Raw genomic sequence first — 41,867 nt, 5'->3', positions numbered from 1 at the left:
TTTAGGGGTAGCCAGTGAAAATATGCGGTTGGCAAACCGTTCGACGTGCGAGTAGCACAGCCGGTGACAGAGCCTTATAGGCGTAGAGCAAACCACCCGTTTGACGGGTGGTCCTGATTATTTTGACTGATTTAATAATAGTTTTTGTTTTAAAGACCATAGCTTAGTTGAAAGATCTACATAATATGTATGAGGATTTTCAAATCTTAATATTTCAGGCCATAATTTATTAGTTTCTACTTTCGCAAATTCCTTTATTTCTAGAACAGAAGGAGAAGTATATACTAGTGTACCTTTATCAAAGATTTTAACTAATAAATCTTTAACATAGAAATTAGTAACTTTTTTTCTTTTCCAAGTATGGATAGGATCAAAGATTTCATACTCTTTACTGTCATCTATAACTTCATCACTTAATGCTAATACGTCAGCTATAGCTATATTAGTATCCCTATCAAATAATCTGTAAATCTTTTTAAAACCTGGATTTGTTATTTTTTCATTGTTTTCTGAAATTTTAATTTTAGGAATTATAACATCTTCTTTTTCAACAGCAACTAATTTATAAACACCACCAAAAACAGGCTCAGATTTTGCTGTTATAAGTCTTTCACCAACACCAAAAGAATCTATACAAGCGCCTTGATTTATAACATCTCTGATAATATGTTCATCAAGGGAGTTAGAAATAATTATTTTACAGTCAGAATATCCAGCCTCATCAAGAATTTTTCTACACTTTTTAGTTAAGTAAGTAATATCACCTGAATCTATTCTTATTCCCGTTGGTCTCTTACCAAGTGGTTTTAATACTTCATCAAATACTTTTATTGCATTTGGTAAACCAGATTTTAATACATTATAAGTATCGATAAGAAGAGAGCAATTATCTGGATAAGTTTCAGCCCAAGCTTTAAATGCTTCAAATTCTGTATCAAAAAGTTGTACCCAACTATGTGCCATAGTACCAACTGCAGGAACATTGAAGTATTTATCTGCAATTGTACAAGCAGTTGAATCACATCCACCTATTATTGAAGCTCTAGCACCATAGATAGCACCATCATAACCTTGAGCTCTTCTTGAACCAAACTCCATAACAGTTTTACCTTCAGCTGCTCTACATATTCTATTAGCTTTTGTAGCAATTAAAGTTTGGTGATTTATTGTTAAGAGAATCATTGTTTCCACAAATTGCGCTTGAACCACAGGACCTCTTACTATTACTAGAGGTTCATTTGGGAATACTGGATTACCTTCAGGAATTGCCCATACATCACAGCAGAACTTGAAATCCTCTAAATACTCTAAAAATTCTTCTGAAAAAATATTTTTACTTCTTAAATAATCTATATCAGATGATGTGAATTTTAGATTGCTTAAGTATTGAATTAATTGTTCAACACCAGCCATTATGCAGTATCCACCACCATCAGGAACTCTTCTAAAATACATATCGAAGTAGGCTATTCTGTTTTCAACACCTTTATTAAAGTAGCCATTTGCCATTGTTAGTTCATAGAAGTCAACTAGCATTGTTAGATTTCTTTCGTTCTGAACATCAAATTTAATTAAAGTTTCCATAATTAGTCTCCTTTTTGAATTCTTAAAAATATTGTACATCTATATAGAAATTATTACAATATAGTAGTTAATAGAAAAAAGATTAAAGGTAATACTTTAGATAAATATAATGTTAAGAAGGAGAATATATTTTGAAAATAACCTTAGATAAATATCAGCAAGAAGCTGTTTATACAAAATATAGAAATGCTTTAATAGTTGCGGCTCCAGGATCAGGAAAAACTACTGTAATTATAAATAGGGTAAATCATCTTATAGAAGTTAGAAAAGTTAAGGTTGGAAATATTATAGTTATAACTTTTACCAGAGCTGCAGCTGAAAATATGAAAAATAGATACAAAAATACGTTTAATAAAGATATTGCACCATTCTTTGGAACATTTCATGGATTGTTTTATAAGATACTTTTAAGAGAAGGCTATGAGATAAATATAATTAATGATAATAAATGTAGCAATATAGTTAAAGGTGTATTAGGAAAATATTTTGATGATGTAAATGAAGATAAGGTTAAAGAAGTAGTTAATAATATATCAGGATTTAAAACTTCAGGAAAAAACATAGAAGAATTTAAGTGTAGTATTTCTAAAGATATATTTATGGAATGCTTTAATGCCTATGAAAATTATAAAAAAAGAGAAAATTTGTGGGATTTTGATGACTTATCTATTAATGCTCTTCAACTTTTAAAAGGTAATAAAGAAATATTGATGAAATATAAAAATATTTTTAAATATGTACTAGTAGACGAGTTCCAAGATTGTGATGAATTACAAATAGAGTTTTTAAGGTTAGTAAACGGGGAAAATGAATTATTTGCTGTTGGTGATGAGGACCAATGTATTTATTCTTTTAGAGGATCTAAGCCACAGTATATGGTTGATTTCTGTAATACTTTTATAGATGGAAAAAAACTTTATTTATCTATAAATTATAGAAGTAGTAAAAATATAGTTAATATTTCTAAAAAAATAATATTAAATAATGAGAGTAGAAATATTAAAAAGATTGAAGAATTTCATAACAAAGATGGGATAGTAAGATATTTAACTCCATATAACGAATTTATTCAAGGCGAGGAAATTGCTAATATAATAAGCGGTTTTAAAGAAGGTCAATATATGGATAATGCAGTTTTATATAGAACTAATATGGAAGCTAGAAGCTTAATAGATACTTTTACGCGAAGAAAAATACCTTTTGTGCTCTTAGATAAAGGATATAACTTTTTCAATCATTTCATATCAAAAGATATAATAAATTATCTTAAGCTATCTATAGATATAAAAAATAAAGAGTTGTTTTTAAGTATTATAAATAAACCGTTTAGATATATAAGTAAAGCTAATGTAAGTTATATAAATAATTTTAAAGAACATATGGATCCATTTGAGATACTTATAAACAAAGAGGATACTCCACCTTTTCAGTGTAAAAAGTTAGATGAGTTAAGAAGAGAAATTTTATATTTAAATAAGATATCTTTAGGTAGTGCAATTCAATATGTAATTTCAAGCTTAGGATATATAGATTATTTAAGGGAGTATGCAAATAAATATGGGCAGAATTTTGAAGAACTTGAGGATATGTTAGAAGAGTTTAAAGGAGCAGCTGAAGGGTTTAAAACTATAACAGAGTTTTTAGTTCATGTAAAAAATGTTGAAGAAGAGATAGAAAAATCAAAGGGAGATAAAAATGGGGTAATTCTTAGTACCATTCATGGTGTAAAAGGTATGGAATTTAAAAATGTATTTATTATAAATTGTGATGAAGAAACTATACCACATAAATCATCAATTGATGAAAACCTTGAAGAGGAGCGTAGATTGTTCTACGTGGCGGTTACAAGAGCTATACATAATCTTTATATATTTTCTCCTAAAACTATTAGAGGGAAGTTTTACGAGGCTTCTAGGTTTATTGCAGAAGGAGGATTTACTGAAGAAAGTCTTAAAGTAGAATATGGAGTAAAAAAAGGAGATTCTATATACCATAGAGCTTACGGAGAGGGTATAGTTAAAAGTTTAAAAGATGATAAGATAAGTATAAAGTTTAAAGATGGAGAAGAGAGAGCATTTTCTATTAGAGTATTAATGGAAAATAATTTGATAATAATTATGAAATAGAAGACGTAAAAATTATTTAATCAAAAATATAATTATTTTATCAAAATTTAGACATACTAATAATAGTTACAGTATGTGTGGAGGTATACAATGATAAAAGGTATTATATTTTTAATAATGTTATTAAATTTTTGTAATGTTCCATATACTTCAGAATATGAGGAGAAAGTCGAAAGTAGTTTTAATATGAATGAATATTATTCTCCAAAAGAAGTAATAAAGATTGATGAGATATTAGAAGATAAATCTGGTTCGTTGTCTGAGCAAGAAAAAGAAGCCTTAATAGAGTTAAAGGATAAACTTAATAGTTATCAAGCCTTAAGTCAAGAGGATATAGATTTTATAAGAGATTGTGATTTGAAAATTATAAGAAGTAAGCTAGGGGATGCAAAATTTGAAGAATATTTTAAGCTTATAAGTAAGAGAGCTACAAAAGAAGAATTTAGTCAGGATGAAAGATTAAGACTATTTCAATTAGAAAAAGAAATAAAAGGAATAAATTAATGCTGAATATTATTATAGTATAGTAGGGCTTTTTGACCTGCTATACTATTTTTATTTGGAGGAAGTTATGGATTTTAAAAATGATATAATAGACATTAAAGACGAGATTGTAAGGTTGAGGAGAATGTTTCATATGAAGCCAGAGTTAGGATTTGAAGAATATGAAACATCAAAAGAAATTAAAAAGTATCTCAATCAAGAAGGAATAGCTTATGAGAGTTATGCGAAAACTGGAGTCTGTGGAATTATTAGAGGGAATTTAGAAATTAATAAAGAAAGAGTTATAGGATTAAGAAGTGATATAGACGCATTACCAATAGATGAAAATAATAAATGTAGCTATAAATCTACTGTAAAAGGGAAAATGCATGCATGTGGCCATGATGGACATATGGCAATACTTTTAGGTGTTGCAAAAATTTTAAATAAAAATAGAGATTTATTTGGAGGAACAGTAAAATTAATATTTGAACCAGCAGAAGAAACAAAAGGTGGCTCTAGATTTATGATAAAAGAAGGAGTTTTAAAAAATCCAGATGTAGATATTATGTGCGGCTTACATGTAGATGAAAATATAAATTCTGGCCAAATAGAAATAAAGCATGGAGCTGTAAATGCTGCATCGAATCCGTTTAAAATAGAGGTAATAGGCATAGGAGGGCATGGTGCTTATCCAGCTGCTTCTATAGACCCAATAGTAATTGCAAGTAATATAGTAACTGCGTTACAAAGTATAGTAAGTAGAGAAGTAAATCCGTTAAATCCAGCTGTAATTACAGTAGGTAGTATAAATGGTGGGACAGCTGCTAATATTATTCCAGAGAAGGTTACCTTAACAGGTATAATTAGGACTTTAAATAAGAATGATAGACAATTAGTTACAAGAAGAGTAAAAGAAATAGCAGAAGGTATAGGTTTAACATTAAGAGGAAAGGTAAATATAGAAATAGAAGAATCTTACCCTATGTTAATAAATGATAAAAATGCTGTAAGTAAGTTGAAGAATGCTGCCATAAAGATAATTGGAGAAGAAAATGTTTTAGAACAAGAATATCCTCATATGGGTGTTGAAAGTTTTGCTTACTTTGCAAATGAAGTGCCATCAGTATTTTATTTTTTAGGATGTAGAAATGAAAAAAAAGGAATAATACACCTTGCGCATAGTAGTCTCTTTGATATAGACGAAGATGCCTTAGTGATAGGGGTAGCTATTCAGTGTCAAATAGTATTAGATTATTTGACAAGTTGACGAAATAATATTAATCTAATAAGATGGGGAAATTAAATTAAACACAAAAGAAGGAGTTGTTTTTTTGAAGATAGAAATAGGTGCTAATGAAGCAGGGCAAAGATTAGATAAATTTTTAAGAAAGTATTTAAAAGATGTGCCACTAAGTGCAATATTTAAAGCTATGAGAAAAGGTGATATAAGAGTTAATGGATCAAAGAAAAAAGAAAATTATAAATTAGAGCTTGATGATGTTATCGAAATTAGATATATCCAAAGTAAAAAGGAAAAGAAAGATGATAGCTTCATAAAAGTTAATGCTGGATCATTAATGATTACTTATGAAGATGATAATATAGTTGTTGTTGAGAAGTGGCCAGGAGTATTGGTTCATCCAGATCAAAAGGGTGCAGAACCATCACTTACAGATTATGTACTTTCATACTTAAATGGAAAAGGAGACTATATTCCAGAAAAAGAAATTACATTTACACCAGCACCATGTAATAGATTAGATAGAAATACATCTGGTGTTGTAATATTTGGTAAGAACTTTGAAGCGCTAAGAGGCGTTAATGAGATGATAAGAGAAGGTAAAGTTAAAAAATATTACCAAGCTCTTGTAAAAGGCAGAATAAAAGATGGATTATATAAAGGTTATATTTCTAAGGATGAAAATGAAAATATATCTAAAGTATATGATAAACAAGTGCCTAATACTAAAGAAATATCTATGGAAGTTAAAACACTACAAAGTAATGGTGCATTCTCACTTTTAGAGATAGATTTAATTACTGGTAGAAGTCATCAGATAAGAGCTCATCTTTCACATTTAGGAAATCCTATTATAGGAGATTTTAAATATGGAGATAAGAAGATAAATTCATATTTTGATAATAAGTTCGGGTTAAATTATCAATTTTTATATGCATATAAACTTATATTTAGAGGCGGAGAAGGAAAACTTGAATATTTAAAGAATAAGACTATAGTTGAAGCACTTCCACCAATGTTTAAAAAGGTAAAGAACGAAGTATTTAAATTTACGATATAGTATAAAAGGGGAAAGTTATGGAAGAGAAGTCAGTGGGACGAAGTTTTTTAATCTTATCATTAGCAGGGGTGCTAGTGAAGGTATTATCAGCTGTATATATACCACTTTTAACTTTAATAATAGGTTCTGCAGGATATGGTATATATTCTAGTAGTTATAGTGCTTTTGTTTTCATATTAGCTGTAACTAGTATGGGAGCACAGCCAGCTATAACTAAGGTAGTTGCTGAATTAAAAGCTCTAGGATACCATAAGGATGCCTATAATGCTATGAAAATAGCTAGAAATTATCTAGCTATTTTTGGCTTTGCATTTATGGTTATTTTTATAGCCTTTGGAGATGGTATTGCTAATGGAATGAACTCACCTTCATCTGCACTATCACTAAAGTTTTTAGCACCGACTATATTATTATCTGCAATGCTTGCGGCATATCGTGGATATATGCAAGGTGTAGATTCAATGAAGGAAATAGCAATTTCTCAAGTTGTTGAACAGATTTTTAATGTAGTATTTAGTTTGATTTTTGCATTTTTATTAAAGAATATTAGTCTAGAATGGGGAAGTGCTGGAGGAACTGTTGGTACAACCATAGGGGCACTAATAGCAATAGTTTATATTATTTATATTTTTAATAAAAATAATTATTATGATGACGCGGTTAAAAACAGTGAAGAAAATAAGAGAATAAGCAGAAAGAGGATTATTAAAAAGTTAATTCAGTATGGATTACCAATAACTATGCTTGCAGCAGTACAAAACTCTGCAGGATTATTAGATGCAATAATAGTAAAAGGTAGACTTTTAGCAGCTGGATTTGAACAAATGAGAGTAGATGAGTTATTTGGTACTTTAAATTATTTTAATACATTGATTTATGTACCATTAACTATTGTTACTGCATTATGTACAGCTATCTTCCCAAGAATAATTGCATCGTATGTTCAGAAGAATAGAAAAGAACTTAAAAACCAAATAAGTTATTCTTATAGATTAACTTATTTGATTACTATTCCTGCAGCTGTAGGTCTTGCTGTATTAAGTAGAGAAATCTTTCTATTCTTACTAAATGATTCTTATGGATATCAAATGCTTACATACGGATCGATAGTACTTATATTTATGTCAATTACATCAATACAAAATACTATACTACAAGGTGTTAATAAATTATACTTAGTATTAACTACAGCAAGTATAGGTATTTTAATAAAATTTGTAGTTAATTTTATTTTAGTAGGAATAAAAGATATAAATATCTTTGGAGCAGTAATAGGAACAGTATTTGCATTTTTAATACCTGCTATAATAAATCATAAAAGAATTCAAACGTTATTTAAGATAAGAATTCCTATAATTAGACAAGGGATGATTCCACTAATATCATCAATAATTATGGGAGTAGCAGTAGTTTTATGCAAAGGGCCACTTTTAAGATTAGTAAATATATTTGAAGGTGGAAGAATTGCTATAGGTTTAGTAGTTATTGTTTCTGTAGCAATAGGTGGATTAGTATATTTAATATCAATGATTCTTCTTCAAGGATTAAAAAAAGAAGACTTAGATTTAATATCACCAAGATTATATGAACTTATGCCAAGAATTTTACGTAAAAAAATTAAATAATTTTTAAAAAGACAACTAAAACTAAAGAGGATAAGTTGTCTTTTTTTTATTTACTAATTTTAGAGATTGTGAATAGAAAAGATAAAAAATAAACACCCTATTGTTATGGGTAAACGTAAGATGAGGTGAAAAAAATGGGAATCAAATTAGATAAACTTGTAGTGAAATTTGGTGATTTTACTGCTATAAATAATGTTACTTTGGAAATTCCAAAAGGAAAATTGGTTTCGCTATTAGGACCATCAGGATCAGGTAAATCAACAACTTTATTTACTATATCTGGAATTCATAAAGTGCATTCAGGGAAAATATATTTTGGAGATAGAGATGTAACGGGATTAGAACCAGAAAAATTGGGAATAGGACTTGTGTTTCAAAATTATGCATTATATCCACATATGACAGTAAGAGAAAATATAATGTTTCCACTGAAAAATTTAAAATGGGATAAGAAGAAGGCTGAAGATAGAGTAATAGAAGTGGCTAAGATAGTAAAAATAGATGCCCTTTTAGATAGAAAGCCAGCTCAATTATCAGGAGGTCAACAACAAAGAGTAGCTATTGCAAGAGCAATTGCTAAAAAACCAGATATATTGCTTTTAGATGAACCTTTATCTAATTTAGATACAAAGTTAAGAGTTGAAACTAGGCAAGAGATTAGAAGAATACAAAAGGAAACAGGAGTTACTGCAATATTTGTAACTCATGATCAAGAAGAAGCGATGAGTATATCAGATGAAATAGTACTTATGAAAGATGGAGCAATTCAGCAAGTATCTACTCCAAGTGAGATATACTTAAATCCGGTAAATAAATTTGTAGCTTCTTTTATAGGAAGTCCAGAGATGAATTTTATAGATGTTGATGTTATAGATGGAGAAGCATTTTTAGACAATCATAAAATAAGTAATTTGCCAGAAAATAAGAAAAAAGTTACTTTAGGTTTTAGGGCAGAGGATCTTGAATTATGTGATGATGGACTTGAAGTTGAAGTGATTACTGTAGAAATATTAGGAAGAGAAAGATTATTAACTTTAAAACATAGAGAGAATACGTATAAAATGCTGGTTGAAAACACTTGTGATATTGCAGAAGGAGAAAAGATAAGAATACGTCCTAAAGAGGGAAAAGCTTATGTTTTTGATTTAGATAGTGAGGAGTTTTTAAAGAAATGTTAAAGAAAAATTATAAGGGATATTTATATCTATTACCAGCATTAATAATACTAGGAGTTTTTGTGTTTTATCCAATAATAAATACTATAATTTTTAGTTTTGATGAAACTAAGGCAAGCGGTTTTAAGTTTGGATTTGGATCTTATAAATATCTATTTACAGATAAGAGATTTTTAACATCTTTATTTAACACTGTTATTTATGCTGCTATAGTACCAATAATATCTGTAGTTATTTCACTACTATTAGCCAATACACTAGTAAATTTGAAAAGTGAAAAGATAAGAGGAATGTTTCAAAGCATATATTTTTTACCATACGTAACATCTCTAGTTGCAATAGGAATAGTATGGTCATGGTTATTTAATAGTGAATATGGAGTAATAAACTACTTGTTAAGTTTTATAGGTATAAATCCTATAAATTGGTTAGGCAATCCTAAATGGGCTATGACAGCGCTTATAATATTTGCAGTATGGAAGAGCTTAGCTTTTAATACTTTGATACTAACAACAGGAATAGCATCCATAAATCCACAGTATTATCAAGCAGCTAAATTAGATCAGGCATCTAAGGGAACCATATTTAGAGAGATAACAGTTAAACTAGTATCGCCTATAATAGCATACACTTATATGATAAGCTTGATAGCTGGATTTAAAGTTTATACTGAAGTATATGTTTTATTTGGAGGACGAACTTTAGATGGGGCTGTATCTACAGTTGTAAGATATATAATAGATAGATTCTATGGAGATCAAGACTTTCCATTAGCTTTTGCAGCAGCAGTCGTATTATTGATAGTAATATTGACTGTAACAATGGTTCAAAGAGTTGTTTCCAGAAATAAAATTCATTATTAGGAGGTGAAATAATGAATAAGAATAGTTTAGGTTCAGTATTAAAGTATTTAGTGTTAATATTATTTGCTATAGTAACTTTATTTCCTTTTTATTGGATGATAGCATCATCATTAAAATCATCCTTTGAGGTAATTCAAACACCTCCTACATTATTTCCAAGTAAAATAATGTGGCATAATTATAGTGTTGCTTTAAAAATGGCACCTTTTGCAAGATATTTCTTTAATACAATTATAGTTACTATTTTAAGTATTATTAGCACAGTAATAATAGCTATTTTAACTGCATTTGCATTCTCGCACTTAGAGTTTCCTGGAAGAGATATGATTTTTTCAATCTTTTTAGCATCTATGATGATTCCAGGAGAAGTTTTAATAGTTACAAACTTTAAAACTATTTCTGCTCTAGGATGGATTGATACGTACCAAGCACTCTTTGTGCCATATATGGCAAATGTACTGTATATTTACATGCTTAGAGAGTTTTTCTTTAAAATACCAAAGCAATTATATTATGCAGCCAAAGTTGATGGAGCAAGTGATTGGAAGTTTCTATGGAAAATTGTAGTTCCTATGGCAAAACCATCAATTATAACTATTTGTATTTTAGTAGGTATTAATTCTTGGAATGCTTTTTTATGGCCACTACTTGTAACAAATAGTGAAAAAATGAGATTACTAGCAAATGGACTAACTGCCTTCCAGTCTGATGCAGGAAATCAATATGAGTTATTAATGGCTGCATCAACAATAATTACTATGCCAATAGTTATAGTATATATTTTCCTACATAAAAAAATTATGAGTGGAGTTTCTATTGGAGGTATTAAAGGATAAACTTTAATAAAAACTAAAGATAAATAAATTTTAAGAGGTGAAAATATGAACAAAAGAATTTTAGCTACAATTTTAACAGCTACTTTAGGAGTAGGTATGTTTGTTGGATGTGGTAAAAAAAATAATGCTACAGCTGAAATAGTAAAAGAATTAAATAATCCTGTTTCTATAGAAATGTGGCACTATTTAAATGGAAAACAAGCAGAGGTACTAGACTCAATAATACAAGATTTTAATAGCAACAATAATATGGGAATTACTGTTACTGCAGTAAATCAAGGTAATATTGGAGATTTGAATAAAAAGGTAATTACAGCATCACAATCAAATTCTTTACCTGCAATAATAAATGTATATCCAGATATAGCGACCGGCTTAATAAATCAAAATAAAATAATAGATTTATCACCATATGTTAACGATTCAACTGTAGGAATGAAAAGTGATATAGAAAATGATTTCTATAAAACTTTTATAGACGAAGTATCTCAATGGGGTAAAGATGCTGTTTATGGTATTCCTATGACTAAGTCTACTGAAGTTTTATATGTTAATAAAACTATGCTAGAAAAGTTAGGATATACTATGGATGATTTGAAAGATTTAACAGTAGAAAAGTTAGCTGAGATATCTAAAAAGTGTAAGGATGAATTAGGGGTTGTTGGATTTGGATTTGACTCAAGTTCCAATGCATTTATTTCTTCTTTAAAGATGGATGGTAAGGATTTCGTAACTATTGATGGAAAAATAAATGTTGATAATGATTGGGTAAAAACATTTATGAACTATTATAAAGACGAAGTAGGTTCAGGTTATTTCCGTATTCCTGGTGAAGATACATATCTTTCAGGACCATTTTCAAATCAAAAGTTATTAATGTACCAAGGTTCATCAGCAGGTGCAGCACATATTAAAACAGATGGAGCATTTGAAGTTGGTGTAGTAGAAGTTCCTGTATTCCAAGGAAAAGATAAAGCTGTAATTCAACAAGGGGCATCATTATTTGTAACAAGTGATGTTTCTCCAGAGGCACAATTTGCAGCTTATGAATTTATAAAATATGCAACAAATACAGAAAATACAGCTAAGTTTGCAGTAGCAACAGGATATTTACCAGTACGTAAATCAGCAGCAGATACTCAAATAATGAAGGATGCATTGAATGATCCAGAAGCATTATTTACAAAGATTTATCCAGTAGCTCAAAATAGTTTAGAATATGCATACTATACTCCAGCAGTTAATAATGCACAATCAGCTAGAACAATAATACAAGAAAAGTATGATGCATATGTAAGTGGAAGTATAAAAGATATAGATACATTCATTAAAGATACAACTTCTCAAGTTGAAACTTCAATACAACGTCAATAAAATAATGTAAATATAATTTAATATAAGAAATCAGAATAAATATAATGGTTTATTCTGATTTTTTATTTATCCAAAATTAAATTAAATCAATTTTTTTAAGGAAATTTCCTATTATCTCATCGTATTTATCTGGATTTGATGTTAAAGCTTCTGCATGTTTAGCATTTTTAGCAATATATAGCTCCTTAAATCCAGTAGTTTTTGAATTGAATAAATCATATACCATATATGTAGGTACATAATCATCCATATCACCATGGATAAAGAGTATTGGAATATCAATGTTTTTTATATATGTTAATGGAGAAGCGGATTTAAAACTCCATTTATACCTAACTTTCATAATTATATCAGCTATAAACAATAGAGGTAAAAAGTTTATTTTATAATCTTCTTTAAGTCTATGTTTAAATAATTCAAAAACATCAGAGTATCCGCAATCTTCAATACAAAAAGAAACTCTATTATCTATAGCACAATATTGAAGTACAGTAGCAGCTCCCATTGACTCGCCTAATACTCCTAAATTAATATCAGGTCCTAATTTATTGAAAAGAAAATTAGCACAAGTTTTAAGGTCATACTTTTCAAAATATCCCATGGAAGTATAGGTTCCACCACTTAATCCATGATTTCTATGGTCATACATAAAAACTGAGAATCCACGATTATAAAAAGGTTTTATATATTTAACAGAATAGTTTGTATTTACGGTAATCCCATGGCAAAGTATAATACATTTCTTTGAATTAGAGTTTGGAATAAATATTCCTTTAATATCATAACCATAATCTGATTTTAGTGTTATGTGTTCCTTTTCTAAGTTATTATAAAAGTCTTCAAGGTTTAATTTTTTTATTTGATTTTCATATCCATCTTCATAACTTTTTTTCTTAGGATAAATTACTATTTTACATAATTTGTTTGCATAAATAATTAAAATAAATAATGCAACAATAATTAAAACTATAAATATATAACCAAGCATAAAATCTCCTTTAAAATATTATTAATTATATTGTATCATATGAAATTTATATACGCTAAAGCTAATTAAAATGTTGTTTGATTATTATTTAAAATAGAAAATCCAGCTAGTGCTGGATTTGTTCTTAAGCTATTAACTTTTAATTAATTTACTCTTCCTCTATTCCAAAGCCACTAAAGTATGCAAATAATCCGAATGTTAGTATAATAATTATAATATTTTTAACTATAAATAAATCACTTAATATTGTGTTAGTTAATAATCTTAAAAGAAGGTAAGTTAGTAGACCAATAAGTGAAAAAATTATAATATTTATAGATGATAATGATATATCTATATGTTTTTTTATTTCATGTAGATTTATTATTAAACTTATAATAGATGTAATAAATAGAGTTATAGCAGTTGAAAATACATTTATACTTTTTATCCCTGTAAGTATATATAAAGAAATAAGTTCTATTGAAGAAGTTATAAGAGAATTTCTTAATATTATGCTTTGCCTATTTAATCCATTTAGAATTCCAAACATAGTACTTGAAGTAAAAAATAATGGAGCAGATAAAGCACAAACTTTAATATACAAACCTAAGTCATCTCTACCGTAAAACATTTTTCCTAAAGAGTCAGGAATAAGTAGACAAATTATACAAGTAGCAATACCAAGTAAAAAAGCAATTTTCAAAACTTTACGTATTCTAACTGATGCACTATAATATTCACCTTTGCTTAAAGTTTCAGAAAGGTCAGGCATTAAAAGCGTACTAATAGAATTAACAACTATAAGTGGAAAAGTAACTATTGTTAACGCCATACCATTAAACTTACCTATCATAGCAATTGCAGTTGAATATTCAAGTCCAATTGATACAAGCCTTCGTGGAACTACTAAAGTAGACATAGCTGAAAATATATTTCCCATAAATCCATTTAAACATAATGGGAATGATACTGCTAAAACATTAAAAAGTAATTGAGCTTTGCGCTCAGGCTTTTCATAAGAAGGCGGAATCTTTTTTACTATGTGCTTATAATAAGCGTAAAGTAATAAAAGGCTTTGAAGTTCTCCAATAGCTAATGAAACATAAGCAAGGGTAACTAAAGATGATAGTGTATTAGCTTTAAATATAAATATAAGTAAGGCAATTGTTATTATTCTCATAGCTTTTTCTAATATATCTATAAATGCAGGAACTGTGATTTTTGATGTACCATAAAAAAAGCCTTTTAGTATATTAGATAAGGCTATAAATACCATTGCAGGACAAGTTACTCTTATAGCATTTAATGTTCTCATATCTTTAACACCGTATTCACTTATGTATGGAGCTAATATAAAAACTAAAACACCTATTGCTACCGACCAGATAATATTAAAAAAAGCTACAGTATTTATAGTTTTAAAAAGGTTATTATATTCTCTTTTAGAAGTATATATGGCAGCTCTTTGAGAAATAGCAGCTATAATTCCAGCTGTCATAAGGCTTATAAATAAATTGTATATAGGCATTACTAGCCCATATAGTCCTATACCTTCTGGACCTATCAACTTGGATAAATATATGGAGAATATAAATCCTAAGATACCAGTTGTGATATTTGCTGCTGTTAAGAAAAACGAATTTTTAAAGAAATTATCTTTTTCCAATTAATTCACCTCTTCGATTTACATTAAACGAAACTCAAAATCTAAGATTTGTTTAAAGTGAAATTATGTCTATAAACAAATATGAGTAGTGAGTTTCCTTAATACATATTCTGAAAAAATAATAATTATGTTATATATAGAGTTTCTTTAATAGAAAAAATAATAATATTATTCAAAATATTAAGAAAATTGTTACAATAACTGGAAAATATATACTGTATTGTGATAAAATTAACGTATATTAAATTTATAATAATGAAGGGAGGCAAAAAGTATGTGTATTTCTAATGTTAACAAAGAAAAATTTAATGAGTTAGGCGATTATATTGAAAAAAATGATTTAAAGGAGAATGACTTAATAGCAGTACTTCACAAAGCACAAGAATTGTTTGGATACTTAGGAGAAGAGGTACAGTTATTTGTATCAGAAAAGTTAGGGGTACCAGTATCAAAAGTTTATGGAGTAATTACGTTTTATTCATTTTTTACTACTGAACCAAAAGGTAAATATGTAATAAATGTATGTGCTGGAACAGCTTGCTTTGTTAGAGGCGCTGGAGAGATAATAGAGGAGTTTAAAAAGAACCTCAATATCGAAGTAGGTGAAACTACTGAAGATGGATTATTTACTCTAGATACATTAAGATGTGTAGGGGCTTGTGGACTTGCACCAGTAGTTATGGTAAATAATAGGGTTTATGGACATTTTACTAAGAAAAATGTTGAAGAAGTTATAAACGAACATAAACGTTTGGAGGTTTAATATGAGAAAAATTTCATCTTATGAGGAGTTATTAGATAAAGCTGAAAAATATAAAAAGTATATAAATTTAAGAGTAGATAAAAGTTGCGTAAATGATAACGGAGAAAAACATATACTTATTTGTGGAGGGACTGGATGTAAATCAGCTAATGCAGATAAAATTTTGAGTGAATTAAATAAGTTTATTGACAAATATAGTTTAAAAGATAAGGTAAAAGTTATTATGGCAGGATGCTTTGGATTTTGCGCTAAAGGCCCTATAGTCAAAATAGAACCAGATGATACTTTCTATGTTCAAGTAACTCCAGAAGATGCTGAAGATATAATTAAAAATCATATTATTGATGGAAATGTTGTAGAAAGATTATTATTTACTGATCCAAGTGAAAATATAAAAATAAAATCACAGCATAATATACCTTTTTATAAAAAGCAGATGAGAATAGCTTTAAGAAATTGTGGGGTTATAGATCCAGAAAATATAAAAGAGTATATTGCAGTAGAGGGATATAAGGCATTAGGAAATGTCCTTAAGAATTATGAACCTATTGAAGTTATTAATGAAATAACTAAATCAGGATTAAGAGGAAGAGGGGGCGGAGGATTCCCAACAGGAGTTAAGTGGAAGTTTGCACGTGAAAGTAAGAGCGATGTTAAGTATATAATTTGTAATGCAGATGAGGGAGATCCAGGTGCATTTATGGATAGATCTATATTAGAAGGAGATCCTCACTCAGTTTTAGAAGCTATGGCAATAGCAGGATATTCTATAGGAGCTTCTAATGGATATATTTATATTAGAGCAGAATATCCTTTGGCAGTAAGTAGATTATTAATTGCTATAAAGCAAGCAAAAGAAGTTGGTCTTTTAGGTGAAAATATTTTAAATTCAGGGTTTAATTTTGATATAGAAATAAAATATGGGGCAGGAGCATTTGTATGTGGAGAAGAAACAGCTCTTATAAAATCAATAGAAGGGTCAAGAGGAGAGCCAACTAATAAACCACCATTCCCAGCAGTATCTGGACTATGGAGTAAGCCAACATCAGTTAATAACGTAGAGACATTTGCAAATATTCCAGCAATAATTAATAGAGGGGCTGATTGGTATAGTTCTATAGGAACAGAAAAATCAAAAGGGACTAAGGTTTTTGCTTTAGCAGGAAAGATTAATAATGTTGGGCTTGTAGAAGTTCCTATGGGAATTACATTAAGAGAAATCATTTATGAAATAGGTGAAGGTGTAAAAGATGGTAAAAAGCTAAAAGCAGTTCAAACAGGTGGACCATCTGGAGGATGTATTCCAGCTGAATTATTAGATGTTCCAATAGATTACGATTCATTGCTAAATATTGGATCTATGATGGGATCAGGTGGAATGATAGTAATGGATGAAGATAACTGTATGGTAGATATAGCTAAGTTCTATATGGAGTTTATAGTAGATGAGAGCTGTGGAAAATGTACACCTTGTAGAGTAGGATGTAAGAGATTACTTGAAATGTTGCAAAAGATAACTGAAGGAAAAGCTACACTAGTAGATTTGAAAAAACTTCAAGTTTTATCTGAATCAATAAAAGATACTGCACTTTGTGGCCTTGGTCAAACTGCAGCAAATCCAATAATATCGACTATGAAATATTTTATGGATGAATATGAGGCACACGTTAAAGAGCATAAATGCTATTCAGGAATTTGTAAGAAATTATTAAAATATAGAATTACTGATAAGTGCTTTGGCTGTACTAAATGTGCAAAAGGATGTCCAGCTGGCTGTATAAAAGGAAAACCAAGAGAAAAGCATGTTATAGATCAAAATAAATGTATTAAATGTGGTGCTTGTGAGGCTATATGTCCATTTAAAGCAATAGTTAGAGAATAGGAGGTGTTAGTATGAATATGGTATCAGTAAATATAAATGGTAAGAATATTTTAGTTGAAGATGGTTCTATGATATTAAAAGTTGCGGAGCAGATGAATATAGAAATACCAACACTTTGTCATATGTATATGCAAGATGGTAAAAGTGAGAATTGTAAAGGTACTTGTAGGGTTTGCGTTGTAGAGGTTGAAGGAAGAAAAAATTTAGCACCAGCATGTTCGACTCCTGTATTTGATGGGATGGTAATAAAGACAAATACACCAAGAGCGATTCAAGCAAGAAGAAATATTGTAGGATTATTACTTTCAAATCATCCTATGGATTGTTTAAAATGTGAAAAAAATTTAAAATGTGAGCTTCAAAAGATGGCTGCAGATTTAGGTGTATATGAAATAAAATATGAAGGTGAAAGAAATACCTATGGTAGAGATTATTCTTCACCAGCGATAGTAAAAGATATGGAGAAGTGCATATTATGTAGAAGGTGTGTAACTGTATGTAACGATATCCAAAAAGTTCATGCTTTAACTCCTATAGATAGAGGATTTGATACTACTATATCTACATTTTTCTCAAAACCATTAAGTGAAACTGAATGTACTTATTGTGGGCAATGTGTTTCAGTATGTCCAACAGGAGCTTTAAGGGAAGTTTATGACTATGATAGAGTATGGGATGCATTAAGTGATGCTGATAAATATGTTATAGTAAGTACAGCACCGGCAGTAAGAGCTGCATTAGGTGAAGAATTTGGAATGAAACCAGGAACATCTGTAACAAAACTTATGGTAGGAGCTTTAAAAGCTTTAGGATTTAAAAAGGTTTTTGATACAAATTTTGCAGCAGACTTAACTATAATGGAAGAGGCTAAAGAGTTTATTGACAGAGTGACTAAAGGTGAAAACTTACCTATGATTACTAGTTGTTGTCCAGGATGGATAAATTTTATAGAAAAGAATTACCCTGATCATCTAAGTTTACCATCAACGTGTAAATCACCACAACAAATGTTTGGTGCTATAGCTAAGACATATTTAGCAGAAAAATTAGGGATTCCAGTAGAAAAGATAGTAGTAGTATCAGTAATGCCGTGTACTGCTAAAAAATATGAAGCATCAAGAGAAGAGATGGGAAGAGATGGTATACAAGATATTGATATAGTTATCACTACTAGAGAATTAGCAAAGATGATAAAAGAAGCTGGAATGGATCTTAGAAATATGAAGGAAGAGGAATTTGATAATCCTTTAGGAGAATCTACAGGTGCAGGAGTTATTTTCGGAACATCAGGAGGAGTAATGGAGGCAGCATTAAGAACTGCTTATGAATGGATAACTGGTGAAGAGTTATATAGAATAGATTTTGATAATATTAGAGGGTTAGATGGTATTAAAGAAGCTAAAATAAAAATTGGAGATAAAAATGTTAGTATAGCTGTAGTTAATTCATTAGGTAATGCTAAAAAGATAATGGATGATATTGAAGAAGGTAAGAACAAGTATGATTTTATAGAAATAATGGCATGTCCTGGTGGTTGTATAGATGGTGGTGGGCAACCATTTATTAGAGCAAACAGAGATATATTGAAGAAGAGAATGGAAGCTTTATATAAAGAAGATAAAGATAAGAAGCTTAGAAAATCTCATAAAAACCACGAAATATTAAGACTTTATGATGAGTATTTAGGTGAACCAAATAGTGAAAAAGCTCATAAACTTTTGCATACTCATTATAAAGATAAAAGTAAATAAAAAATGAAGAAAAAAGAAACTGTTTTTTAGTAGGCAGTTTCTTTTATTATTTTAGAAATTTAGGTGATGCTTAAGAATTTTTTATTAAGTAAAATTAATTTAAAGTGAAATTTAAGTAATAATTTATATAGGTAACTAAATATAAATTAATTAGAGAGGGAGTGAGATATTATGAAAAGATTTTTGAAGTTTTTAGTATTTTCAACACTTGTTGTATCCATATCTTTTGGAATTTACGAAATAAATAATAAATATACTATAGACATAATAAATAAAAATATTGGATGGAGTATAAATAATAAAGGAATAAAAGATGCAAAAAGTTTTGACTTTGATGAAAATGGCAATTTATACATAGCATTTAGTGATTCTTTGAAAATTATAAAAGAAGATAATAAAGAAGAAACTTTAATAAAGAAAAAAGATTTTAATATTTACGATATGGTTATTTACAAAAATGAAATAATACTTGCTACAGGAAGAGATATAGTTAAGTACAATTATGAAAATGATGAAATATTGGAACTTATAAAAGATCTGCCTAATTTAGGTGAAAATAAGTATACAAAATTATTAATAGAAGATGATATTCTTTATATAACTATAGGAACAAATACAAATTCAGGAATATTAGATAAAGATAGTACAGATTGTGATGTGCCATCTTTCGAATGGATTTTATCAGGTGAAAACTATGGAGATAACAACACTGGAGCTTTTGTAGAATATGGAATACAAAATAAGAGTGGAGAAAAGGTGAAGGAAGGAATAATAAGTAATGGAACTATTTTATCGTATGATTTTACATCAGGCAAGATAAGTACCTTTGCTACCGGAATTAGAAACATTGAAGGATTAGATTTTAATAATGAGGGGAAGATAATAGCTATAGTAGGTGGAATGGAAGATAAAGGAAGTAGGGCTGTTAAAGATGATAAAGATTATATTTATGAAATAAAAGAAAATGCATGGTACGGATGGCCTGATTATAGTGGAGGAGATTCAATTACATCACCGAAATTTTCAGATGGTACAAATAAATTAGAACCAGTTATTAGTAATCCACCAACAAAAACTCCTTATGGGCCAATATATCAGCATTATAATTTATCTTCTTTAAAAGGACTAGCAGTAGATAGGGAAGGTAATATATTAGGACAAGATGTAATTGTTTTTGCTGATAATAAGGAAAACTATTTATACTCTTTAGGAAAAAACAATGTAGCAAATAAAATTGTTGATTTAGGCGATAATAGTAAGGTTGAAGTGATAAGGTGTTATAAAGATGGTATATATGTTTTAGATAGTAAAGTAGGTGTTTTATATAAGTTAGAAAGTACAGGTAATAAAACTATATTTAAATTACCAATAATAATATGGGGATTTATTATTGTTTTCATTATAGCTTTAATAATAGCAGAAGTATTGAAATATAATAAGAAGTATAAAAAGAACTAGTAAATAAGGCTAGTTCTTTTCATTTAAAAAATATACAATAAACTAAATCCTAGATTTAGATTTTCACTTATAGTAAAATTGTTTTAAAGGGGATGAGAAATTATGGGTAAAACAATAATATTAAATTTATCTGATGTAATTCTTGAAGGAGATATTTTAGATGTTGGAGAAAGTTATGGAGTAATTTACAACCTATCTAAAGAGGTCTTTGATGAATTAGCAATAGATTATGTAGAAGATAATAATAAAGATATATTGTTATCAGAGGGATATGATACGTGTACAATATTCTTTTATCTAAGCGATATTTGGAGAGAAGGTGGTAGGGCTAAACTTATTGAGGATGTGACAAGGTTTGTTAAAAAGGGTGGTAATATTTATATATGGGATATTAATAAAGAGATAGGAAAAGTCTTTAATAATAAGATAAGAGCTGTATTACCATCAGAAAAGATTAAAGAATTTGAGTTTAAAAACTTAAATATAATGTCTAAGTCAAACTTAGAAGATACAAAAAAGCTATTAGAGCCCAACTATAAGATTACAGAAGAAAAAATATGGGAAGATATTTACTTTGTAAAAGGTAAAAAACTATAGCCCAAGAGAAAGGAAGAAGAAATATGAAGATTTTACTTACAGCTATAAACTCAAAGTTTATTCATAGCAATTTAGCTGTTAGATACTTAAAAGCATTTACGGAGGATTTATCTTATGAATGTTCTATAAGAGAATTCTCTATAAATGATAGAGATGAAAAGATACTAGAGGAGATAATTAAAGAAAAACCGAATGTTGTAGCATTTTCAACTTATATATGGAATATAGAGATGGTTACTAGACTATCTAACTTAATAAAATTAGTAGATAAGGATATAGAAATTCTATATGGAGGACCAGAAGTTTCTTATGATAGTCTAAATATTTTAAAGGAGTTAAATGGAGATTATATTATTCAAGGTGAAGGTGAAAAAACATTTAGAGAGTTTGTAGAGTATAAATTAGGTAATAAAGATTTAGAATCTATTAGAGGATTATACTTTAAAAAAGGTAATGAAGTTATATTTAATGGAAATAGACCTCTTATGAATATGGATGAAATAGTGTTTCCGTATAAAGAAGATGAAAATTTAGATAATAAAATAGTATATTATGAAGCATCTAGAGGTTGTCCGTTTAATTGCAAATATTGTTTATCATCTACAACTCATGGAGTTAGATTCTTAGATATAGAAAGAGTAAAGAGAGAATTACAATTTTTTATAGATAAAAAAGTTAGACTAGTAAAGTTTGTTGATAGAACTTTTAACTGCAATTTTAAATTTTCTACAGCTATTTGGGAGTTTTTAATAAATAGTGATACTAAAACTCAATTCCACTTTGAAATTTCAGCAGATATATTAAAACCACAAGAATTAGAGATTTTAAGAAAGGCACCTAAAGATAGATTCCAATTTGAAGTTGGAGTTCAAACTACTAATGATGATGTCTTGAGACAAATTAATAGATTTGTAAATTTTAGTGATATAAAAGAAAAAGTATTAGAACTTTTAGCAATAAAAAATATAAAGCAGCATTTAGATTTAATTGCAGGGCTTCCAGGAGAGGACTATACATCTTTTAAAAAATCTTTTAATGACGTATATAGTATAGGGCCTGAAGAAATACAACTAGGGTTTCTAAAATTGCTTAGAGGTTCTTCGATGAGAGAAGAAGCAGAGCTTTATGATATGAAATATTCACCATATCCACCTTATGAAATTCTTTCTACAAAAGATATTTCTTATGATGAATTATTAGTTCTTAAAAAAGTTGAGCATATGGTAGATAAATATTATAATTCACAAAAATTTAATAATATAATTAATTTCTTTGTAGATAAGTTTGAAACGCCTTTTGACTTCTTCTTAAGATTAGGAGAGTTTTTCGAAATGAAGGATTATTTTAATAGAAATATAGGAAATAGCGAATACTATAAAGTGTTCCTAGAATTTAATAACGAAGTATTAAAAGATGATAATACTATTTTAAGAGACATAATAAAATACGATTATCTTACTTTTAATAAAAGAAGAGGTATGCCAGAGTTTTTAGAAAATAGAATGACTAGGGAGGAAGAAAGAGAGATAAAAGATAAGCTAAGAGATGAGTATTCGTTCAAAGAAAACTATATTGAAAATTTCTGTATAGACATAAAAGAGTTTATAAAACATAAAAAAATAATTAATAAAAATACTTATTATATTTTTGGATATAATGGTGGAAATTTAGATATAACGGATAAAATATAGCGGTTTATAGATAAAAAAGAGAGTATTAATCGTTTACTTGTTATATAATTTAAATTATTAGAATAATTTCTTTGGTAAAAGTTAGTTGATTAATAAAGAAAACAGTGTATAATTATAGATAATAAAAAGTAATTAATACTATATAAAGTATTAATATTTATATCATTAGAAGTTAATAAAAGGTGGTGAGATTTTGGCGTTAGAAGCAATTAAGGAAATAAAGAATGCAGAACAAAAAGCTGATGAGATGATCAATGAAGCAAAGAAAAATGCAGCAGAGATGATTCAAAAAGCTAAAAGTGAAGCTGATTCTAAGTATAATGAAATTCTAAAAGAAGCTAGAGCAAAAGCAGATGAGATAATAAATCTTGCTATTGAAGAAGGAAATTTTGAAGCTAAGCCTATATTAGAAAAAGGTGAAAAGGAAGTTTATGCTATTAAAAATGTAGCTAATGATGTTAAAGAAAATGCTGTAAATATAGTTGTTGAGAGGATAGTGAAGAGTTATGGCAATAGTTAAGATGAATAAATTCACTTTGCTAACTTTTAAATCTCATAAAGAAGAACTTCTTCGTAAACTACAGGAATTTTCAAAAGTTGAATTCATAAATTTACAAGATGAAAATATCTTGGAGAAAAATGAGGAGTTACAAGATCTTGCGAAAGATGAGATTAGTCCAGAAAGTGCAGAGCTAGAGGAAAATTTATCAAAAGCTAAATTCGCTCTTGAATTTTTAAATAGCTATATGCCTAAAAAGTCAGGAATTAAGGCTCTTGAAGATGATAAAGAGTATGTAACTATCGATGAATTAGATAAAAAAGTAGAATCATCTAATTGGCTTGATATTTATACTAAGGTGAAGAAAGAGGAAGAGAAGCTAACATCATTAGAAAATAAAATAGTTAAGCTTCAAGGTGAAATAGACATATTAACTCCATGGCAACCACTTGATATTCCATTCAAAGCTTTAGAAGAGTTAAAAAAGACTTCTTACTTTTTAGGTAGTATTGCTAAACAATATGAAGAAAAATTACTTGAAGAGTTACAAGATTCATATGTTGAGATTATATCAAGGAATTCAAATGGTACGAACATACTAGTAATAGCAAACAAAGAAAAAGAAGATGAAGTATTAAGTACTATTAGAGGGTATGGATTTAGCCCGTTTAAAACAGAACATAAAGATAGTCCACAAAAATTAGTTATGGACTATACAGCAGAAATTGAAGAGATAAAATCAGAAATATTCTTCGTAAAAGAAGAGATATCTTCTTTAGAAGATGAAAATAAAACCTTAAAGTTAGTATATGATTATTATTCTAACAAGTTAGGAAGAAAAACTGTATCTACTAATTTCTTAAAGACAAATAACACTATAACAATTCAGGGGTGGTGTCCTGTTGAAGATAACGAAAAATTAAAAGAAATATGTAATGAACAATTAAAAGATGATTATTATATAACTTTTGAGGATGTAAAAGAAGAAGAAATAGATGATGTGCCTATAAAACTTAGTAATCATAAGTTAAGTAGAACATTTGAATCTGTTACAGAAATGTATAGTTATCCAAAATATAATGAGGTAGACCCAACACCATTGCTTGTACCTTTTTATCTAGTGTTTTTTGGGATGATGGTAGCAGATGCAGGATATGGAATTGTAATGCTTATTGTAGCATTTTGTGCAATGAAATTTATAAAACTTACAAAGAAAAATGAAGATTTTGCAAGATTCTTTTTCTATTTAAGTTTTCCAACTATCTTTTTTGGATTAATCTATGGTTCGTTCTTTGGAGATGCAGTAAAAATACCAGGGCTTATAGATCCTTCAAGAGATATTAATACAATATTAGGGATGTCAATAGTTTTAGGAGTAATTCAAATATTCTTTGGACTTGGTATAAAGGCATATGTTCTTATAAAAGATGGTAAGAAAAAAGATGCATTTTATGATGCAGGAGCATGGATTATAACGTTAGTATCAATAGGATTATTAGCAGGAAGTATCATGCTAAAATGGCCACCGATTATGAAATATATAAGTATAGGTGGATTAATAGTTGGTGCTGTAATTATAGTTTTAACTGGTGGTAGAACTGAGAAAACTAAGGGAGCACAAATTGGCCAAGGCCTATATGCATTATATGGAATTACTGGGTATGTATCAGATTTAGTTTCATATACAAGACTTATGGCTTTAGGTTTAGCTGGTGGAAGTATTGCAGGAGCATTAAATATGCTTATTGCACAATTACCACAAGGCATAGTAGCTATAATAATAGGTCCAATAATTTTTGTTTTAGCTCACATATTTAATTTATTATTGGGATTATTAGGAGCATATGTTCATACAGCAAGATTACAATATGTAGAATATTTTTCAAAATTCTACGAAGGTGGAGGAAAGCCATTTACTCCATTTAAATCATCAGAAAGATATATTAATTTAAAGAATAATTAGGAGGAATAAAAAATGAATAATATGACATGGATACAATTTTTAATGGAAAATAGTGGGGGAATAATCTTCGCGGCTTTAGGTATTGCTTTAGCAGTTGGATTATCAGGAATAGGATCAGCAAAAGGTGTTGGATTAGTAGGGGAAGCAGCTACAGGACTTGTAACAGAAGAACCAGAAAAGTTTGGTAAAGCATTAGTTCTAGAACTATTACCAGGTACTCAAGGTTTATACGGTTTCGTTGTTGGATTTCTAGCATTTACTAAATTATCAAGTGGTATGACACTTTCTCAAGGATTATATATTTTTGGAGCTTGTCTTCCAATTGCTTTAGCAGGATATTTCTCAGCTATAGCTCAAGGTAGAGTTGCAGCAGCTGGTATTCAAATATTAGCTAAGAGACCAGAACATAATACTAAAGGTATTATATTATCAGCTATGGTTGAAACATATGCATTATTAGGATTCGTTATTTCATTTATGTTAGTTATGAAAACATTCTAGGATTGGAGATATAAAACTATGTCAGATGTGAAGAATATTACTTCTAAGATCCTAAAGGATGCTGAAGTAGAAAGGGATAGTATTTTAGCTGCTTCAGAGGATGAGAAGAATAAAATAATTTCTAAGAGAGTTAATAGTGCAAAAGCTTTAGAAGATGAAATATTATCTAAGGCTGAGCAAGAAGGAAAATCTAAAAAAGATAGAATAATTTCTTCAGCAAAATTAAAAGTAAGAAATGATAAGTTAGCTCAAAAACAATCAGTAATAGATGATGTTTTTGATGAAGCTTTAAATAAATTATGTACGTTATCTGCAGACGAATTAAGTAACTTTATTAGAAGAAGTATTCTCTCTATGGATATAGAAGGTGATGAGAACTTAGTTTTAAACCATGAGGGATTAAAGGTGATTGGATTAGAATTTATGGATTCATTAAATGCTGAATTAAAAGATAAAGGACTTAAGGGTGAAATAAGACTTCTTAAGAAAGAAGGAAGTTTTAGAGGTGGATTTATATTAGAAAAGAATGGTATAGAAATTAATAACACATATGAAGCTTTAATAAGCTCATTAAGAGATGAATTAGAATTTGAAGTTGCAAAGGTGTTATTTAGTTAAGGAGGGTAACTATGGATGTAATGCAGTTTACTCAAGCTCTTTCAAGAATTTGGGTATTTGAAACAAGACTCCTTGATAGAACTAAAATTGAAAGAATGATCGAAGCACCTTCAGCAGAAGAAGCTTTAAAAATTCTTAATGAAACGGAATATTCTAATATATTAAGTAAAGCAAAAAGAGTTAATGATTATGAAAATATTTTATCTTATGAATTAAAGAGAGTTTACGAATTAATGTATGAACTTTGTCCAGTTAAAGACGTAGTAGATTTAATGAGCGTAAAATATAGATATCATAACTTAAAAGTATTACTAAAAGGAAAGTTTCTTTCAAAGGATTTATCTAATCTTTTAATAGATTTAGGGATAGAAGATTTAAAGGAATTAAAAAGTATAATTGATTTAGATAACTTTGATGATTTAAAAGGATATACTAAAAAAGCTGTTATTGAAGTTGTAAAAGATTTTGAAGAAAATAAAGATCCACAAAAAATCGATATTATTGTAGACAGATATATGTTTGATGAAATGCAAGATATAAAGAAAAAATTAGACTATAAATTTACTGATAAACTTGTTTTGGCAACAATCGATCTAACTAATATTAGAACTTTAATTAGACTTAAGAAGCAAGGGCAAGGAAGAGAATTTGCATCAAAAGTATTAATTTCTGGTGGAGCTATTGATAAAGATACTTTAATATCAATTATAAATGAAACTCCTGAAAATATAATAACTAAGTTAAGCACTACAATATACTCAGATATTATAAAAGAAGGAATAGAAAACTTTAAGGAATCTAACTCTGCAAGTCTTTTAGAAAAATTAAGTGATAATTATATTATGGATTTAATGAAGGGTGCTAGATTAGTTACTTTTGGACCAGATAGAATATTATCATATATCTATGCAAAAGAAACAGAGATTAAAATTATTAGAATTATTATGGTAGGTAAGCTTAATAATATTTCTCAGGAAGTAATAAGAGAAAGGCTGCGTGATAGTTATGTATAAGAAAATTGGAGTAGTTGGAGATAAGGACTCGGTTTTAGCTTTTAAAGCATTAGGAATAGATGTATTTCCAGTTGTTGATGCAGATGAAGCTAGAATAGCAGTAGATAAGATGGCTATGAATGATTACGCAGTTATATTTATAACAGAACAAGTTGCAGTTACAATAGAAGAAACAATAGAGCGTTATAATAAACAAGTACTTCCTGCTGTAATATTAATTCCAAGCAATCAAGGAACTTTAAATATAGGTTCAAAGAGAATAAGTGATTCAGTGGAGAAAGCTGTAGGAGTCAATATATTATAGGAAGGCAGGTTAGAGTGTTGAAGACTGGAAAGATAATTAAAGTTTCAGGTCCTTTAGTTGTAGCTGAAGGAATGGATGAAGCTAATATATATGATATGGTTAAAGTTGGAGAAAAAGGTCTTATCGGAGAAATTATCGAGATGAGAGGAGATAAGGCATCTATCCAAGTTTACGAAGAAACAACAGGTATAGGTACTGGTGACCCAGTTGTAACAACTGGAGAGCCTTTAAGCTTAGAGTTAGGACCAGGACTTATTGAATCAATGTTTGATGGAATTCAAAGACCATTAGATGCTTTTGAAAAAGCTGCGAATTCACCTTTCTTATCAAAGGGAATTTCAGTTAATTCATTAAACAGAGAAAGAGTATGGGACTTTAAACCTACTGTTCAAATTGGAGATGAAGTATCAGCAGGAGATATAATTGGTACAGTTCAAGAAACTACAGTTGTATTACATAAGATAATGGTTCCATATGGAGTAAGTGGTAAAGTTAAAGAAATAAAATCAGGTGAGTTTACAGTTGTTGATACAGTTTGTGTATTAGAAACTGAAAAAGGGGATAAAGAACTTACTATGATGCAAAAATGGCCTGCAAGAAAAGGTAGACCATATGAAACAAAATTAAAACCAACAGTTCCAATGACAACAGGACAAAGAGTTATAGATACATTCTTCCCTGTAGCAAAGGGTGGAGCAGCTGCAGTACCAGGGCCTTTCGGAGCAGGTAAGACAGTTACTCAACACCAAATTGCAAAATGGGGAGATGCTGAAATTGTTGTTTATGTTGGATGTGGAGAACGTGGAAATGAGATGACAGACGTTCTTAATGAATTCCCAGAACTTATTGACCCTAAAACTGGGGAAAGCTTAATGAAAAGAACAGTTCTTATAGCTAATACTTCAAATATGCCAGTTGCAGCTAGAGAAGCTTCAATATATACAGGTATAACTATAGCTGAATACTTTAGAGATATGGGATATTCAGTATCAATAATGGCTGATTCAACATCAAGATGGGCAGAAGCATTAAGAGAAATGTCTGGTAGACTTGAAGAAATGCCAGGAGATGAAGGATACCCTGCATACTTAGGATCAAGACTTGCTGAATACTATGAAAGAGCTGGTAAGGTTATTTGCTTAGGTAAAGATGGAAGAGAAGGATCAGTAACTGCAATAGGAGCAGTATCACCTCCAGGTGGAGACCTTTCAGAACCAGTTACACAATCAACTTTAAGAATAGTTAAGGTATTCTGGGGATTAGATGCTCAATTAGCATATAAGAGACACTTCCCAGCAATAAACTGGTTATCATCTTATTCTTTATATGCAGATACTATAGATGCTTACTTTAATAAAGAAGTTGCTGAAGACTGGTCAGAATTAAGAATGGAAGCTATGGCTTTATTACAAGAAGAAGCTAGCCTTGATGAAATAGTTAGATTAGTAGGTATAGATGCTTTATCTGAAAAAGATAGATTAAAGTTAGAAGTTGCTAAGTCAATAAGAGAAGACTATTTACAACAAAATAGTTTCCATGAAATTGATACGTATACTTCACTAGAAAAGCAATATAGAATGTTAAAATTAGTTTTATTATTTAAGAAAGAAGCGGAAAGAGCCCTTGAAGCTGGAGTATACTTAAATAAAATTTTAGAATTAGAAGTAAGAGATAAAATAGCAAGAGCTAAGTATATTCATGAAGATGATATAAATAGAACAGATGAAATTGCAGAAGAGCTTAAGATTGCTATTGATGATTTGATACGCGAAGGAGGGGTTCTAAATGCTTAGAGAATACAGAACTGTAACCGAAGTTGTAGGGCCTTTGATGGTTGTTGAAGGAGTTAGCGGTGTAAAGTTTGATGAGCTAGTAGAAGTTGAAATACAAACTGGCGAAAAAAGAAGAGGTAAAGTTCTTGAGGTAAATGGATCTAGAGCTATGGTTCAGTTATTTGAAGGTTCTTCAGGGATAAACCTAAAGGGTACAAAAGTAAAATTCTTAGGAAAGCCTCTTCAACTAGGGGTATCTGAAGATATGTTAGGAAGAGTATTCGATGGTATGGGTAACCCTATAGACAAAGGACCAAAGATTATTCCAGAAGCTTATAAAGATATAAATGGTGAAGCTATAAATCCAGTATCAAGAGATTTTCCAGCTGAATTTATTCAAACAGGAATATCTGCTATAGATGGATTAAATACTCTTGTTAGAGGACAAAAGTTACCAGTGTTCTCAGCAGCAGGTCTTCCACATGCGCAATTAGCTGCTCAAATAGCAAGACAAGCGAAGGTTTTAAATTCAGATTCTAACTTTGCTGTTGTATTTGCAGCTATAGGTATAACTTTCGAAGAATCTCAATTCTTCGTAGATGAATTTAAAAAGACTGGTGCAATAGATAATGCAGTTCTATTTATGAACTTAGCATCTGACCCAGCTATCGAGAGAATAGCTACTCCAAGAATGGCATTAACAGCTGCTGAATTCTTAGCATATGAAAAAGACATGCACGTTCTTGTAATTATGACTGATATAACAAACTATGCAGAAGCTTTAAGAGAAGTATCAGCTGCAAGAAAAGAAGTACCAGGAAGAAGAGGATATCCAGGATATCTATATACTGACCTTTCTACATTATATGAAAGAGCAGGAAGAATTAGAGGTAGAAAAGGATCTATAACTCAAATTCCAATACTTACAATGCCAGAAGAAGATAAGACGCATCCAATTCCAGACTTAACTGGGTATATTACAGAGGGGCAAATAATTCTTACAAAAGAGTTATACAAAAAAGGTGTAATGCCTCCAATAGATGTATTACCTTCACTATCAAGACTTAAAGATAAAGGTATAGGTAAAGGAAAAACAAGAGAAGACCATGCAGATACAATGAATCAATTATTCTCAGCTTATGCGCAAGGTAAGCAAGCAAAAGAATTATCTGCTATCTTAGGAGAATCAGCTTTATCAGATACAGATAAGAAATTTGCTAAATTTGCTGAAGCTTTTGAAGAAGAATATGTTTCTCAAGGATTTGAAACTAATAGAACAATAGAAGAAACATTAAACTTAGGATGGAAATTACTTAAGATTCTTCCAAAGACAGAGCTTAAGAGAATTAGAGATGAATATCTTGAAAAGTATATGCTAAGAGAGGAAGAGTAGAATATGGCAAGATTAAATGTCAATCCTACTAGAATGGAACTCACAAAGCTGAAGAAAAGACTAACTACAGCTACAAGAGGACACAAACTTCTTAAGGATAAGCAAGATGAGCTAATGAGACAATTTATTAATCTTGTTAAATATAATAATGAACTTAGAAAGTCAGTAGAAAAAGAACTTGAAGGTTCATTTAAAGATTTCGTTATGGCAAGTGCTGTAATGAGCTCTGAATTCTTAGAGGAAGCAGTAGCTTATCCTAAGGAAAGTATATCTGTTGAAGTAGGAACTAAGAATATAATGAGTGTTAATGTTCCAGAAATGACTTTCCGTAGACAACTTCAAGATGATGAAGGAAGTATATTCCCATATGGATTTGCAAATACTTCAAGTGAATTAGATGATGCCATAACAAAGTTATATACAATATTACCTAAATTACTTGAACTTGCAGAAGTTGAAAAATCTACTCAGCTTATGGCTGATGAAATTGAAAAGACAAGAAGAAGAGTTAATGCTCTTGAATATATGACTATACCTCAACTTCAAGAAACTATTAAATATATAAGAATGAAGTTAGATGAAAATGAAAGAGGAGCCTTAACTAGATTAATGAAGGTTAAGGATATGATTCAATCAAGAGGATAATAAAAAGCTGTGGAAACACAGCTTTTTCCATTGTAACACTTTTGTAATTGCTAAAGATAGAAAACAATAGTATAATTCTTATATACAATAGACGATTGACAAAAGTTATATACTAAATTAATTAAGGAGTACTATTGATGAAATATTTACTAGCGATGATTATTGCATTTTCTGTAGTGTATTTTATTACACCTATGCTAATGAAAATGTCATTTAAATATAATTTTACAGATAAGCCGACAAAGAGAAAAATACATAGGGGAGAAACTCCATTATGTGGAGGTATAGCTATGTATATAGGATTCTTTATTACTTACTTTATTTCTTTTTGGAATCATGCCTTTGATGAAAAATATGGAATATTTATTGGAGCAACTTTAATTGTTGGAATAGGGCTTGTTGATGATTATTATAAAAGTGTAGGAAAAGAATTTGCAATTATGCCAAGACTTATAGTACAGTTACTTGCAGCTACAATAGTATTCTTTTCAGGAGTATCCTTTAATGGATTTACAAATCCTTTTACAGATACATATATAGCATTACCTACAATTATACAATATGTACTAACTGTTACTTGGATATTTGGAGTGACAACTGTTATTAATTGGTCTGATGGTATGGACGGTTTAGCCGGAGGATTATCATTTATATCTGCAATGACATTTGCAGCTACTGCTATTGTTCTTGCACAACCTCCATCATTGATATTTTCACTTATAACTGGTGGATGTGTATTAGCATTTTTATTATACAATAAATATCCTGCTAAAATATTTATGGGAGATTCAGGGGCTAACTTTTTAGGATTTATTTTAAGTATTATTGCTTTAGATGGAGCATTTAAGCAAGCAACGATATTAAGTTTATTAATACCTATATTAGCTTTGGCCGTTCCTATTTTTGATAATATTTTTGTTATATTTAAGAGATTTTCAGAGGGTAAGCCTGTTTATCAAGCTGATAGAAGTCAAATACATTATAGATTGAAGGAAAAGGGATTAACTACAATTGAAGTAGTTACGTCAATAACACTAATAAGCTTAATATTTAGCATAATATCGATAATAATTTTGTTAGTTAAATTTTAAAATTATATTGCGGAATAAACTCATAGATATTTAAAGTATCTGTGAGTTTTTTTATGATTATTTATTTATATAAAGAATTATTAAATTTATAAATGGTAATATAAAAGTAATGAGATAGATTGGAGAGTAAAAATGAATTTTAAAGAGATTAAGAATAAAGGTATATTACTTTTTGATGGTGCAATGGGAACTATGATTAAAAGGTATGGATTAAATATAAATAATAATCCTGAAATATATAACTTTACTGAAGAGGATACTATAAAGAAAATACATAAAGAATATATAAAGGCAGGATCAAATGTTATAACAACAAATACATTTGGAGCAAATGATATTAGATTAAAAAATAGCAAATATTCTATAGAAGAAATAATAAGAAAAGGTATTATGATAGCAAAAGAAGTGAAAGGAGATAATGAAGATATATTAATAGCTTATGATATGGGACCAACAGGAGTAGGAGTAAATGCGACAGGAAAACTTACTTTTGATGAAGCTTATGAAATTTTCAAAAAACAGGTAATTATTGCGTCGAAAGGTGGAGTAGATTTAATTTTGATAGAGACAATACTTAGTTTAGATGAATGTAAAGCTGCAGTAAAAGCGGTTAAAGATTATAATAATTTACCAGTGTTTTGTGCATTTACATTAGATAATGATTGTAAGCTTTTTGATGGAAATACTATTGAGAAAGCTATAGAAGATATGAATAAGTTAGAAGTAGATGCCGTAGGAATTAACTGTTCTCCAGGGATAAATGGGATACACAAAATTGTTAAGAAAATAAATACGTTAACTACAAAGAATATTATTATTCAACCCAATACAAGATGTTATATGAACAATCTAAAGGAATTTATAGAAATATCAGAAAATGAGTTTTCAAAAGAAATATTAAAGTGTATTGAAGAGGGAGCAAAAATTGTTGGAGGATGTTGTGGTACTACTCCAGAATATATAAGAAGAATAAAAGAAGAGTTAAGCAAAGTATAGAAAAATATGTTAATCATCTATTTACAATAGCAACAATACCATATATACTAGTGTATATACACCAGTATATATGGTATGAATATTTTGTTTTTAGATGGGGGATTTAAAATGAATAACAGAGTTAAAAAAATGGTTCTAGCAGGATTATTAGTAGCACTCGCAATAATAATTCCAGTACAATTTGGTTTTTTAAAGATAGTTTTAGGGCCTTTTAGTGCAACATTATGTTCACATGTGCCTATGTTTTTATCCATGCTTATTTCACCGGTAGTTGCTATTGTTGTAGGAATAGGATCAGGATTAGGATTTTTTATTACTGGATTGCCACCTTATATTGCTGCAAGAGCATTAATGCATGCTCCTGTAGGATTTATTGGAGCAAAAATTGTTCAGAAAGAAAAGAATTTTAAAAAAGCTATGGTTATTACTGCTCCGCTACATGGTATTTTAGAAGCATTAATAGTAATTCCATTTGGTTTTAATTTATACGAGATGTTAGTAGTTGTAGCATTAGGTACAATAATACATCATGCTATGGATGCATCTATATCATTTGTATTATGTAAAGCAATGGCTAAAGCAAGAAGAAAAGATTTATATTCAGCATTTAATTAATAAAAATAGATGATTAAATAATTAAAGGCCTCCTGTCAAATTATGATAGGGGGCCTTTAATAGTATTTTATTTTTTACTAGATAGATTATTATGTACTTTTTCTAAATAATTATGTTGATTTACTATGTTTTCTTCAAAACTTTCTACTGCATGCTTAGTAAAGTTACTAATTTGGGATATAGGAATCGAAGTGTTTTTTAAATTATTTTTTGTCATAGTAACACCATCCTCTATTTTTTAGTATGATTAATTGAAGAAAATATATTTTATGATATTATTGTTAATATAAGAAAATATACTATTTGATTATATTTTTAAGATAAAATGTTAAAAATAATAAGTATATGGTAAATCATAACAAATTGTAGTTACAATAGTTTTATATGATAACTTTATGAATGCTATAGGAAATAATAGTATTTATATTTAAATATTTATGTTTTTAATTTGTTACTATAAGTAATTAGTTGAGAGGGATAAGATAAAGATGGATGATTTAAGTCGTGCAAAGCAAGTATTAAAAGAAAAAAAAGAATTAATTTTATATGAAATAAATGAAAAGCTTAAATATGAGCAGGAAATAGAAACAAAGCTTAAAGCTTTAACAAAAGCAGCAAAAGGAAATTACGATCAGGAGAAAGAAAATACAGAGAAAATTTATAACGTATTAAAGATGGATATAGAAAGTTATGAAGAAGCTATAAAGACTCCGTATTTTGCAAGAGTGGATTTTACTGAAAAGCTAGGAGCTTTAGAAAAAATATATATAGGAAAACAAGGAATATCATCTAGCAAGGATGGAGAGGAAATTGTTGTAGACTGGAGAGCACCAGTTGCTGATTTATATTATAGTGGGACAGGTGGAGAAGCGTATTATAAAGCTCCATCAGGAGTTATAGAAGGAGAATTATCTTTAAAAAGAAGATTTCTTTACAAAAATGATGATATTGAACGAATTTTTGATGAAGGTATTAATGAATTATTTATTTCAGGGGAAGAAGGAGTAGATTTAGTAGACGAATTTTTAAAGATAAACCTTGAAGAAAGCAAAGGAAAAAAGTTAAAAGAAGTAGTTGCAACTATACAAAAAGAGCAAAATGATATTATAAGATGGCCTAAAAATTTGCCTATTATAGTGCAAGGATCAGCTGGATCTGGAAAAACAACTATAGCATTACATAGACTAGCATATCTTTTATATAGATATAGGGAGTCAATGGAAGGTAAAGATATACTAGTGTTAGCACCTAATAAAATATTTTTAGATTATATATCAGAGATTTTACCTAGTCTTGGTAGTAAAGATGTTGCTCAAACTACTTTTCAAGATTTAGTAGTGAAAGAACTAAAATTAAAAGGAAAAATAAGATCAAAAGATGATAAGTTAAAGGATATTATTGAAACTGAAGATGAAACGTTAAGAAAATTTATGGTGAACTCATCTAAGGTAAAAGGGAATTTAATATTCAAAACTATAATAGATAGATATATAGCACTTCTAGATAGCAGTTCTTTAGAAATAGAAGATATAGTAATAAGTGGATACACGTTATTTTCTAAAAGGGAAATTACTAGATTATACTTAAAAGATTTAAAAGTATATCCAATAAATAAGCGTAAAGATGAAATTAAAAGATATCTTAATTTAAAGTTAAAAGAAAAAATACAAACTTTATTGTTAACTGTAGATAGAGAATGGGATTTAAAAATTAGAGAAGTTAAATCTAATTCTGAAGATAGTGAAGAGAGAAGAAGTGAGTTAAGAAAACTATACGATGAGCGAGATAGTATTAAAAATTATATAAAACAAGATTCTAAAAAGGTAATGAATGAATACTTTAAAAACTGGAGGGGTATAACTTCTAAAGATATATATTTAGATATGTTTAAAGATAAAGCTGTATTTGATATAGCTGTAGATAATAGAATACCATTTCAACTTTTAGAATATATGAAAGAGGAAGTTGTTGAGAACTTTGAAAAGGGGATAGTAGACGAAGATGATTTAGCAGCACTTTTATATATTCATATATTATTAGAAGGAATAGAAGAAAAATCGAAGTTTAAACATATAGTAATAGATGAAGCACAAGATTATAGTCCATTACAGATTGAAGTAATAACAAATTTAACAAGAGGAAACTCTTTAACTTTAGTAGGCGATTTAGCACAAGGAATTTACTATTACAAAGGTGTTAAGAGATGGGAAGATATAACGGAAAAAATATTCAATGGCAATGCAACGTATATATCTTTAACACAAAGTTATAGATCTACTGTGGAAATAATAGATTTTGTACAGAAAGCATTAGAAGCTCAAAATTTAGGGTTAACTCCAGCTAAACCTGTATTAAGACATGGTGATAAACCAATAATTAAAATGTCTAAAGATAAAAAAGAATCTGCTAAGTTTATAGAACAGATAATAGAGGAGATAGAAGGTAAAGGAAAAAGAAGTATAGGTATTATTACGAGAACCTTAGAGGAGGCTAAAGCTTTAGAAAAAAATATTAAGAAATATTGTAATAGAAAAATACAGCTTATAAAGGGAAATGAGAAAGATTCCCCAGAGGATGTGGTAATAATTCCATCCTATTTAACAAAAGGGTTAGAGTTTGATGGAACTATTATTTATAATCCATTAGAAAGTAATTATAATGATAATTTATTAAATCAAAGATTACTTTATGTTGCTTTAACGAGGGCATTACACTATCAGTATGTTATTGCTGAAGGTGAAATAAGTAGGAATATTGAGTATTAATTAATAACAACTATTAATTCAGAGTAAAATAGTCAATAATCTAACTTTTTGACTTATAATAGTTATAAATTATAGTTTAAGATTGAAATATAATTTGGTAAAATATAAAATAGAAATTAGTAATTTGGAGGTTGAATGAATGGCGGTAGAGCAGTTAAAAGAAAGTATATACTGGATTGGTGTAAAAGATCCTGAGTTAAGAATATTTGATATAATTATGGAAACGAAAAAAGGAACTACTTATAACTCTTATTTAATTAATGATGAAAAAGTAGCCATATTTGATATAGTTAAAAATGGGTTTTATAACGAGTTTAAAGAAAATATTAAAAGTATAATTGGTGAAAAGAAAATTGATTATGTTGTGGTACATCATACAGAATTAGACCATAGTGGAGCTTTAAAAGATTTAATAAAAGATTACCCAGAGGTAAAAATTGTTGGATCAAGAGCTACTTTAAAATATTTAAAAGATATTTTAAATTGTGAGTTTAACGCTAGAGAGGCTAATGAGGAAATTAATTTAGGAAATCACACACTAAGCTTTATAAGTGCTCCAAACTTACATTGGCCAGATACTATGTTTACTTATGTTAAAGAAAAGAATGTTTTATTTACTTGTGACTTTACAGGTTCTCACTTCTGTCCAGAAGGAAGTATGACATGTGAGCTTAATGATGAATATTTTTCAGAGATGAAATATTATTATGATTGTATAATGGGACCATTCCCTAAGTATGTTAATTTAGGATTAGAAAAAATTAAAGATTTAAAAATTGATATGATAGCCCCAAGTCATGGACCAATACATGTTAGAGAAATAGATAAAATATTAAATCTTTATAAAGAATGGAGTAAAGAGGTAGAAGTTGACGAAAATAAAGTTGAAATATTCTATATATCCGCTTATCATAATACAGAGATGATGGCTAATTTCTTTAAGAAAAAACTAGAAGATAAAGGGTTTAAGGCTGATGTTACAGAGATAACTACTATTCCTTTAGAAGAATCTATAGAAAAAATTTCAAAAGCAAAAGGATTCCTAATAGGATCACCAACAATAAATAAAGATGCAGTTAAACCAGCTTGGGATTTATTATCACTTGTAAGTGCTATTACAAATAGAGATAAAGTTGCAATGGCCTTTGGATCTTATGGATGGAGTGGTGAAGGAGTTCCTATGCTTACAGAAAGACTTAAAAGCTTAAAGATAAAAACAGCTCCAGGATATAAGTTCTGCTTTGTACCATCAGAAGAAAAGTATGAAGAAGCAGAAGATTATTTAGATGAATTTATAGAATTAATGAGATAATATAATAAGTTAAGAGTTAAAAGTGTAGGGTTAATGGCTTGTGAAGATAGTCAGTATAAGTGACATTTAAAAATTGCAAGCTTATAAATAGCAAAGCTGTTTATTTCAACCCAATTCACTTTTAACTCTTAATTTTTTACGCAAAAAAGTATTTATAATTTTATTATGATAACCATAAGGTATTGTATGTAATAATATGTTTAGTGTATTTGTATTTTTACTTTATATAATGTAAAATAATTAAAGGAACTTAAAGAAAAGGGGAAAATAAATGAACTACATATTATTAATTATAGGATTTTTTCTACTTATAAAAGGTGCGGATATTTTTGTAGATGGAGCTTCTGGAATATCTAAAAAGTTAGGGATTCCATCAGTAATAGTTGGATTAACTATAGTATCATTAGGGACGAGCGCTCCAGAACTTGCAGTAAGTATTGTTTCATCACTTCAAGGTAGCAATGAAATAGCAGTAGGTAATGTTTTAGGATCAAATATATTTAACACACTTATGGTATTTGGAGTAACTTTGATAATAATGCCACTTATAATAAAAAAGTCTACAATTAAGAAGGATTTTCTTATTAATATAGCAGTTACAACATTATTTTTACTTTTAACTTTCAATGGAATACTTCTTGGAAAAGAAAATTATATTTCTAGATTTGATGGATTTATATTATTGTCAGGATGTATATTATATATTCTATTTTTAATTTGGACAGTTAAGGGACAAAAAGTAGGTAAATCTAAGGATGTAGCAGCAGAAATGGCTATAGAAGATGAAGGAATAGAACATATAAATATACCTAAAAGTATAATTTCGTTAATTATAGGGGCTATATGTATAGTTATAGGTGGTAATATTGTTGTAGATTCAGCTTCAAGTATTGCAACAGCGTTGGGTATGAGCGATAAATTAGTAGGACTTACTATAGTAGCAATGGGAACATCTCTTCCAGAACTTGTTACATCAGCAATGGCAGCTTTAAAAGGTGAAGAAGATATGGCACTTGGAAATATATTGGGATCAAATATATTTAATATTTTATTAATAATAGGTGCATCTTCAATAATTACTCCAATGATAGTATCATCAACTTTAATAGTTGATTTTATATTCTTAATTTTAGTTACTATACTAATAGGTATTTTAATTTTTGCACATAAAGGCAAAGAAAAGAGATTAGGAAAACTTGAAGGAATATTATTTGTATCGTTATACATTGGATATATGGTTTATATAATATTTAGAAACTAATAAATCTCTAGGTGATAGAATTATTATTTTTTGTAATTCATATCACTTAGAGATTTTTAAATTTTATAATTGTTAACTAAAAGTTAATAAATAACTCATAATAAAATATAAGAAAACTTTAAAAAAGGTATTGTTATAAGTGGAGTTTAGAAGTATAATGATTTAATGGAGGGATGAAAATGAATTTTCAAAGTAAATTTTCGCAATATATAAAGTGGTTAGTACTTGCTTATATTGCTATAGGGGTATTTCTTTTATTTCAAAGTAAATTAATCTTAGATTTCACATTAAGTTCATTCTTATTAGTGGGACCATTTGTTTTATGTACAATAGCCTATGGAGCATTAACACTAAATAAGAAATATATAATTTCAGGTATTGGAGTAGCGGTATTATATGTGGTTTCATTAGTAGTATTTAGTCCATTAATAATGCCAAATGAACATAGAGATTTAATAGGAAGCGTTGAAGAGGTAGAGTTTTCAAGTCAAATAGAATATATAGATTTAAAACAATTACCTACTATTGATAAACAATTAGCTGCAAAATTAGCAGATAAAAAGTTAGGTGAAATACCAAGCTTAGGAAGCCAAGTTACTATTGGTGACTTAACATTACAAAGTATTGCAGGTCAATTATATTATGTTGCACCTTTAGAACATTCATCATTGTTTAAATGGTTAATTAATAATGAAGGTACAAAAGGTTATATTAAGGTAAGTGCAATAAATCAAAATGATGTACAATTAGTTACAGAACTAAATGGACAACCTATACATTTAAAATATCTTGAATCAGCATATCTTTTTAGTGATTTAGATAGAGCGGCGTATATAAGAGATATGAAAGCAGGCCATACTGACTATACATTTGAATTAGATGATGAAGGAAATCCTTATTGGGTAATAACTAGATATGATAATGCTATTGGATTAACTGAACAAAAAGCAATTGGAGTATTAATAATAGATGCTCAAACTGGAGAATCAAATATTTATGATATAGAAAACACTCCAAAATGGGTAGATAGAATTCAACCGTCAGGATATATAAATAACTATTTAAATAAATGGGGAGAATTAGTTCATGGTATTTTTAACTTTAGTGATAAAGATAAGTTAAAGACTACTCAAGGTATGAACATAATATTTAACAATGATAAATGTTATTATTATACTGGTATAACTTCAGTTGGTAATGATGAAGGATTAGTTGGATTTACATTAACAGATACTAGAACAGGGGAAACTACTATGTATAAAACATCTGGAGCTACTGAGGTTGCAAGTATGCAATCGGCAGAAGGTAAAGTTCAACAGTATGGATATAGTGCAACATTCCCATATTTAATTAACATTCAGTCAGAACCAACATATTTTATGACTTTAAAAGACTCAAATGGATTAGTTAAACAGTATGCAATGGTTAATGTTAAAAACTATAGTACTGTAGCCGTAGGGGATTCACTACAAACAACGTTAAATAGATATATTGAAGCTTTAACAAACACTAATATTTCATTAGAAGGTTCTAATAGTGAAGAAGTTCTAGAAGGTGAAGTTGAAAGAATAGGGTTAGTTATAAAAGAAGGTTCAAGCATATATGATATTAAAATTAAGGGATCAGATAATATATTCTCTGTTTCTACAGAAAGTTCTAGAGAGGTAGCCTTAACAAATGTAGGTGATAAAGTATCTCTTAAATTTATTAAAGTTGGAGATGGAAAATATATCATAACAAATTCTTTTGAGAACTTATCTTTAAAAGGTAGTAATATGGAAAGTTCACTAGAAGAAGGTAGTACGACCACAACAGAATAGATTTTATAAAAGGGGCTGTATCAAAAAAAAAATTTGATATTTGCCGATAAAGAAAAGGAAGTTCGAATTTGAACTTCCTTTTTTGCGCATAGTAATAATATGAAAAACTTCACAAAAAATGTGATTCCTATGCAACAAATAGGATTTGCATT

Annotated in this window: 34 protein-coding genes; 31 read left to right on the top strand and 3 right to left on the bottom strand. The window is 28.9% G+C overall.

Features of this window, described 5'->3' with window-relative positions:
• Window positions 1-117: 117 nt before the first annotated feature.
• Window positions 118-1,584 (bottom strand): nicotinate phosphoribosyltransferase, encoded by a 1,467-nt coding sequence (locus H8S10_RS11825; RefSeq protein WP_055267295.1) that lies wholly within the window; start codon window positions 1,582-1,584, stop codon window positions 118-120.
• Window positions 1,585-1,715: 131 nt separating this feature from the next.
• On the opposite strand from H8S10_RS11825, the gene H8S10_RS11820 reads away from it, so the two are divergent.
• The 9 genes from H8S10_RS11820 (at window position 1,716) to H8S10_RS11780 (ending at window position 12,369) form a co-directional block, all read left to right on the top strand.
• On the top strand, window positions 1,716-3,710 hold the full coding sequence (locus tag H8S10_RS11820; protein ID WP_186838993.1) for an ATP-dependent helicase: 1,995 nt from the start codon (window positions 1,716-1,718) through the stop codon (window positions 3,708-3,710).
• A 90-nt stretch (window positions 3,711-3,800) separates the two neighbouring features.
• Complete coding sequence (locus H8S10_RS11815; RefSeq protein ID WP_055267299.1) at window positions 3,801-4,214, top strand: hypothetical protein; 414 nt, start codon at window positions 3,801-3,803, stop codon at window positions 4,212-4,214.
• Window positions 4,215-4,281: 67 nt separating this feature from the next.
• Window positions 4,282-5,463, top strand: coding sequence for an amidohydrolase (locus H8S10_RS11810; RefSeq protein ID WP_186838992.1), 1,182 nt, complete (start codon window positions 4,282-4,284; stop codon window positions 5,461-5,463).
• Window positions 5,464-5,527: 64 nt separating this feature from the next.
• Window positions 5,528-6,496 carry an RluA family pseudouridine synthase gene (locus H8S10_RS11805; RefSeq protein ID WP_055267303.1) on the top strand — a complete coding sequence of 323 codons (969 nt, stop codon included), beginning with the start codon at window positions 5,528-5,530 and terminating at the stop codon, window positions 6,494-6,496.
• Between the two features lie 17 nt (window positions 6,497-6,513).
• Window positions 6,514-8,121: a polysaccharide biosynthesis protein gene (locus H8S10_RS11800; RefSeq protein WP_186838991.1), complete on the top strand. Its 1,608-nt coding sequence runs from the start codon at window positions 6,514-6,516 to the stop codon at window positions 8,119-8,121.
• A 134-nt stretch (window positions 8,122-8,255) separates the two neighbouring features.
• The gene (locus H8S10_RS11795) at window positions 8,256-9,299 is read left to right on the top strand and encodes an ABC transporter ATP-binding protein (protein ID WP_055267307.1); all 1,044 of its coding nucleotides are present in this window, start codon (window positions 8,256-8,258) and stop codon (window positions 9,297-9,299) included.
• Complete coding sequence (locus H8S10_RS11790; RefSeq protein WP_055267309.1) at window positions 9,293-10,159, top strand: sugar ABC transporter permease; 867 nt, start codon at window positions 9,293-9,295, stop codon at window positions 10,157-10,159. Before H8S10_RS11795 ends, H8S10_RS11790 begins: the two co-directional genes overlap by 7 nt.
• Window positions 10,160-10,170: 11 nt before the next feature.
• Window positions 10,171-10,995, top strand: a complete 825-nt coding sequence (locus H8S10_RS11785) for a carbohydrate ABC transporter permease (protein ID WP_055267311.1) — start codon at window positions 10,171-10,173, stop codon at window positions 10,993-10,995.
• 45 nt (window positions 10,996-11,040) lie between these two features.
• On the top strand, window positions 11,041-12,369 hold the full coding sequence (locus tag H8S10_RS11780) for an extracellular solute-binding protein (protein WP_055267313.1): 1,329 nt from the start codon (window positions 11,041-11,043) through the stop codon (window positions 12,367-12,369).
• Window positions 12,370-12,445: 76 nt separating this feature from the next.
• Here H8S10_RS11780 and H8S10_RS11775 read toward each other — a convergent pair whose 3' ends face one another.
• Both H8S10_RS11775 and spoVB read right to left on the bottom strand, forming a co-directional pair.
• Complete coding sequence (locus H8S10_RS11775; protein WP_186838990.1) at window positions 12,446-13,357, bottom strand: alpha/beta hydrolase; 912 nt, start codon at window positions 13,355-13,357, stop codon at window positions 12,446-12,448.
• A gap of 148 nt (window positions 13,358-13,505) precedes the next feature.
• A complete protein-coding gene (spoVB, locus tag H8S10_RS11770) occupies window positions 13,506-15,005 on the bottom strand; it encodes a stage V sporulation protein B (RefSeq protein WP_055267317.1) in 1,500 nt (499 codons plus the stop codon).
• A gap of 274 nt (window positions 15,006-15,279) precedes the next feature.
• Here spoVB and H8S10_RS11765 point away from each other — a divergent pair, with 274 nt between their 5' ends.
• From H8S10_RS11765 to H8S10_RS11660, 22 genes are all read left to right on the top strand, one after another.
• Window positions 15,280-15,768: an NAD(P)H-dependent oxidoreductase subunit E gene (locus H8S10_RS11765; protein ID WP_055267319.1), complete on the top strand. Its 489-nt coding sequence runs from the start codon at window positions 15,280-15,282 to the stop codon at window positions 15,766-15,768.
• A 1-nt stretch (window position 15,769) separates the two neighbouring features.
• A complete protein-coding gene (nuoF, locus tag H8S10_RS11760) occupies window positions 15,770-17,650 on the top strand; it encodes an NADH-quinone oxidoreductase subunit NuoF (protein WP_055267321.1) in 1,881 nt (626 codons plus the stop codon).
• Between the two features lie 11 nt (window positions 17,651-17,661).
• Window positions 17,662-19,401 (top strand): NADH-dependent [FeFe] hydrogenase, group A6, encoded by a 1,740-nt coding sequence (locus H8S10_RS11755; protein WP_186838989.1) that lies wholly within the window; start codon window positions 17,662-17,664, stop codon window positions 19,399-19,401.
• A 171-nt stretch (window positions 19,402-19,572) separates the two neighbouring features.
• The gene (locus H8S10_RS11750) at window positions 19,573-20,859 is read left to right on the top strand and encodes a hypothetical protein (protein WP_055267325.1); all 1,287 of its coding nucleotides are present in this window, start codon (window positions 19,573-19,575) and stop codon (window positions 20,857-20,859) included.
• A gap of 102 nt (window positions 20,860-20,961) precedes the next feature.
• The gene (locus H8S10_RS11745) at window positions 20,962-21,456 is read left to right on the top strand and encodes a hypothetical protein (RefSeq protein WP_055267327.1); all 495 of its coding nucleotides are present in this window, start codon (window positions 20,962-20,964) and stop codon (window positions 21,454-21,456) included.
• A 23-nt stretch (window positions 21,457-21,479) separates the two neighbouring features.
• On the top strand, window positions 21,480-23,147 hold the full coding sequence (locus H8S10_RS11740; RefSeq protein WP_055267329.1) for a B12-binding domain-containing radical SAM protein: 1,668 nt from the start codon (window positions 21,480-21,482) through the stop codon (window positions 23,145-23,147).
• A gap of 193 nt (window positions 23,148-23,340) precedes the next feature.
• Window positions 23,341-23,667: an ATP synthase archaeal subunit H gene (gene ahaH, locus H8S10_RS11735; protein WP_055267332.1), complete on the top strand. Its 327-nt coding sequence runs from the start codon at window positions 23,341-23,343 to the stop codon at window positions 23,665-23,667.
• Complete coding sequence (locus tag H8S10_RS11730) at window positions 23,654-25,609, top strand: V-type ATP synthase subunit I (protein ID WP_186838988.1); 1,956 nt, start codon at window positions 23,654-23,656, stop codon at window positions 25,607-25,609. The genes ahaH and H8S10_RS11730 overlap by 14 nt, the downstream gene beginning before the upstream one ends.
• Before the next feature lie 12 nt (window positions 25,610-25,621).
• A complete protein-coding gene (locus tag H8S10_RS11725; RefSeq protein WP_055267336.1) occupies window positions 25,622-26,110 on the top strand; it encodes a V-type ATP synthase subunit K in 489 nt (162 codons plus the stop codon).
• Between the two features lie 18 nt (window positions 26,111-26,128).
• On the top strand, window positions 26,129-26,728 hold the full coding sequence (locus tag H8S10_RS11720; protein WP_055267338.1) for a V-type ATP synthase subunit E family protein: 600 nt from the start codon (window positions 26,129-26,131) through the stop codon (window positions 26,726-26,728).
• An 11-nt stretch (window positions 26,729-26,739) separates the two neighbouring features.
• Window positions 26,740-27,741 carry a V-type ATP synthase subunit C gene (locus H8S10_RS11715; RefSeq protein ID WP_055267340.1) on the top strand — a complete coding sequence of 334 codons (1,002 nt, stop codon included), beginning with the start codon at window positions 26,740-26,742 and terminating at the stop codon, window positions 27,739-27,741.
• Entirely contained in the window at window positions 27,734-28,045 is a 312-nt protein-coding gene (locus tag H8S10_RS11710) for a V-type ATP synthase subunit F (RefSeq protein ID WP_055267360.1), read from the top strand. The genes H8S10_RS11715 and H8S10_RS11710 overlap by 8 nt, the downstream gene beginning before the upstream one ends.
• A gap of 17 nt (window positions 28,046-28,062) precedes the next feature.
• Complete coding sequence (locus H8S10_RS11705) at window positions 28,063-29,838, top strand: V-type ATP synthase subunit A (RefSeq protein WP_055267361.1); 1,776 nt, start codon at window positions 28,063-28,065, stop codon at window positions 29,836-29,838.
• Entirely contained in the window at window positions 29,831-31,210 is a 1,380-nt protein-coding gene (locus tag H8S10_RS11700) for a V-type ATP synthase subunit B (RefSeq protein WP_055267342.1), read from the top strand. The genes H8S10_RS11705 and H8S10_RS11700 overlap by 8 nt, the downstream gene beginning before the upstream one ends.
• 3 nt (window positions 31,211-31,213) lie before the next feature.
• Window positions 31,214-31,855 carry a V-type ATP synthase subunit D gene (locus tag H8S10_RS11695; protein ID WP_055267343.1) on the top strand — a complete coding sequence of 214 codons (642 nt, stop codon included), beginning with the start codon at window positions 31,214-31,216 and terminating at the stop codon, window positions 31,853-31,855.
• Between the two features lie 137 nt (window positions 31,856-31,992).
• Window positions 31,993-32,946 (top strand): MraY family glycosyltransferase, encoded by a 954-nt coding sequence (locus tag H8S10_RS11690; RefSeq protein ID WP_186838987.1) that lies wholly within the window; start codon window positions 31,993-31,995, stop codon window positions 32,944-32,946.
• A 132-nt stretch (window positions 32,947-33,078) separates the two neighbouring features.
• Window positions 33,079-33,942 carry a homocysteine S-methyltransferase family protein gene (locus H8S10_RS11685; protein WP_186838986.1) on the top strand — a complete coding sequence of 288 codons (864 nt, stop codon included), beginning with the start codon at window positions 33,079-33,081 and terminating at the stop codon, window positions 33,940-33,942.
• 108 nt (window positions 33,943-34,050) lie between these two features.
• Window positions 34,051-34,557, top strand: a complete 507-nt coding sequence (locus tag H8S10_RS11680; protein ID WP_055267349.1) for an ECF transporter S component — start codon at window positions 34,051-34,053, stop codon at window positions 34,555-34,557.
• Window positions 34,558-35,045: 488 nt separating this feature from the next.
• Window positions 35,046-37,322, top strand: a complete 2,277-nt coding sequence (gene helD, locus H8S10_RS11675) for an RNA polymerase recycling motor HelD (protein ID WP_186838985.1) — start codon at window positions 35,046-35,048, stop codon at window positions 37,320-37,322.
• Between the two features lie 139 nt (window positions 37,323-37,461).
• On the top strand, window positions 37,462-38,634 hold the full coding sequence (locus H8S10_RS11670; protein ID WP_186838984.1) for an FprA family A-type flavoprotein: 1,173 nt from the start codon (window positions 37,462-37,464) through the stop codon (window positions 38,632-38,634).
• Between the two features lie 271 nt (window positions 38,635-38,905).
• A complete protein-coding gene (locus H8S10_RS11665; protein WP_186838983.1) occupies window positions 38,906-39,895 on the top strand; it encodes a calcium/sodium antiporter in 990 nt (329 codons plus the stop codon).
• Window positions 39,896-40,074: 179 nt separating this feature from the next.
• Window positions 40,075-41,715 (top strand): hypothetical protein, encoded by a 1,641-nt coding sequence (locus H8S10_RS11660; protein WP_055267358.1) that lies wholly within the window; start codon window positions 40,075-40,077, stop codon window positions 41,713-41,715.
• The last annotated feature ends 152 nt before the right edge of the window (window positions 41,716-41,867 follow it).

Source organism: Clostridium sp. NSJ-49 (genome assembly GCF_014287725.1).
Lineage (GTDB): Bacteria > Bacillota > Clostridia > Clostridiales > Clostridiaceae > Clostridium > Clostridium disporicum_B.
The sequence above is the reverse complement of the archived record's forward strand: the minus strand, read 5'-3'. Positions and strand labels throughout refer to the sequence as shown.

Coding starts and splice junctions, on each gene's coding strand:
- H8S10_RS11730 (WP_186838988.1), top strand. CDS start 23,654: ATGGCAATAGTTAAGATGAATAAATTCACTTTGCTAACTTTTAAATCT.
- H8S10_RS11750 (WP_055267325.1), top strand. CDS start 19,573: ATGAAAAGATTTTTGAAGTTTTTAGTATTTTCAACACTTGTTGTATCC.
- H8S10_RS11775 (WP_186838990.1), bottom strand. CDS start 13,357: ATGCTTGGTTATATATTTATAGTTTTAATTATTGTTGCATTATTTATT.
- H8S10_RS11660 (WP_055267358.1), top strand. CDS start 40,075: ATGAATTTTCAAAGTAAATTTTCGCAATATATAAAGTGGTTAGTACTT.
- H8S10_RS11755 (WP_186838989.1), top strand. CDS start 17,662: ATGAATATGGTATCAGTAAATATAAATGGTAAGAATATTTTAGTTGAA.
- H8S10_RS11765 (WP_055267319.1), top strand. CDS start 15,280: ATGTGTATTTCTAATGTTAACAAAGAAAAATTTAATGAGTTAGGCGAT.
- H8S10_RS11780 (WP_055267313.1), top strand. CDS start 11,041: ATGAACAAAAGAATTTTAGCTACAATTTTAACAGCTACTTTAGGAGTA.
- H8S10_RS11810 (WP_186838992.1), top strand. CDS start 4,282: ATGGATTTTAAAAATGATATAATAGACATTAAAGACGAGATTGTAAGG.
- H8S10_RS11825 (WP_055267295.1), bottom strand. CDS start 1,584: ATGGAAACTTTAATTAAATTTGATGTTCAGAACGAAAGAAATCTAACA.
- helD (WP_186838985.1), top strand. CDS start 35,046: ATGGATGATTTAAGTCGTGCAAAGCAAGTATTAAAAGAAAAAAAAGAA.
- H8S10_RS11700 (WP_055267342.1), top strand. CDS start 29,831: ATGCTTAGAGAATACAGAACTGTAACCGAAGTTGTAGGGCCTTTGATG.
- H8S10_RS11670 (WP_186838984.1), top strand. CDS start 37,462: ATGGCGGTAGAGCAGTTAAAAGAAAGTATATACTGGATTGGTGTAAAA.
- H8S10_RS11690 (WP_186838987.1), top strand. CDS start 31,993: ATGAAATATTTACTAGCGATGATTATTGCATTTTCTGTAGTGTATTTT.
- H8S10_RS11695 (WP_055267343.1), top strand. CDS start 31,214: ATGGCAAGATTAAATGTCAATCCTACTAGAATGGAACTCACAAAGCTG.
- H8S10_RS11680 (WP_055267349.1), top strand. CDS start 34,051: ATGAATAACAGAGTTAAAAAAATGGTTCTAGCAGGATTATTAGTAGCA.
- H8S10_RS11790 (WP_055267309.1), top strand. CDS start 9,293: ATGTTAAAGAAAAATTATAAGGGATATTTATATCTATTACCAGCATTA.
- H8S10_RS11715 (WP_055267340.1), top strand. CDS start 26,740: ATGGATGTAATGCAGTTTACTCAAGCTCTTTCAAGAATTTGGGTATTT.
- H8S10_RS11785 (WP_055267311.1), top strand. CDS start 10,171: ATGAATAAGAATAGTTTAGGTTCAGTATTAAAGTATTTAGTGTTAATA.
- H8S10_RS11710 (WP_055267360.1), top strand. CDS start 27,734: ATGTATAAGAAAATTGGAGTAGTTGGAGATAAGGACTCGGTTTTAGCT.
- H8S10_RS11795 (WP_055267307.1), top strand. CDS start 8,256: ATGGGAATCAAATTAGATAAACTTGTAGTGAAATTTGGTGATTTTACT.
- H8S10_RS11740 (WP_055267329.1), top strand. CDS start 21,480: ATGAAGATTTTACTTACAGCTATAAACTCAAAGTTTATTCATAGCAAT.
- H8S10_RS11720 (WP_055267338.1), top strand. CDS start 26,129: ATGTCAGATGTGAAGAATATTACTTCTAAGATCCTAAAGGATGCTGAA.
- H8S10_RS11665 (WP_186838983.1), top strand. CDS start 38,906: ATGAACTACATATTATTAATTATAGGATTTTTTCTACTTATAAAAGGT.
- H8S10_RS11685 (WP_186838986.1), top strand. CDS start 33,079: ATGAATTTTAAAGAGATTAAGAATAAAGGTATATTACTTTTTGATGGT.
- H8S10_RS11745 (WP_055267327.1), top strand. CDS start 20,962: ATGGGTAAAACAATAATATTAAATTTATCTGATGTAATTCTTGAAGGA.
- nuoF (WP_055267321.1), top strand. CDS start 15,770: ATGAGAAAAATTTCATCTTATGAGGAGTTATTAGATAAAGCTGAAAAA.
- H8S10_RS11725 (WP_055267336.1), top strand. CDS start 25,622: ATGAATAATATGACATGGATACAATTTTTAATGGAAAATAGTGGGGGA.
- H8S10_RS11815 (WP_055267299.1), top strand. CDS start 3,801: ATGATAAAAGGTATTATATTTTTAATAATGTTATTAAATTTTTGTAAT.
- H8S10_RS11800 (WP_186838991.1), top strand. CDS start 6,514: ATGGAAGAGAAGTCAGTGGGACGAAGTTTTTTAATCTTATCATTAGCA.